Source organism: Rhodococcus sp. PvR044 (assembly GCF_040548995.1).
Lineage (GTDB): Bacteria > Actinomycetota > Actinomycetes > Mycobacteriales > Mycobacteriaceae > Rhodococcus_G > Rhodococcus_G oryzae.
This window is the reverse complement of the sequence record NZ_JBEPSX010000007.1, coordinates 285,988-342,694: the sequence shown is the minus strand read 5'-3', so window position 1 is coordinate 342,694 and position 56,707 is coordinate 285,988. Positions and strand designations below refer to the sequence as shown.

Genomic DNA, 56,707 nt, shown 5'->3' with positions numbered 1-56,707 from the left:
CGTCCGGGCCGTAGGAAGTCTCCGCGGCGATGCCGACCCACTCGTCCTCTGGCACCCGGAACAGGTGCACCGTCAGGTCGGTGTTGAGGAAGGTCCACTCGGCCGGGTCCAGCTTGGTGCCGACCCCGTTCGCGACATCGGCCACCACGAACAACCGCTGGACGGGGGAGAGCGGTTCGCCCTCCACGAGAACGGCATTCGGGCGCGCCCACATCTGCCCCGGACCCTCGCAGCCGATGTCGGACAGCCACATCCACTCGAGGCTGGTGACGAACCCGGTGTCCCAGAACGGGCCCTCCAGCGCCGTCTCGTGGGCCTGCGACCGCGGGGCCAGTGCGGGGTCGCCGGCGTGCGCGACGGCAGAAGAGTCGGCGGTCTGCATGCGCCAGCCGGTGCCGCGGGCCGCGGCGCGGGAGGTGCCGTCCGGGCTGGTGGCCCAGAGCTCGGCGACCACCAGCTCCACCCGCTTGCCGGGACGCTCGACCCAGGACCGGACCTCGATCTCGGAAATCGGTACCGGGCCGAGGATCTCGATGACCACCCGGGTGAGTCGGGCGTCCTCGCGTGGTGCGCATCGTTCCAGCGCGCGCACCAGCAGAGCCGACGGGGGAGCGCCGTGCTGCATGGTGTTTCCCCAGGTGCTCTCCGTCAGCGCGGTGCTGGCAAAGCGTTCGGTGCCGTTGGCGTCTCGTCCCAGCGGGATGTAGTAGGCCTGGTCACTCACTCGACGATCTCCTCGAACTTCTGCACTTCATCTGCCGGGCTCTCTGGCCACCCCGGATAGGGCGGCGGCGTGCCACCGAACTCGGGGCAGCGCACCTTATGATCGCACCAGCTGCACAGGCGCCCCGGCTTCGGTCGGAAGTCACCCGTCTGGCCCGCGGCGAGGATCGCCTTCCAGATCGCGGACAGGGTCCGCTCGAATCGCAGCAACTCGGCCTCGTCCGGTGCGTAGGTGAGGATCTCGCCGTCGGTGAGGTAGATCAGCCGTAGCTGTGCGGGCACGATCCCGCGGGTGCGCAGCAGCACCAGCGCGTAGAACTTCATCTGGAACAGCGCCTTGGATTCGGTCATCTCGCGCGGCGCGCGGCCGGTCTTGTAGTCGACGACGCGGACCTCACCGGTGGGCGCGACGTCGATCCGGTCCACGAAGCCGCGCAGCAGCACCCCGTTGTCGAGTTCGGTCTCGACTCGCAGCTCGCAGGACTCCGGCTCGAAGCGGGTGGGGTCCTCGAGCTTGTAGTAGCCCTCGATCAGCGTGCGGGCCTCGTCGAGGAACGCGGCCCGCTCCTCGGCGGGGACGGTCTCGGCGACGTCGGGGGATTCGGCGAGCAGGTGTTCCCACGCCGGGTCGACCAGGGACACCGCGCGGTCGGGGACCCGCTCCTGGGCGGGCAGGCCGTACAGCGACTCCAGTGCCGCGTGCACCAGCGTGCCCTTCAGCTGCGCCTTGGACGGCGCCTCCGGGATCCGGTCGACCGCGCGGAAGCGGTACAGCAGCGGGCACTGCTTGAAGTCGCCCGCGCGGGAGGGGGACAGGGCGGGCCGTGAGCGAGGGCGCTCGGTCCCTGTGTCGGCGGCGGCGGAGGACTCGGCAGGGGGCGTCGACACGGGAGAGCTCACACCTGGCAGGGTATGCGGCGGGTCCGACACCGCTGTCGGGGCCGGCGCGTGGGTCGCCGGGAATGCTGAATACGAGGAGATCTGAGTCGTGGCTGGGCAAGACGTGAGCGCACGCGAGAAGCGACCGACCGGACCGTTTCGGGAGGGCGACCGCGTTCAGCTCACCGACGCGAAGGCGCGCAAGTACACGGTGGTCCTCGAGGCGGGCAAGGAGTTCCACACCCATCGCGGCGGGATCGTGCACAACGACCTGATCGGCGCCCCCGAGGGCAGCGTCGTCACCTCCACCAACGGGACCCCGTACCTGGCGCTGCGGCCGCTGCTCGTCGACTACGTGCTGTCCATGCCCCGCGGCGCGCAGGTGATCTACCCGAAGGACGCCGCGCAGATCGTGCACGAGGGCGATGTTTTCCCGGGGGCGCGGGTGCTCGAGGCCGGAGCCGGCTCGGGCGCGCTGACCTGTTCGCTGCTGCGCGCGGTCGGGCCCGAGGGCAAGGTCATCTCGTACGAGGTGCGCGACGATCACGCCGAGCACGCGGTCCGCAATGTCGAGACCTTCTTCGGCGGCCGCCCCGACAACTGGGAGCTCACGGTCGCGGACCTGGCGGACTTCGACGCCGAGGCGAACGGCGGCCCGGTGGACCGGGTGATCCTGGACATGCTCGCGCCATGGGAGACGTTGCCCGCGGTGTCGAAGGCGCTGGTGCCCGGCGGCGTGCTCATCGTCTACGTCGCGACGGTGACCCAGCTGTCGCGGGTGGTCGAGGCGCTGCGTGAGCAGGAGTGCTGGACCGAGCCGCGGTCCTGGGAGTCGATCGTGCGCGGGTGGCACGTCGTCGGCCTCGCCGTGCGTCCGGAACACCGGATGCAGGGCCACACCGCGTTCCTGGTCAGCGCGCGCAAGCTGGCCGAGGGAACCGTCACCCCGAAGCCGCAGCGCCGCGCGGGCAAGGACAAGAAGGTCTAGAGCAGGCGCTTCGCGCCCGTGAGCACTTCTGGACCCCATGGGGACCGGAACCACTCACGGGCGGCGGAGCCGCTACTTCACGCAGGTGAGCTTGCCCATCGAGAAGATGGTGCACGCGGCGTCCTCGGAGATGACCCACTTGCCGTCGACCTGATCGAAGACGACCTCGGATGCGGCGCCGCCGTGCGGGCCCGCGATGGTCGTGGTGGCCGAGACCGTGTCGTCGTCGACCGCGGTCACCTTGGTCACCTCGGCGGTGAGCGGGTAGCCCTGGAGCACCCCGTTGAACTGCTCGAGCACCGCCGCCTGGCTGGTGCCGTCCTCGACGAGCGCGGCCTTCTCGGTGGTGCCGACGGCCGGGTCGAAGAAGGTCACGAGGGTGGCCTGCAGCTCGGCGGCGCTCGGGGCCGCGGCGGCCGCGGCCGCGGCGCTGGCGCTGGCGCTGGTGCCGGTGCTGGTCGACGCGGCGGAGGTGCTGGTGTCCGACGCGCTGGACGAGTCGTCCGAGCTGCAGGAGGCGACTCCTACGGCCAGTGCGATGGTTCCGACGGCGATGAGGGACTTGCGAATGATCACGAGTTGGGCCTTTCTCGTTGGCTACGGTGCCAATTAGTCAGGTAAGGCTAACATCAGAGATGGTGCGGGTGAGGCGGCTCGCCGTCCCACACTGTGCGACGCCTACGGTCCGTGTCCGCCTGTCGGTCCGCAGTTTTGGTACGGCGGCTGTAGCGTTGATAGATCGTCACTGGGAGGAGTCGCACATGAGCGCAACAGAGAATCCGGACTCGTTCGCCGCCCGGGCCGAGCTCGAGGCGCTACGCCTGGAAGCCGCTGGTCTTCGCCGCCAGCTCGCCCAGTCGCCCGAGCAGGTACGAGAGCTCGAGTCCCGTGTCGACTCACTGTCGATCCGAAACTCCAAACTGATGGACACGCTCAAGGAAGCCCGTCAGCAGTTGATCGCGCTTCGCGAGGAGGTCGACCGTCTCGGTCAGCCGCCGAGCGGTTACGGCGTGCTCATCTCCACTCACGAGGATCAGACGGTCGACGTGTTCACCTCCGGTCGCAAGATGCGACTGACGTGCTCGCCGAACATCGACACCGAGACGCTCCGACCCGGTCAGACGGTTCGGCTCAACGAGGCGCTGACCATCGTCGAGGCCGGGGCCTTCGAACGGGTCGGGGAGATCTGCAGCCTGCGCGAGATCCTCGATGACGGCGAACGGGCCCTTGTGGTCGGTCACGCCGACGAGGAGCGCGTGGTCTGGCTCGCGCATCCGCTCGCGTTGGCCGCGTCCGACGCGACGATCCATCCCGACGACGAGGACATCGATTCGCCGTCGCGCAAGCTGCGGCCGGGGGATTCCCTGCTGGTCGATTCGAAGGCGGGCTATGCCTTCGAGCGCATCCCCAAGGCGGAGGTCGAGGACCTCGTGCTCGAGGAGGTGCCCGACGTCGACTACGGCGACATCGGTGGCCTTGGGCGGCAGATCGAGCAGATCCGCGACGCCGTCGAGTTGCCGTTCCTGCACAAGGACCTGTTTCACGAGTACGCGCTGCGGCCGCCGAAGGGCGTGCTGCTGTACGGCCCTCCCGGCTGCGGCAAGACGCTCATCGCCAAGGCCGTCGCCAACTCGCTGGCGAAGAAGATCGCCGAGGCCAGGGGCCAGGATGCCAAGGACGCCAAGTCCTACTTCCTGAACATCAAGGGCCCTGAGCTCCTGAACAAGTTCGTCGGCGAGACCGAGCGGCACATCCGGATGATCTTCCAGCGGGCCCGCGAGAAGGCCTCCGAGGGCACCCCGGTGATCGTGTTCTTCGACGAGATGGACTCGATCTTCCGCACCCGCGGGTCGGGTGTGTCCTCCGACGTCGAGACCACTGTCGTCCCGCAGCTGCTCAGCGAGATCGACGGCGTCGAGGGACTCGAGAACGTCATCGTCATCGGTGCGTCGAACCGCGAGGACATGATCGACCCCGCGATCCTTCGGCCCGGCCGACTCGATGTGAAGATCAAGATCGAGCGTCCGGACGCGGAATCGGCGCAGGACATCTTCTCGAAGTACCTGACCGAGCACCTGCCGGTCAACGCCGACGATCTGGCCGAGTTCGGCGGGGACCGGGCGGCCTGCATCAAGACCATGATCGAGCGGGTCGTGGACCGGATGTACGCCGAGAGTGACGACAACCGATTCCTCGAGGTGACATACGCGAACGGCGACAAGGAGGTCCTGTACTTCAAGGACTTCAACTCGGGCGCGATGATCCAGAACATCGTCGACCGGTCGAAGAAGTACGCTATCAAGTCGGTGCTCGATACGGGGGCGCCCGGACTTCGGGTGCAGCACCTCTTCGACTCGATCGTCGACGAGTTCTCCGAGAACGAGGACCTGCCCAACACCACCAATCCCGATGACTGGGCACGCATCTCGGGCAAGAAGGGCGAGCGGATCGTGTACATCCGCACGCTGGTCACCGGCAAGAACGCCAGTGCCAGCCGCGCCATCGACACAGAGTCCAACACCGGCCAGTACCTGTAGCGCGACGACAACAGGGTCGGGCACTCGTTCCTCGGGTGCCCGGCCCTCTCTCGTTGTTGCAGCGCCTCGCGCGGTTGGCTCAGGCGAAGTAGCCGGCGAGCAGCGCCCTGGTATCGGGGACGAATGCCCACGCCGGGTCGGCGAGGTGGGCGCGCAGTTCCGCGTCGGTCCACCACCAACCGTCGACGATCTCGCTCGCCTGGTGACTGATGGGGCCGTCATAGCGCCCCTCGAAGGCAAACAGGTGGCATCGCAACGGTTTACCGTCCCACCGGCCGTCCCACCTGACCTGGGCGATGGGCGACAGCTCGACACCGGTGACGCCGAGTTCCTCGGCGAGCTCGCGGACCGCGGTCTCGCCAGGACTCTCACCGGGATCTACCACCCCGCCCGCGACGCAATCGTGCATGCCTGCGAAGACCGCCTTGTCGAGGGAGCGGCGGTGCACGTAGACCCTGCTGCCGTCCATCGACCGCAGCAGTACCCCCGCGCTGGCGTGCCACAGGCCCTCCGCGTACACCCGCGATCGTGGGGCCGTGCCGATGACCGCGCCTGCGGCGTCGTAGACCGCCACCACCTCATCCGGCGCGGCGGGGTCGCCCGACGGCGACGATGGGCGCTGATCCATGCGTCCATCGTTCCACGTGGCGATAGGCTGACCACGTGCCCCTTCCGCGCAGGCTCGCCGAGTTCAACAAGGTGGTCACCAATCGCGTCAGCAGGCTCGTTGCCGGCTGGTTGCCCGGCTGCGCCATCGTGCTGCACCGCGGACGGCGGTCCGGCCGCCTGTACCGGACACCGGTCAATGTGTTCCGGCGCGGCGACGGCTACCGCTTCGCACTGACCTACGGTCCGGACAGCGACTGGGTGCGGAACGTGGTGGCGGCCGGGCATGTCGACATCACGACCCGCGGCCGGCTGGTCTCGCTGACCGATCCCCGCCTGGTCACCGATCCGTCAGCGAACTGGGCGCCCCGCGGAGTCCGCCTGGTGCTCCGCCGAGTCGGTGCCGACACCTACCTCCAATGCCGGATCGACCACTGACGTCGTCGGTGTTCCTGCGCCGGATCGCCCGACGCGGCCATCCCCGGCCAGCAGGAGATAGCTTCGGTGCCACAGCCATTCGACCGGGCCACGCTGGAACCGGCGGAGCCACAGGTGTGCGGCGGCGATCACCGCCGCGGCGACGCCGAGATAGATCGCGACGGTCGCGGGTACCCGGGCGTCGGGGGAGAGGCGTGCCGCGAGGCCAAGGCCCCAGCCGTAGCAGAGCGCCGACGCGAGCAGGTTCTGGAGGACGTAGGAGCTCAGCGCCATCCGCCCGACATCGGCGAGCCTGACCCCGACTGTGCCGACGCGGGGGCGGCGGCAATAGAACTCGGCGACCAGCGCGAGCAAACCCAGCGAGACGAGCGGCGCGGTCCCGTACCGGGCAACCAGCAGGCCGGCATCACCGCCGAGCATCCCCGTCGCGAGGTCGATGGGCAACGCGATCCCGAGCCCGAGGATCATCAGGCGGCGACGGAGCCCGGACCCGGCGGGTGCCAGGACCCCCGCCCGAAACAGCCTGGCGCCGAGCAGGAACAACGCGATCGACAGCGCGAAGATGAACACCGGCTCGATCCGGAACACCACCATGTTGTCGATCCGGAAGAGCACGAGGTCCCACCACGAGCCGTCCGCGTACGGGTTCGGGTCGAGCGGCGGGGGATCGGGGCGCGGAGGCTGGGCAGCGAATGCGAGGGCGCCGAGCGTGAGCAGCACCAGATGGATCACCGCGGCCCAGATCATCCAACGGCGCTGCGCGCGTTCGCTACTCGCCAGCACGAACGCGACCACCAGGCCGGTGACGGCGTACCCCATCAGCACGTCGAACTCGACGACGAGCAGGTAGTGCACGACGCCGTCTACGAACAGCAGCGCCGCCCGCCACGGGTACTTCCCGGGCCAGGGCCTGCCCGCACGGAGGGCGGAGCGCTGCTGGATGGCGAGCCCGATCCCGAACATCAGCGTGAGCAGGCCGAGGAACTTGCCCTGCGCGAGCTGCTGGAGCACCTTCTCGACCCACCCCCAGCCGCCCGCGGCGGCCGCGGTGCCGTTCAGGTAGCCGACCAGTCCCTCCGGATTGGTGAAGATCCAGATGTTGGTCGCCAGCGTTCCGAGGATCGCGATGCCGCGCAGTACGTCGAGGCTGGGGTAGCGGGGAAGGGGCTCGGCCATGGGGCAAAGGTGCCGGGATTCTCCGGCGAGGGGATCCGCCAAAGGGATGATCCGAAGGATGATTTCGAGCTTTCACGCCAGATTTTGCAGCGCTCTTTCCTAGGATAATGTCATAACGCAGCTTATCGGCGTTTAAGCCGAACACGGCGAAGTCGGTCGGCGAACCATCTAGAGCAAGCATCGAGGGTGGGGTGGGTCGGCTGGGACTCGATTCGAGGATGGTTGGCGAAGACCGGGCGACGTCGGCAGGACTGCAGAGCGAACGAACTCTGGGCTGGGTCGAACCAGCCGCGTGTGAATGACCGCGCGCAAGATCCGGGTTGCGGTTGCGCAGCCGACGACCGTGCTCGGCGACCTCTCTGGCAACGTTGCCGCACACGCGGCGGCGGTGAAGCGTGCTGCCGGGGGCATCCGAGTGCTCGCCGTGTCGGGAGACGGAGTCGCCTTGGCCTACCTCAAGATGTCTCTCGGCCAGGAGGAGGCAAGACATTTCGACGCCGGTCACGCGCCGGCCTGTATCGAGGTGAGGGGCAGGCGGGTGGGCATCGGGGTGTGCAAGGACACGAGAATCGAGCATCACCTCGATCGCACCGCGGCCCTCGGCATCGATCTGTACGTCGCGGGTCTTGTCCATGCACCCGACGAGCTCGCTGAACTCGATACACGGGCGCAGCGGATCGCGACCGCATACGACCTACCGGTCGCGTTTGCAGGATTCGCCGGGCCGACGGGTGGTGGTTACGCCCAGACCTGCGGCGGCTCGGGAGTCTGGGATTCGACAGGAACCGTGGTGGTGCAGCTAGGACCCGAACCGGGAACGGTCGCATCGGTGGAGCTGTAGCCCCGACCGATTCTTCGTGTCACTGCCTGCGGACCACGAATGGCAGCGCGGGGACCGCCTTGCGGCGCCACGGCACCGCCAATGGGGAACGGTCGAAGGGGCGAGCGGGTCGACGATCTAGGCTCGTGGGCATGCAGCGCATCATCGGTATCGAGGTCGAGTACGGGATTTCCTCCCCGACGGAACCGACCGCGAACCCCATCCTGACCTCGACCCAGGCGGTACTGGCCTACGCGGCGGCCGCCGGTGTGCCGCGCGCCAAGCGCACCCGCTGGGACTACGAGGTGGAATCGCCGCTGCGCGACGCCCGCGGATTCGATCTGGGCCGCTTCAGCGGGCCGGCGCCGGTGATCGATGCCGACGAGGTCGGCGCGGCGAACATGATCCTCACCAATGGCGCCCGGCTGTACGTCGATCACGCGCACCCCGAGTACTCCGCACCCGAGTGCACCGATCCACTGGACGCCGTCATCTGGGACAAGGCGGGGGAGCGGGTCATGGAGGCTGCCGCCCGGCACGCGTCCAGTGTTCCCGGTGCCCCGCGGCTCCAGCTGTACAAGAACAACGTCGACGGCAAGGGCGCGTCCTACGGAACCCACGAGAACTACCTCTGCTCCAGGGAGACCCCGTTCTCGGCGATCATCGCCGGACTGACGCCGTTCTTCGCCTCCCGGCAGGTGATCTGCGGATCCGGGCGGGTCGGCGTCGGCCAGTCCGGCGACGAGTCCGGGTTCCAGCTGTCGCAGCGCGCGGACTACATCGAGGTCGAGGTCGGGCTCGAGACCACGCTCAAGCGCGGCATCATCAACACCCGCGACGAGCCGCACGCCGATGCCGACAAGTACCGGCGCCTGCACGTGATCATCGGCGATGCGAACCTCGCGGAGTGGTCCACCTACCTCAAGGTCGGCACCACCGCGCTGGTCCTGGACCTGATCGAGGCGGGCGTTGACCTGTCCGATCTGCAGCTCGCGCGCCCCGTCACCGCCGTGCACCTGATCAGTCACGATCCGACGCTGCGACAGACCGTCGCGCTCGCGGACGGGCGTGAGCTGACAGGTCTTGCGCTGCAGCGGATCTACCACGAGCGGTGCGCGGCGTTCGCCGAACGCCAGGGCAACGACGATCCGCGGGTGGCGGACCTGCTCGACAAGTGGGCCACCGTCCTCGACATGCTCGAGCGGGACCCGATGGAATGCGCACACCTGTTGGACTGGGTCGCGAAGCTCCGGCTGTTCGAGGGCTTCCGTCAGCGGGAGGGCCTGTCCTGGTCCGCACCCAAGCTGCACATGCTGGACCTGCAGTACTCGGACGTGCGCCTCGACAAGGGGCTGTACAACCGCCTGGTCGCGCGTGGCTCGATGGAACGGCTCGTCACCGAGCAGCAGGTGCTGGACGCGATCAGCAACCCGCCAACGGACACCAGGGCGTACTTCCGCGGCGAGTGCCTGCGCAGGTTCGGGGCCGACATCGCCGCGGCCAGTTGGGACTCCGTCATCTTCGACCTGGGCGGCGACTCCCTCGTCCGCATTCCCACCCTCGAGCCGTTGCGCGGCAGCAAGGCGCACGTCGGCAAACTGCTGGAGTCGGTGGATTCCGCCGCTGACCTGGTCGATCAGCTCACCAGCTGAGACGCGCGCACGCGACACGCTCGTCCACCACCTCAGGGTGCCTCGCACTCGGTAGGGTAGGGGTCCGTGCACGAGCGCACACTGGTTGTGCCGGTAATTGTGCAAGAGCTAAGAGGAGGTCGGCGGCTATGGCGCAGGAGCAGACCAAGCGCAGTGGCGGTGGCGACGACGACGATGCCCCGATCGGCGACGGTGCCGCGGGACAGGAACGTCGGGAGAAGCTCGCCGAGGACACCGACGACCTCCTCGACGAGATCGACGACGTTCTCGAGGAGAACGCCGAGGACTTCGTGCGCGCGTACGTGCAAAAGGGCGGCCAGTGACGGCGGATCATCAGCGGTCCGTGGCGGGGGGCGAGCGACTGCACTTCGGTTCACAGCTGTCCTCGTTCTCCGATCACCTCCGCAAGCATGCGCCGGAACTGTTGCCGGAGAACCGGATCGACCTCGGTCGTCAGCGCGCCGGAAGGGGTGGCTCGATGGATGCTGCGGACATCGCTCCGCACGGCACCACGATCGTCGCGTTGACCTTTGCCGGTGGCGTACTGATCGCCGGTGATCGCCGGGCGACCATGGGCAACCTGATCGCCAGCCGGGACGTGGAGAAGGTGTATGTCACCGACGACTACTCGGCTGCCGGGATCGCGGGCACCGCGGGCGTGGCGATCGAGTTGGTGCGGTTGTTCGCCGTCGAACTCGAGCACTACGAGAAGATCGAGGGCGTTCCGCTGACATTCGACGGTAAGGCCAACCGGCTCTCGTCGATGGTGCGCGGCAATCTCCCCGCGGCGATGCAGGGACTCGCGGTGGTGCCGCTGCTCATCGGCTTCGACCTGGACTCGGCCACGCCCGAGAAGGCCGGCCGGATCGTGTCCTACGACGTGGTCGGCGGACGCTACGAGGAGCGGGCCGGGTACCACGCGGTCGGTTCCGGATCGCTGTTCGCGAAGTCCGCCCTCAAGAAGCTGTTCGATCCGAGGGCGGACGAGGAGCACGCGCTGCGGGCCGCCATCGAATCCCTCTACGACGCCGCGGACGACGACTCGGCCACCGGCGGCCCCGACGTCAGCAGGGGCATCTACCCGACCGCCGTGGTGATCACCTCGGCGGGCGCCGTCACGGTTCCCCAGGAGCGGACGTCCGCGCTCGCCAAGGCGGTCATCACCGAGCGCACCGAGGAAGCGGGGGAGAACGCATGACATTGCCGTATTACGCCTCCGCCGAGCAGATCATGCGGGATCGCTCGGAGCTGGCTCGCAAGGGAATCGCCAGGGGCCGCAGCGTCATCGTGCTGACCTACGCGCAGGGCGTGCTGTTCGTCGCGGAGAACCCGTCGACCGCGCTGCACAAGGTGAGCGAGCTGTACGACCGGCTCGGGTTCGCCGCCGTTGGCAAGTACAACGAGTTCGAGAACCTGCGACGGGCGGGCATCGTGCACGCCGACATGCGCGGCTACTCGTACGACCGCCGCGACGTCACCGGCCGCTCGCTGGCGAATGCCTACGCACAGACACTCGGCACCATCTTCACCGAGCAGCCGAAGCCGTACGAGGTGGAGATCTGCGTCGCCGAGGTGGGCCGCGTCGAGCAGCCGAAGCACGCGCAGCTCTACCGCATCACCTATGACGGATCGATCGTCGACGAGCAGCAGTTCGTGGTGATGGGCGGCGCGACCGAACCGATCAGCACCGCCCTCAAGGCGTCCTACCAGCCGGACCTCGAGCTGGGGCCCGCGGTCGAGGTCGCGGTGAACGCGCTGCGAGTCGGAACGGCGCTGCCGGGGAACGGCGAGGCCGAACCCCGCGCCATCGGGGTCGAGGCTCTGGAGGTCGCGGTCCTCGATCAGACCCGACCGCGGCGGGCTTTCAAGCGGATCACCGGCGCGGCGCTGGCCGGATTCCTGCCCGCCAACATGGTCGGTGGATCGGACTCGGCGAAGGAACCCGAGGCCACCCCCGAGAGCGGCGAGGGCACCGGGTCCGGCGAGAACGGGACCGACAAGGCCTGACCGGCTCTACCGGTACGTCACCGGTAGAGCCGTAACGCCAGCGGCCTACTGGTGAACCGGAAGCGGTTTCCCTTCCCGACCACCTCGCCGTCGGTGGCGAGCGAGATGGCCTCACCGTGTACCCGCACGTCCAGGTCGGCGACCATGGTGCGCTCGTACTCGGCCGAGCCGCCGAGGGTGCCGGTCGCGGCGGCCCACAACAGGCGGGTCCGCGACCAGGGCCGGTCGGCCCGCAGGGAACGGACGTCGAGTAGGCCGTTGTGCAGCTCCGGCCGCGACATCGGGACCTGATCGGACGGCGAGTAGCGACCGTTACCGACGAAGAGCATCCACACCGCGATCCGTCGGCCGTCCATGGACACCTCGAGGGGCTGCGCCTGCGCGAGGACCCGGACCATCGCGGCGGCGGCCGCGGGCCACTTGCCCACCCGGTGCTCCCAGCGTTCACGCAGCCGGACCGCGTCCGGGTAGCCACCGAGGCTCGCGGTGTTGACGAACATCATCGGGTCCTGCCCGTCCGCACTGACCTCCGCGACATCCAGCCGTGTCGCCCGACCCTCCGCAACGGCCTCCCTGGTGGCCTCGATGTCCTCGACCCCGGTGTCCCTTGCGAAGTGGTTGAGGGTGCCACCGGGGAACACCGCAAACACGAGATCGTTCCGGATCGCGGCAGCCGCCGCGGCCACAACGGTGCCGTCGCCGCCGCACACGCCGAGCGCCCGCGGCCGCACCCTCGCGATCGCGTCGTCGAGCTGGGTTTCGAGATCGGTGTCCGGATCCGCCTCGACGAGCGTCGCCTCCGGCAGTAGCTCGGACAGCTCGGCGGCCGGATCGTCGTCGGCCGTCCCCGATCCGGGGTTGACGAGGACGAGCAAGCCGGCACCGTTCGGCATCTCGGGCGCCGCCACCGTCGGCCCAAGCGTGGCCGGTTCCTCGGTCCGCACGGCCCACCAGCGACGGGTCGAGAGGGCGATGCCCCCGCCGACGGCGGCACCCACGACCACATCGGACGGCCAGTGCACGCCGATGTGGACCCGTGAGTAGGCGACCGCGGCGGCCACCGGGGCGAGCAGCGCGGCAGTGGCGGGCGATTCGAGGGCAACGCCGGTCACGTAGGCGGCGGCGGACGCCGAGTGGCCGGACGGGAACGACGAGGAGGTCGGGACCCGCCGCGCCTGCCGGTGCTCGGCCACCCACCCCACGGGCGGGCGTCTGCGGGGGAGTATCGGTTTGAGCACGGCGTTCGTGAGCGCGCTCGCACCGCCGAGCGAGAGCAGACCGCGCACCGCCGCACGCCTGGGCCTGCCGCCGATCGCGAACAATGCGGCGCTGATCCCGAACCACAGCACGCCGTGATCGGCAGCTCGGCTGAGCGCCCTGAGGCCGCGGTCAGACGCGAGCGGCGCCATGGGCAGGACCCGCTCCGACGTGGTCATCCGTTCAGAGTAGACGGCGCGAAACGCCGCGGAGGTATGTATGCGGTGAGCCGGTCCAGGGGGCTCCCGGCGCTGTACTGTCAGAGTGTGGAGCGACGAATCATGGGCATTGAGACCGAGTTCGGTGTTACGTGCACCTTTCACGGCCACAGGAGGCTGAGCCCCGACGAGGTGGCCCGCTACCTGTTCCGTCGCGTGGTGTCCTGGGGCCGCAGCTCCAACGTCTTCCTTCGCAACGGCGCCCGCCTCTATCTCGACGTGGGATCGCACCCCGAGTACGCCACCGCAGAGTGCGACAGCCTGGCCCAGCTGGTCACCCACGACCGGGCGGGCGAGCGGGTGCTCGAGGATCTGCTGATCGACGCGGAGGAGCGGCTCGCCGAGGAGGGCATCGGCGGGGACATCTATCTGTTCAAGAACAACACCGATTCGGCGGGCAACTCGTACGGCTGCCACGAGAACTTCCTCGTGGTGCGGGCCGGCGAGTTCTCGCGGATCTCCGACGTGCTGCTGCCGTTCCTGGTCACCCGTCAGCTGATCTGCGGCGCGGGCAAGGTTCTGCAGACGCCCAAGGCGGCGACGTTCTGCCTCTCGCAGCGGGCGGAACACATCTGGGAGGGTGTCTCGTCGGCCACCACCCGCTCCCGGCCGATCATCAACACCCGCGACGAACCGCACGCGGACGCGGAGAAGTACCGGCGCCTGCACGTGATCGTCGGCGACTCGAACATGTCGGAGACCACCACCATGCTCAAGGTGGGCACGGCGGCGCTGGTGCTGGAGATGATCGAGGCCGGGGTCTCGTTCCGCGACTTCGCGCTCGACAATCCGATCCGGGCGATCCGCGAGGTCAGCCACGACATGACCGGTAAGCGCCCCGTCCGGCTGGCCGGGGGCCGCCAGGCCAGCGCGCTCGACATCCAGCGCGAGTACCACGCCCGCGCGGTGGAGCATCTCAAGACCAGGGCACACGATCCGCAGGTCGACCAGGTGGTCGAGCTGTGGGGCCGCACCCTCGACGCCGTCGATTCCCAGGACTTCGCGAAGGTCGACACCGAGATCGACTGGGTGATCAAGCGCAAGCTGTTCCAGCGCTACCAGGACAAGCACAACCTCGAACTGTCCGATCCGAAGATCGCCCAGCTCGACCTGGCGTACCACGACATCAAGCGCGGCCGCGGCGTCTTCGACCTGCTCCAGCGCAAGGGGCTGGCCAAGCGTGTCACCGAGGACGAGCAGATCGACGAGGCGGTCAACACACCGCCGCAGACGACCAGGGCCAAGCTGCGCGGCGAGTTCATCTCAGCCGCCCAGGATGCCGGCCGGGACTTCACCGTGGACTGGGTGCACCTCAAGCTCAACGACCAGGCGCAGCGGACGGTGCTGTGCAAGGACCCGTTCCGGTCGGTCGATGAGCGCGTCGAACGCCTCATCGCTTCGATGTGAGTGCCGGGCGGTCACCGTTCTGGCACTAGGCTGCTGAGCCGTGGCGATCACCAAAGTCGAGCGGTTGATGAACCTGGTCATCTGTCTGCTCTCAACCCGGCAGTTCCTGACCGCCGAGAAGATCCGGCACAGCGTGGCGGGCTACGACGAATCGGCCAGCTACGAGGCCTTCAGTCGGATGTTCGAGCGGGACAAGAACGAACTGCGCGATCTCGGGGTTCCGCTCGAGACCGGCCAGGCCTCCCGCTTCGGCACCGTTGAGGGCTACCGGATCAACCGGGACGCGTACGAGTTGCCGGACATCGATCTGAGCAGCGAGGAGGCCGCCGCCGTCGCGATCGCCGTGCAGCTGTGGGAGTCGCCGGAACTGAGCTCCGCCGCCCAGGGCGCGCTGCTGAAGCTGCGCGCGGCCGGTGTGGTGGTCGACCAGGATTCGGCGTCGGCGATCATCACCGCCCTGCCCGCCCGGTCGAGGGGGTCCGAGCCCGCGCTCGAGAAGCTGCTGGCCGCGGTCGACGCCGGACAGAGCGTGCGCTTCGAGCACCGATCGGCCCGCAACGAGCCGCTGCGCACCCGGACCGTGCAGCCGTGGGGTGTGGTGACCCACGCCGGCCGCTGGTACCTCGTCGGGCACGACACCGACCGGGACGCCACCCGCACGTTCCGGCTGTCCCGGATCGGCGACGACGTCACCGCGTTCGGGCCGGTGAACTCGGTGCACAAACCCGATGGCGTCGACCTGCGCCAGATCGTAGACCGGATCGTCGGATCGGGCGGGGTCACCGGCATCGCCACCGTGTGGGTCGCGGACGGTCGCGCTCAGGAACTGCGGCGGCTCGGCCGCGCGGGCTCGGAGCGGACCGTCCGGGGACGACCGGGCACGATGCTCGAGGTCCCGGTGCGGTCCTGGGACTGGGTGGCAAGGCTGATCGCAGGCTATGGGGAGGACGCGCTGGTGTTCGAGCCCGCGGAACTGAAGGAGGACGTCCTGGACAAGCTCCGATCGGCGCTGTCGACGTCCGGTGGCGACGGGCGGGCAGGCCGATGAGCCAGAAGCTCTCGTCCCGGCTCGCCCGGCTGCTGAACATGGTCCCGTACTTCATCGCCAATCCGGGGATGAGCGCCGCGGAGGCCGCCGCGGAACTGGGAGTCAGCACAGCCCAGCTGATGGACGACCTGAACCAGCTGTGGATGTGTGGGCTGCCCGGGTACGGACCCGGCGACCTCATCGACCTCTCGTTCTCCGAGGAGAGCATCGAGGTGACCTTCTCGGCAGGCATCGACCGGCCGCTGCGGCTGACCTCGACGGAGGCGACCGCACTCCTGGTGGCCCTGCGCTCGCTCGTGGAGATGCCGGGCACCGCGGACCCCTCGGCCGTGCAGGGTGCGATCGCCAAGATCGAATCGGCGGCGGGGGTCGCCGCCGGCGGATCCGTCACCGGCGTGGCGGACCAGCGCGAGCGGGCGGAGGACCCGGTCGCCGCAACCGTGCGCTCCGCGGTGCGCCGGGGCATGGCCTTGGAGCTGACCTACTTCTCCGCGTCGCGGGACGCGGTGTCGCAACGGGTCGTGGACCCGGTGCGCATCGTCCTCGTCGACAACCAGAGCTATCTACAGGCGTGGTGCCGGCAGGCCGGCGGCGTCCGGCTGTTCCGGTTCGACCGGATCGACGCGGCAACCGAGCTCGACGAGCCCGCCGCCGCGCCCGAGGCGGCACTCGAGGACGGCCATTCGATGGACCTGTTCCACGACGACCCGACGCTGCCGCAGGCCCGGCTGCTGATCGCGCCGGAGCACGCCTGGGTCATGGACTACTACCCGATGACAGACGTCATCGTGGCCCCGGACGGCTCGATCGAGGCGTCGATGCGATACGGCTCGCAGGACTGGATGACCCGGCTGATGGTGGGGTTCGGTCCCGGGGTGCGTGTGCTCGGCCCCGACGATCTGGCAGCGTCCGTGCGAAACCGTGCAGAGGCCGCCCTTGCCGCCTATGGTGAGGCCTCGACCGCTGACTGACCCGCACTCTCCGCGGGGGCCTGGCCGCTCTGGTCCGGTAGCATCGAATCATCTGATACCTGGAGGTAAAAATGGGAGCCATGAGCCCCTGGCACTGGGCCATTGTGGCGCTTGTCGTCGTCATCCTGTTCGGTTCGAAGAAGCTTCCCGACGCCGCGCGCGGCCTGGGTCGTTCGCTGCGGATCTTCAAGAGCGAGGTCAAGGAGATGCAGAACGACGGTGCCACCACCGCCGCCGCGCCTGCACCCGCCGCCCCGCCCGCCGAGCTGCCCCCCGCGGCACCGGTCGCCGATCCGACGCAGTCCGCGGTCACTCACACCGAGCCCCGGACTTCCTAGTCCCGATTCCGACGGTCCCGGGGCTGCGTCTCGCGCCCCGGGCCGACTGCTGACCAGAACCAGGGCCAACTGTGCGCATCCCATTCGACCCGCGGCGGAGCAAACGCAGGGTCAATCCAGACGGCAGCATGTCGCTGACCGATCACCTGTACGAGCTGCGGACCAGGTTGCTCCTGTCGATTCTCGCGGTGCTGATCACCACCGCGTTCGGCTTCTACTGGTACTCGCACGAGATCTTCGGCATCCAGAGCCTCGGTGACCTGATGCTTGGGCCCTACTGCTCGTTGCCGCAGGCGAACCGCGCCGAACTCACCAGCGACGGCGCCTGCCGACTGCTGGCGACCGGACCGTTCGAACAGTTCATGCTCCGGTTCAAGGTGGCGTTCACGGCGGGCATCGTGCTCGCCTGCCCGGTCTGGCTGTACCAGCTCTGGGCATTCATCACCCCAGGGCTGTACGCGAAGGAACGCCGGTACGCGATCGGGTTCGTCGCGGGCGGCGCGGCGCTGTTCGTCTCGGGCGCGGTCCTCGCCTACGTGGTGGTCTCGAAGGCGCTGCACTTCCTGCTCACCATCGGTGGCGACGTCCAGGTGACCGCGCTCAGCGGTTCCGAGTACTTCGGCTTCGTGATCAATCTGATCATCATCTTCGGTGTCAGCTTCGAGATCCCGCTGCTGATCGTGGCGCTCAACGCCGTCGGAGTGCTCAGCTACGACAGGCTCAAGGCCTGGCGCCGCGGCATCATCATGGGCCTGTTCTTGTTCGCCGCCATCGCGACCCCCGGCCAGGACCCGTTCTCGATGCTCGCGCTGGCGGCCGCGTTGACCGTCCTCGTCGAGTTCTCCATCCAGATCGCGCGAGTGAACGACAAGCGCAAGGCCCGCAAGCAGGAGGAGGGCTGGGGCGCTCTCGACGACGACGAGGCCTCGAGCATCTCCGGGGCGACGCCGCTCGACGACGCGTCGACGATCTCCGGTGCGACACCGCTCAAGGACCTCTCCGATACCCTCTGATACACCGGACCCGATGCACGGGCTGCCCTCACGACCTCCGTTCGCCGGCCGGTTCGATGGCAGCCCGTTCGTCGTTGGCGGTACCGGCCGTGTCGTTGGCTAACCTGGCTGTGTGGAACTCGAGACCTTCGCGGCGCAGCTGAGCTTTCCGCTCGATCCCTTCCAGAAGGAAGCCTGCCGGGCGCTGGAGGCGGGGCACGGGGTGCTGGTGTGCGCTCCGACGGGCGCGGGCAAGACGGTGATCGGCGAGTTCGCCGTGCACCTCGCCCTCACCTCGGGCCGAAAGTGCTTCTACACCACCCCCATCAAGGCGCTCAGCAACCAGAAGTACGCCGACCTGGTCGACCGGTACGGCAAGTCCTCTGTCGGCCTGCTCACCGGCGACCTGAGCATCAACCCCGAGGCGCCGGTGGTCGTGATGACCACCGAGGTGCTGCGCAACATGCTGTACGCGAACTCACCGGTGCTGCGCGGGCTCTCGCACGTGGTGATGGACGAGGTGCACTACCTGGCCGACCGGTTCCGCGGCGCCGTGTGGGAGGAGGTCATCCTGCACCTGCCCGAGGAGGTCCGTCTCGTGAGCCTCTCCGCGACCGTCAGCAACGCCGAGGAGTTCGGCGCCTGGATGGAGACCGTGCGCGGGGACACCGAGATCATCGTCGACGAGGTCCGGCCGGTGCCGCTGTGGCAGCACATCATGGTGGGACGGCGGCTCTTCGACCTGTTCGACACCGACGCGCAGAAGGCGGACAGCGGCGCCAAGCTGATCGTCGACCGCGAGCTGGTGCGGCACCTCAAGCAACGCCAGGCGCTGGACCGGGCCGACTCGTGGCAGCCGCGCGGACGCGGGCGCGGGGACCGGAGCGGCTCGAACGGCAACTTCCGGCCGCTGGCCCGTCCCGAGGTGATCGCCCGTCTCGACGAGGAGGGCCTGCTGCCCGCGATCACCTTCATCTTCAGCAGGGCGGGCTGCGACGCGGCGGTCGCCCAGTGCCTGCGGTCGCGGCTGAGGCTGACCACCGAGGAGCAGGTCGAGGCGATCACCACGATCATCGACAAGCACACCGGGGAGTTGCCGCGCGCCGACCTCGAGGTGCTCGGCTACTGGGAATGGCGGGAGGCCCTCGAACGGGGCATCGCGGCACACCATGCCGGGATGCTGCCAGCGTTCCGCCACACCGTCGAGGAGCTGTTCGTCAACGGGTTGGTCCGGGCCGTGTTCGCGACGGAGACGCTTGCGCTTGGCATCAACATGCCCGCCAGGACGGTCGTACTCGAACGTCTGGTCAAGTACAACGGCGAGACCCATGCCGAGCTCACCCCCGGCGAGTACACCCAACTCACCGGCAGGGCGGGCAGGCGCGGCATCGACATCGAGGGCCATGCCGTCGTGCTCTGGCAGCCCGGGATCGAGACCACCGAGGTGGCGGGACTGGCCTCCACCCGCACGTTCCCGCTGCGGAGTTCGTTCCGGCCTGCGTACAACATGTCGATCAACCTCATCGACCGGATGGGGGCGGCCGAGTCACGCTCGCTGCTGGAGCGGTCCTTCGCACAGTTCCAGGCGGATCGGTCGGTGGTCGGGATCGTCCGCACGATCGAACGCAACAGGGTCACCCTCGCGGAGCTCAGCGATCAGCTCGGCGGCGCCGACGGCGAGTTCTTCGAGTACGCCCAGCTGCGGGAGCGAGTGCGCGCACGCGAACGGCAGCTGGAGAAGCAGGGCCGCACGGATCGCAGGCAGGACGCGGTGAGCTCCCTGACGGCCCTCCGGCGCGGCGACGTCATCGCGATCCCGGTGGGACGGCGGTCCGGGCTGGCCGTGGTGCTCGAGACCGATACCGATCCGAACGACCCTCGTCCGCTGGTGCTCACCGAGGACAAGTGGGCTGGGCGGATCTCCGCGGCCGACTTCCCGGCACCCGCAAAGTCGCTGGGCAGCATGCGGTTGCCCCGCCACGTCGACCACCGAACCGCGCGCAGCAGACGGGATCTCGCCTCGGCATTGCGCAGCACCGGGATCGTGCCGCCGGGCCGGTACAGCAAGCGGAAGTCGCCGGCGGCCAGCGACCGCGAGCTGGCGACGCTCCGGCGGGCGCTGCGTTCGCACCCGTGTCACAGCGCGCCGGATCGAGAGCAGCTGAGCCGGATCGGCGAGCGGTACAACTCGCTGGCCCGCGAGACGGAGACGCTGCGGCAGAAGGTCGCGGCGACGACGAACTCGTTGGCCCGGACCTTCGACCGCATCGTCGCACTGCTGGCCGAACGCGAGTACATCGAGCAGGAGGGACACGGGATCACCGAGAACGGGCAGCGGCTGAGCCGGATCTACTCCGAGAGCGACCTGCTCGTCGCGGAATGCCTGCGGGGCGGCCTGTGGAAGGGACTCGGACCGGCCGAGCTGGCGGGGGTGGTGTCGACGATGGTCTACGAGTCGCGGCAGGACGGCGACACCGGTGACCGCGGACCGACCGGACCGTCACGGCACGCGCTCACCCGGACGTTGCAGGTGTGGAGCGAGATTCGCGCGGACGAGGTTCGGCACAAGCTGCCGCTCACCAGGGAACCGGACTTCGGATTCGTCTCGGCGATCTACAAGTGGGCAAGAGGGGAGCCGTTGGTGGACGCGCTGCTCGCCGCGGGCGATCGCGGGCAGGCCCTCTCCGCAGGCGATTTCGTCCGGTGGTGCAGGCAGGTGATCGATCTCCTCGACCAGGTGCAGTCGACCTCGCCGGACCGGGAGGTGCGCGCCGCCGCGACCAAGGCGGTGCACGCCATCCGGCGGGGCGTGGTTGCGATCGACGCTGCCTGAGCGAGTCGAACGTGATCGCGTTCGACGGCTTCTGCGACCGCCACGCCGTTTGACCTCGGGGTGTCGAGCCGAGGGGGACTACGGTGTACCTCAACACAACCTTCAGGGGAGGCAACGATGAGTGGCCCGGTCGGACCCAGCCAGCCAGACGAGCGCGGGGCGTCAAGCGAGGACCAGCCCGGTGCCGGTGAGCAGTCACCCGCCGAAACCGAGGCGCCCGAAGCCAACCCGCTGGAGGCAGTAGGCGAGCCGTCACAGCCGGGGGGCGAGCACACGCCACAGCACGGCAGCGACCAGACGCAGCAGTTCCAGTGGCCGCAACAGTCCGGTGCGGAACCCACGCAGGCGTATCCGTCTGCGCAGCAGCCGTATCCGGGACAGCAGTACCAGCCGCGGCAGTACCCGGGTCAGCCGCAATACCCGGCGCAGCCCGCGACCGACCCGCAGCAGTGGAGCCAGCAGGCCTGGGGCGCACAGCAGCCCGGACAGCCACAGACCGGCGCCCAGCCGCAGTACCCCGCTTACTCCGCGCCGCAGCAGCCGTATCCCGGTCAGCCGCAATACCAGCCGCAGCCATACCCGGGTCAGCAGCAATACCCGGCGCAGCCCGCGACCGACCAGCAGCAGTGGAGCCAGCAGGCCTGGGGCGCACAGCAGCCCGGACAGCCACAGACCGGCGCCCAGCCGCAGTTCCAGGCGTACAACGCGCAGCAGCAGCAGTACCCCGGCCAGCCCGGTCAGTATCAGCAGGGTGGATACCAGCCCGGCCAGCCGCAGTGGGGCGCACCGGTCGCCGGGCAGCCGGGAGGCGGTTCGTCGAAGGCTCCGCTGTGGATCGCCCTCGGCGTCGGCGCCGTGGTGGTGCTCGGCGCCATCGCCGTGATCGCCGGGATGGCGTTCGTCGGCGGTGACACGTTGGACCGGGCGGCGGCCGAGCGGGGCGTCGAGCAGGTGCTCACGGGCTCCTACGGCATCAAGGACGTCGACAACGTGACCTGCCCCGCCGACCAGAAGGTCGAGAAGGATGAGAGTTTCACCTGCGAGCTGACCGTCGACGGCGAGCCGCAGCAGGTGACCGTGACCTTCACCGACGACTCCGGCACCTACGAGGTCAGCAGGCCGACCAGCAAGTAGGTCTTCCCGGGCCGTCCGATCCGACCGTCCACCCGTCCGCCCGACCAGGGCGTCGGGTGGACGGTCGGATTCGTTTTCCGCCACGGTGTCTCGCGTGTTGACGGATTCGGGTGCAGCGTCGCCAATTCTTTGAGAAGGTTCATTGACAATGGCTTTCCAAGGCCGGCGGCCGGCGCCGTCGTGGTCGCGCGTGACACCTGGAGGAAATGTGACGAATGCTCAACCACCCGACATGAAGTTGCAGCGCACAAGCCGCGACATGGCCGTGGTTCCTGGCGCCCTGGCCAGGTGGCTCGCCACCAAGCTCCCCGAGGGAGCGGAGCCCACCGTCACCCTTCATTCCGGGATCGACGCCAACGGGATGTCCTCCGAGACCCTCGTTTTCGACGCGGCATGGTGGGAGGACGGCGAGCACCGCACCGCCGAGTATGTGGCCCGCGTCGTGCCGTCCGCCGAGGACTTCCCGGTCCTCGAGACCTACGCATTGCAGCACCAGTTCGACACGATGCGGATCGTCGGCGAGCTGAGTGACGTCCCGGTACCCCGCGTGGGTTTCATGGAGCCGTCGGGTGAGGTGCTGGGGATGCCGTTCTTCCTCATGGACCGTCTCACCGGAGTCGTCCCACCCGACGTGATGCCGTACAACTTCGGCGGCAACTGGCTTTTCGACGCATCGCCTGCGGACCAGCGGCGCCTGCAGGACAGCACCGTCAAGGCGCTCGCGGGATTGCACGCGATCCCGGCGGCGGACGAGGCGTTTGCCTTCCTCGACCCGAAGCAGGCAGGCGCCACCGCGTTGCAGCGCAATCTCGCCCGCACCCGCGCCTGGTACGAGTTCGCGGTCCGTGACCTCGAGCGCTCACCGCTGATCGAGCGCGCCCTGGCGTGGCTCGAGTCCACCCTGCCGGAGACCACCGAGTCCGTGCTTGTCTGGGGCGACGCCCGCCTCGGCAACGTGATGTATGTCGACTTCGAGCCGGTCGGAGTCCTCGACTGGGAGATGGCGAGCATCGGCCCGCGCGAGCTGGACCTGTCCTGGCTGATCTTCGCCCACCGGGTCTTCGAGTCGATGACTACTACCTTCGGCCTCCCTGGCATGCCGGACTTCATGCGCGAGGAGGACGTCGTGGCCGAGTACGCCGAACTGACCGGCGCCCCGATCGGCGACCTGCTCTGGTATCACGTCCACAGCGCGGTCAACTGGGGCGTCCTGTTCATGCGTACCGGCGCGCGATCCATCCACTTCGGGGAGATCGAGCGCCCCGAGGACGTCGAGTCGCTGATGCATCACCGATCACTGTTCGAGAGCCTCCTGGACGGTCTGGACGAGGTGGCCCCGTGAGCGAGCAACTGAACGAACTCGGCTACTACGCGGTCACCCGGCACCCGGCGGACGCCCGGGTGGTCTTCTCGGAGGCCCGCGCGGCGGAGGAGCTCGGGCTGGGCTCCTGTCACGTCGGAGAGCGGTTCACCGTGAAGGACGCAGGGGTCCTGTCCGGTGCGTTGGCGGGCTGCACGAGCACCCTGGGCATCGGCCCGTCGACCAACCCTCACACCAGGCACCCAACCGTCACGGCCACCGTGGGGTCGACCATGCACGCGCTGACCGAGGGGCGCTTCTCCCTGGCGTTCGGCCGAGGCATGGGCGCCTATTGGAAGGCCGTCGGTCTTCCCGTGCTGACCGAGGCCCGGCTGCGTGATTACACCGACATCCTGCGGCGCCTGTGGGACGGGGAGACGATCCTGAACCACGATGGCCCGGCCGGGAAGTGGCCGATGTTGCGCCATGCGAACGGGCTGGCGGACGCGCCACCCATCGGCTTCGTGGCGGTCGGCCCCAAGACGATGGAGCTCGCCGGTGAGATCGGTGACTTCGTGGTGCTCCACACGTTCTTCTCCGACGAGGCGACGGTCGCGTCCGTCGAGGCCGTGCGTCGCGGCGCCGAGCGCGCGGGCAAGGACCCCGACAGCGTCCGCATCTGGGCCTGCCTGGCGACAGTCGGCGACAACCTGCCGGAGGAGGACCGCCTGCGCCGAAGGGCCGGGCGGCTCGTGACCTACCTGCAGGCCTATCCGGATGTGCTGATCCGCGCCAACGGCTGGGACCCTGCCGTGTGGGAGCGGATTCGCCAGACCGGGCTCTACATGAACGCGGCCGCCGTAGGGCCCATCGACGCCAGCGCATCGGTCGAGACACTGGAGCAGCTCGCCGCGATGATGCCCGACGAATGGCTGGATTCGGCAGCCTCGGGTTCGCCCGAGGCCTGCGCGAAGACCATCGCCCGGCAGTACGACCTGGGCGTGCACTCGGTCATCATGCACGGCGCGACCCCGCAGGAGCTCGCGCCGGTCGTGGCGGCCTACCGCGCCGATCGACCGACGCTGCGCCGCGCCGTCGCCGCGAATCCGGGAAGATTCGCGTGAGCGACCGCCGGTAAACTGTGCGCAAGACCGGGGGGCGTCGCCCCGGTCCTGCGCACACCCGACACGTAGGACGGACGGAGATGTCAACAACGTCGACTCCTGTTGGCGCGGCTCGGGTGCCCCGGACCTGTGGGTCATGACGAGTGAGTCCCCGCAGGCAGCCCGGGCCCTGGAACAGTGGCTGGTGGCCGTCCCGACCCCGGTCACGACATCGGCCGCCGGCACGCGGCTGAACAAGCGCGGCCTCGAGACCAGGGCACGGCTGCTCGAGGTGGCCATCCGCTGCCTGGCCGAGGAGGGCAGCGAGCCGGTCTCGGCGAACCGCGTCGCCAAGGAAGCGGGCGTGACCTGGGGCACGGTGCAGCACCAGTTCGGCGACCTCGACGGGCTGTGGGTCGCGGTGATCACCGAGATCCATGCCCGCAGTTGGGCCGAGATCCCGGGTCCATGGCCCGCCCTGAGCGGTTCGCTGCGCGAGCGGGTCGAGGGCGCCATCGACTCCGTATGGATCTACCTCGACACGCCCGAGGGACGGGCGCTCACCGCGTTGCGGACGTGGCTGCCGCCGCGACGCTCGGACATCGTCGCCGAATACCCGAGGACGGCAGCGGCATTCGCCGCCCGCGAGCACGACTGGATCCAGGGCTTCGACTACCTGATGGACGGTCTCGACCTGGACCCGGTCAAGCTGGACCAGGTGCGGTGCCTGCTACCCGCGGCCGTGCGGGGCCTGAGCAACGAGCGCCAACTCGGCTTCACCTCGGACCTCGATGTCGCCCGTCGGACGCTTGCCGAAGCGCTCGTGGCCTTCCTGATCTGAGCCACCACCGACCTAGGGCGTGTCTGACAAAGCGTGGATCCATGCGATTGCGGCGTGGATGAGGACGGCAGCTCGGTAGACGATCGCGTGTTTGTCGTATCGGGTGGCGAGGCCGCGCCATTGCTTCGTTTGGCAGAACCGGCGTTCGATCACATTGCGGTTCTTGTAATCGTGGACGTCGAGCCCGACCGGTGTGCCGCCGCGTGAGCCGCGGCGTTTGCGATGCCCCTGCTGGTCTTTGGGCTCGGGGATGACGGCCTTGATGCCGCGCTCGCGCAGGTGCTGTCGGATCGCGCGCCCTCGACCATCGACCGCGCATCCGAGAACTTCCGGCCCGGGCGTCCCGTCGGTTTCGGGAGCATCCCCTCGATCAACGACCCTGGGCATCCGAGAGCAACTGAAAACGCGACACGGGACCAGAGTTCCAGCCAGAACGCTCAACCTGTGCCAGACCCGCCCTAGCCGCACCCGGCCGATGGCTTCGGGTCAGGTCCGCTTGCGGCTCGCGATCTCGTCAGAGAGCTGCTGCACATGGGCGGGGTCCGCGTTCCGGGCAAGGGCGACGTAGTGGTCCATGACGGCCGGCCGGTAGCGCACGGGCAACGTCTGTCGTGGGGCGAGTCGGGTGAGCTCGGTGATCGTGAGGCTCTCGTCTGCGATACCGCGGAACGAGATGCCGTCGGCGGTCTCCACATCGAACATCAGGACCACGCGTGGATTGCTGTTGACCTCCCGCCAGTCGACGAGAACGCCGAGCGCAAGCGCCCCCGTACGCAGTTCCGCATTGCGCTTCATTGCATCACTGCTCATGAGCGGGTTCGGGGCGACGCCCGGGAAGTCGGGCCCGACGCCGAGCGATTCCCGACTCAGGTCGGGCCTGAGCTGTTCCATCAGATCGTTGAGCTTCTTCTCCGAACCGAACATCTTCGAACCGAACATCCTGCCGAGCATCCTGCCGAACATCCTGACCCCTCCCTCACAGCGGTGCCGGAATCTCGGCCTGGCGCTTCGCCCTCACCGCGACTGTACGTCGCCGGCCATTCCCTTCCTGCCCGGGCGTCCCGTCGGTTTCGGGAGCATGAGCATCCCGTCGATCAACGACCACTGGGCATCCGAGAGCAACTGAAAACGCGACACGGGACCAGAGTTCCAACCAGAACGCTCAACCTTTGTCAGACGCGCCCTAGCCGCCATACCCGTTCCGTGGGGCGGCCATCGCCTTCGTCAGGCGGCCGATCGACGCCCCGATCGCCAGTTCGTCAGCGAGCGCCGCGAGCCGCTCCGCATCCACGGGAGCGGCAGGCAACGGGTCCGGCCGCGACATCTCGACCGCCGCATCGGTGGCCACCCGCACCACCGGCAGCGCGGCATCGAGATAGTCCGAGGCCGCGGTGAGCTTGGCCCGGATCCCCTTGGCCAGACCGGACTTCGGATCGTCGACCGCCGCGCGAAGCGCCTCGACCGACCCGTATTCGAGCAGCAGCGAGGAGGCGGTCTTCTCGCCCACTCCCTTGACGCCCGGCAACCCGTCGGAGGGGTCGCCGCGCAGGAGGGCCAACTCCGCGTAGCCGATGCCCGGTCGATCCGCGGGCACACCGTACTTCTCGGCCACCTCGAGCGGACCGAAGAGTTCGGCCTTCGACAGTCCGCGCCCGACGTACAGCACCCGCACCGGCACCGGCTCGTCGGCGACGACCTGCAGCAGGTCCCGATCGCCGCTCACCACGACGACCGTGTCGGCGCGTTCGCGGGCGGCAAGGGTGCCCAGCACGTCGTCCGCCTCGAAGCCCTCGGCACCGGCGGTGGCGATACCGGCCGCGGCCAGCACGTCGAGGATCATGTCGACCTGCGGCGTCAGCGTGTCCGGCACCTCCTCGACGTCGGGACCCACCTCGGTCTCGACCGCGACGCGATGGGTCTTGTACGAGGGCACCGCGTCGACCCGGAACTGCGGGCGCCAGTCCAGATCCAGGCACACCGCCAGCCGCTCGGGCTGATGCCTGGTGATCAGTGAGGCGACCATGTCGGTGAATCCGCGGACCGCGTTGACCGGTCGCCCGTCGCGGGAGGTGAACGATTCGGGGAGTGCGTAGTACGCGCGGAACCACAGGCTCGCGCCATCGAGCAGGAGCAGGGGGCCAGTCATGGCCCTCATCCTGCCAAACCGAACTAACCTGAGTGGCATGAGTTCCCACGGCGGTTCCGCGAGCACCTCATCCGACAGTCCAGAAACGCAGGCGCCCGCGCGCTTCCCGACCGCGATCTACGCGGAACGCCTGCGCCGGGCCGCCGAACTCACCGCGGCGGCGGGGCTCGACGCCCTGCTCATCACCCCTGGCCCTGATCTGCGGTACCTGCTCGGTTCGCGGGCGGATTCCTTCGAGCGGCTCACCTGCCTCGTCATCCCCGCCGACGGATCCACTGCCTCCGTGGTGGTTCCGCGGCTGGAGTTGGCGGCGCTCGGCGATTCGGCGACCGCGGAACTGGGTCTGACGGTGCGGGACTGGGTGGACGGTGTCGACCCGTACGCCTTGGTCGCGTCGGGGTTGCCCTCGCCGGCACGGACGGCGGTCGCCGACGCGATGCCCGCGCTGCACGTCATCCCGCTGACCTCGGCCTTCGGCGCACCGCCGGTTCTGGCCACGGACGTGCTCCGCGAGCTCCGGATGATCAAGGACCCGGCCGAGATCGATGCGCTGCGGCGCGCGGGTGCGGCCATCGACCGGGTGCATGCCCGGATGGCGGAGTGGCTGCGTCCCGGTCGCACCGAGGCAGAGGTGGCCGCGGACATCGACGCCGCGATCATCGAGGAGGGCCACACCGCGGCGGAGTTCATCATCGTCGGGTCCGGTCCACACGGGGCGGACCCCCACCACGAGGTCTCGGATCGGACGATCCAGGCGGGGGACGTGGTCGTCGTCGACATCGGCGGCCCGGTCGCGCCCGGCTACAACTCCGATTCGACCCGCACCTACTGCCTCGGTGAGCCCAGTGCCGAGGTGGCCGCCCAGTTCGCGGTGCTGGAGCGGGCGCAGCGGGCCGCCGTGGACGCGGTTCGCCCCGGCGTCACGGCAGAGTCCGTGGACGCCGCTGCCCGCGACGTGCTGGCCGCGGAGGGCCTCGCGGACGCGTTCGTGCACCGCACCGGCCATGGCATCGGCCTGTCGGTCCACGAGGAGCCGTACATCGTGGCGGGCAATCGCATCGAGCTCGCCGAGGGCATGGCCTTCAGCATCGAACCGGGCATCTACTTCCGCGGCGCCTGGGGCGCGCGGATCGAGGACATCGTGGTGGTCACGGCGGACGGCTGCGAGCCGATGAACTCCCGTCCGCACGGACTGACGGTGCTCGGGGGCTGACGGCGCACGTCAGAGGCCGAGCGCGGTGACGGCGTTGCCGTGCAGGCCCGCGTGCTGGCGGGAGTAGATCGCGATCATCCGCTGGTCGGTGTGTCCGCTCTGGGTCATGATCTGTTCGGCGCTCGCGTCGTTGCGGACCGCCTGGGTCACGAATCCGGCCCGGAGGCTGTGCCCGCCGAGCAGGGCAACGAACTCCTCGGCGTACCCGGCCCCGACGGCGCGGCGCTTGATCATCGACGCGATCGCCTGCCCGGACAGGGCTTTGGTGCCCACGCCACCGGTACGGTGCACGGGCCGGAACAACGGCCGGACCTCGGACTCACGGCGCCCGAGTGCGCCGCGGCAACGATGCGTGAGGGGTTCGGGGTCTGGCTCGGCGAGCAACGCACTGACCGCGGGTTTGCCGTCCCGGTCCCACGCGTCCAGCACTTCTCGCCACCGCCAGTAGGCGCATACAGGGCAGGTGATCTCGGCAGAGCCGTAGGGCAGTGTGACCGTACGTCCCGCCGCGGCTTGATCGGTCTTCGACCGGCGGATCGTCACGTACAGTCCGTCCGCCCTGTGCGGGACGACGTCGCCGACCGCGAGCCCCGACAGCTCCGATCGCCGCATCGCGCCGGTCAATCCGAGTAGCAGCAGCGCAGTGTCCCGCCGCTCGGCAGCCCGGTCGGCCCACGAGCCGTGTGCGGACTGGGCACGCATGGACTCGACGATGCTGCGGATGTCGGCGGTGAGCAGCGGCTCGCGCCGAACCGGCGGCGTGGCCCGGGTACGGGCGATACCTCGCAGGATCTCGCGCACGGTGGGGGACTGCCCCGGCTTGGGATGGCCGGCGAGCGAATGGACCTTGTTGATCGAGGCGACCCAGCGCGTCATTGTCGACGACGCGTAGGCGGGTCGGCCGTCCGGCCGTACCTCCGAGGACTTCTCGGTCAGGAACCAGCCCACCAGGTCGGGAGAGGCGGGCAGCGGATCCCGGCCGACGCGCTTGCACCAGCGGATGAAGCTGGTCCAGTCACTCAGTTGCGCGGCGCGTGTGTTTGGGGAGACGGATTCGACGCGCAGGCGATGCATGGCCGCGGCGGCGTCGACCGGGACCGCGAGTGCTCCGGCCGACGAGTCGCCAGCGGTGAGGGATTCGAGTTCGGCCGACACGACTCAGGACGATACGTGGCCGAACCGACAGTTCGCGGCCGGCAGGACCATCCAGGGCGTGCATCTCGGCCAACCGTCACATGACGTAACGAAACCGGGGTGTCGGCGCCCGGAATGCGCTCCGGACGCCGACACTCGCGGGGCATCTTCGTTGCCACTGCGGCACTCCGCCGCAAGTCCTCGCTCGTCCCGTCCCATCGTCGGCAGCCCACTTTTCCGAATCCGTTTCGCCGACGGTTCGGCGCACAATTCCGACCCGAAATCCTCTCAGCTAGTAACTCACGATAAGTGGGGATTATGACGATCAAGATTCATCATTTCATTACATGCCTTGTTACGTAACCTGATACGTTACGTAACTATAAGACGGATCGGCAACGAACAGGGGAGTGCACGTGAACACCGAGGACGAGAAGGACGCGGAAACCGCCGAGGAACCGAAGGTGCGCCCAGGCCGGCCCCGGCAGTACGCCAGCGACGCAGACCGCGTCAGGGCCTTCCGCTCGCGCCGGAAGGCCCGCGAGCAGCAGGGCGAACTCGACGCGCTCGCGAACGCGACGCCGAGCGAGGTGGTCGGGGTCCTCGAACGGACACTCGAGGACCTCCGAACCGTCACCGCCAATTCGATCGAGCAGTTCAATGTGTTCGCCCGGCAGATCACCGCCGCCGTGGACAAGCTCAGCGACCCCGACGCGCTCGACGTTGCACTGCACCGCGCCACTGTCGAACTCGCCCAGACGAAGGCGAAGTACGAGACGGACCTGGCCGAGCTGCGGACACGGCACGAGGCCGCGGTGGAGGATCGGGTGAACGCAGAGGCCACCGTCGACGCGGTCGATGCCGAGCTCTCCTCCGCGGTAGAGAATCACCGGCTCGAACTCGAACGACTGTCCACGGACCACCAGGCCGAGCTCCGGAATCTGGAGCAGACGCATGCCGGGGCGCTGCGAGCCGCGACCGAGCGGGTGGCGGCCGTCGAGGCGGATCGCGACACCCGCCTGTCTGCCGCGGAGTCCGACCTCGACGATCTGCGCGGTAGGTTCCGCGAGGCGCAGTCCCAGGCGGAGGCGGCCGAACGAAGGGCCGCGGCCGCCGAACAGTCCGCGGCCGTATCGGAGCAACGTGCCGAGCAGGCAGGCGTGGCGGCCGAACAACGCCTCGAGCAGGTCGTCGCCTCGGCGGAGCAACGGATCGCCGACATGCGCGCCGCGGGCGAGCTCGCTGCGAACACTGCCGCGGCAACGATCGCGCGGCTCGAGAAGTCCGTCGACCACGAACGGTCGGCGGCCTCGTCCGCCCGTGAACGCGCCGACACTCTCAGGGACGACCTCGAGCGGGCCCGCCTCGACACCGGCGAGGCGCGTACCGCCGAGGCCGCACTGCGGGAGAAGTTGGAGGAGCTACGGCCCCGCACTCTCGAAGGTGAGCCGGCAGAGACCGCGACCACGTGACGTTATCGAGGACTGCCCGACCCCGGCGATTCCTTGACAGGCCCCGGCCGCATGGAACCATGGTGAATGGGTATTCGCGACACGCACCGCGACCACAGGAGCGCCGTCATGACTGTTTCCTCACCGACAAGACAGGGTTTCGGATCGATCCGCGCGGGCGGACTGAACTGGGATTCCTTCCCGCTGAGACTGTTCGCCAAGGGGAACTCACTGTTCTGGGATCCGGCGAACATCGACTTCCGGCGCGACGCCCAGGACTGGCGTGAGCTCAACAGCGAACAGCAGCGCAGCGCGACCTACCTGTGCACCCAGTTCATCGCGGGTGAGGAGGCCGTCACCGAGGACATCCAGCCGTTCATGAAGGCGATGTCCGCGGAGGGGCGGCTCGGCGACGAGATGTACCTGACGCAGTTCTGCTTCGAGGAGGCCAAGCACACCGCCGTCTTTCGGCTGTGGATGGACGCGGTCGGCCTCACCGGCGATCTGCATCCCTTCGTCGCGGAGAACCCCTACTACCGCACCCTCTTCTACGAGGAACTCCCCGGCGCTCTCGGCGTGCTCGAGACCGACCCGAGTCCGGCCAACCAGGTGCGCGCCAGCGTCACCTACAACCACGTGATCGAAGGCAGCCTCGCCTTGACGGGCTATTTCGCCTGGCAGAAGGTGTGCACCAAGGAGGGGATCCTGCCCGGGATGCAGGAGCTGATCCGCCGGATCGGCGTCGACGAGCGCAGGCACATGGCGTGGGGCACCTTCACCTGTCGGCGTCACGTCGCCGCCGACGACTCGAACTGGGACGTGGTTCAGCAGCGGATGACCGAGCTGATGCCGCTCGCCCTCGGCATGATCGACTGGGTCAACAAGCAGTTCGAGGTCCAGCCGTTCGGGCTCGACGAGCAGGAGTTCATCGACTATGCGGCCGACCGGGCGCAGCGCAGGCTGGTCGCCATCGAGTCTGCCCGCGGCCGCCCGCTCGAGGAGATCGATGTCGACTACTCGCCGGAGGCTCTCGAGGACCAGTTCGGCAGGGAGGACGCGGCCGTGTTCGTCGAGGCCAGCGAATGAGCTCGGCTAGACGATGAAGGTCCCGGTCGACGGACTGTTCGAACAGATCGGGGCGCTGCCCAGGTTGATCGATCCGAACGCGGTCGCGATCACCTCGCCGTGCCCGGTGTAGACCGTCTTGGACAGGTACGGGTACGCGCCCTCGAGGTTCACGATTCCGCTCTGGCCGGTGGTCGTGTTCACCCACGCGACGGTGACCTGTCCGGCCGCGGGGATCGGCGGGGCGGCAGGGAAGGACTGGAACCTGATCTCGCCGGGCGCGATCCCCGGTTCTGGCCCCGACTGCCCGGTCGCCGCGGTGAGCGACATCAGGCTGCCCTGATTGGGACAGCCGATGGTCAGCACGGGCAGACCGAACGGGTGGGGTGGCAGGGCGGTGGCCGGCCCGGCCACCAGTCCGCCGATGAGGGCTGCGGCGGCCGCGGGGGCAGCCAGCGTGAGGATCATTCGAGTCGTGCGTAGAGCGCGCATTGCTGCTCCCTGGGTCCGAATGTCATTGCCGGACCGGTCGCGGCGGGGCACACGGCCGGTCCCCGACGAGCAATGTATGACCTGGATCACATTAGCCGCCCCCGGCGGGACGCGTCGAGCAGCGATGCTCAGCGGCCGAGCAGTGTGCCCAGGCCCATGACCCGCTGCACCGCGATCTCCACGACGACCCGGGTCGGGTTCTCCCTCGGCTGGCGGTACCGGGCGGCGTAACGGGAGACCGCGTCCGCGACCGCCTCGGGGTCGGACCGCACGGTCGCGGGCCCCTCCAGGGTCAGCCACCGCGGGCCCTCGATCTGGGTGACGGCGGCGTACCCGCGGCGTTCGGCGTTGATCGCCTTCTGCGAGCCGCCGTTCGTGATCACCCTGGCGAGCCCGCTCTCCGGATCCCAGGTGAACCCGACCGCCACCACATGCGGGGTGCCGTCCAGGCGCAGCGTCGAGAGGGTGGCCAGGTGCCGATCGGTGAGGAAGGCGAGCGCCTCGGCGGACAGATCTGCTGGGTTGAAGGGGGTGCGGGCCATGTGCCGACCGTAGTCCAGCACACTTGACGGTATGAGTGTCGGATCAGTCGTCATCCTCGGGGGCCGCAGCGAGATCGGTCTCGAACTGGCCACCAGACTCGCCCCCGGGCGGACCGTCGTCCTGGCCGCGAGGCGAAGCGGGGACCTCGAAGACGAACGCCGGGCGGTGCTGGCCGCCGGAGCCACCTCGGTCGAGACCGTCGAGTTCGACGCCGACCGCCTCGCCGACCACGCCCGGGTGCTGTCGGAGATCGTCGAGCTCGGCCCGATCGACGTGGTGGTGCTCGCCTTCGGCATTCTCGGCGACCAGGCCCGCGCCGAGACGGACGCCCAGCACGCGGTGAACGTCATCCACACCGACTTCGTCGCGCAGGTCGGCGTGCTCACGCACCTCGCGCAGCTGCTGCGTGCGCAGGGATCGGGGCGGATCGTCGTGTTCTCCTCGATCGCGGGCGCCCGGGTGCGGCGCGCGAACTACGTGTACGGCTCGGCCAAGGCCGGGCTCGACGGCTTCGCGAGCGGGCTCGGTGACGCCCTCGCGGGCAGCGGCGTGAGTCTGCTGCTGGTCCGTCCCGGCTTCGTCATCGGCAAGATGACCGAGGGGATGAGCCCGGCACCGATGTCGAGCACCCCGGGGCAGGTCGCGGATGCGGTGGTCAAGGCGCTGAGCCGGGGCCGCGAGCGCGTGTGGATCCCCGGCATGCTGCGCCTGGCCATCTTCGTGATGCGGCTGGTGCCACAACGTATCTGGCGACGGATGCCGCGATGACCGAGCTGCTGACCGTCGTCGGCATCGGTGCGGACGGATGGTCCGGGCTGTCCCCGAACGCGCAGCGCGCGATCACCGACGCAGAGGTGCTGATGGGGTCGCCGCGCCAGTTGGACCTGGTTCCGGACGGCGACGACGGATCGGACGCAGTGCGGGTGTCCTGGCCGTCGCCTCTCGTGCCCGCGCTGGCCGGCCTGCTCGCCGAACACGAGGGCAGGCGGGTGTGCGTGCTCGCCAGCGGCGACCCGATGTTCCACGGCATCGGGGTGACCCTCACGAACCTCGTCGGTCCCGAACGGATGCGGGTGATCGCGCACCCCTCCTCCGCCTCGTTGGCCTGCGCCCGGCTCGGCTGGGCGCTGCACGAGACCCCTGTCGTGAGCCTGGTGAACCGGCCCGTCGAGGTCATCACCCCGGAACTGGCCGACCATCGGCGGTTCCTGGTTCTCAGTCGCGACGCGGGCACCCCGACGGCGCTGGCCGCGCTGCTCCGCGAGAACGGCTACGGCGGTAGTGAACTCGCCGTGCTCGAGCAGCTCGGCGGCGATCGCGAGCAGATCGTGCGGGGCCGGGCGGATGGCTGGGATCATCCGACCGGCGACCCCCTCAACGTCGTCGCGGTCCGCTGCGTGCGGGGCGTCGCGACACCGCGACTGACCCGCGTGCCCGGCCTCCCCGACGAGGCCTACGAGTCCGACGGCCAGCTCACCAAGCAGGAGATCCGGGCCCTGACCCTGTCCGCACTCGCCCCGGCCCCCGGCGAGCTGCTGTGGGACGTCGGCGGCGGAGCGGGCAGCATCGGAATCGAGTGGATGCGTGCCGACGCCGGCTGCCGTGCAATCGGTTTCGAGCGCGATCCCGATCGCGCGGCCCGGATCGCGACCAACGCCCGACGGCTCGGCGTGCCCGGGCTCGAGATCCGCGGCTCCGCACCCGACGCACTCGCAGGTGCGCCGACCCCGGACGCGATCTTCCTCGGTGGCGGCGTCACCGCGCCCGGGGTGTTCGAGACCTGTTGGGACCGACTGCCGCCCGGCGGCCGGATGGTGGTAAACGCGGTGACCGCGGAATCCGAGACCCTCGTACTGCGTTGGCACGGGCTGCACGGCGGCACGCTGCGCAAGTTCCAGGTCTATCGGGCCGGGCCGCTCGGCGGGTTCACCGCATGGCGGCCGCAGCTGCCCGTTGCCCAGTGGATCGCGACAAAGGAGGAATCAACCCAGTGACCGTCCATTTCATCGGAGCGGGCCCCGGCGCCGCCGACCTCATCACGGTGCGAGGCCAGCGGATCATCGGCCGGAGCCCCGTGTGCCTGTACGCGGGCAGCCTGGTCCCCGCCGAACTCCTCGCGATGTGCCCCGAGGGCGCGGAGATCGTCGACACCGCGCGCCTGAGCCTCGACGAGATCACCGACCGCCTCATCGCCGCCGACCGGGCCGGGCTGGACGTGGCGCGGTTGCACTCAGGCGACCCGTCCATCTACAGCGCGGTCGCCGAACAGGCGCGCCGCCTCGACGCGGCGGGCGTCGGCTACGAGATCGTGCCCGGGGTACCGGCATTCACCGCCGCCGCGGCGGCGCTGGGGCGCGAACTGACCGTCCCTGGGGTGTCCCAGTCGATCGTCCTCACCCGGGTCTCGACGCTGTCCACCGCCATGCCGCCGGGCGAGGACCTGGCGACCCTCGGGGCGAGCGGGGCCACGCTGGTCATCCACCTGGCCGCGCACCGCATCGATCAGGTCGCCGAGGAGTTGCGCGCCCCCTATGGCGAAGACTGCCCGGTCGCGGTCGTCGCATTCGCCAGCCGACCGGACGAGATCATCCTGCGGGGGACGGTCGACTCGATCGCCGCCCAGGTACACGCGGCCGGGGTGACCAAGACCGCCGTGATCATCGTCGGCCGGGTGCTGAGCGCCGAGGGATTCCCGGACAGCTACCTGTACTCGGCCTCGCGGCGTCGAACCGACCACTGATGGCGCCGACGGTGCGCGTGCTGATCCTCGGCGGGACCTCCGAGGCCCGATCCCTGGCGGCCCGGCTGTCGGAGGCGGCGGACGTCGAGGTCGTCTCGTCGCTCGCCGGGCGGGTCCGCGATCCGAGGCTCCCCGAGGGCGAGGTGCGGATCGGCGGTTTCGGGGGAGCGACGGGCCTGCGGGACTGGCTTCGCGACAACGGCATCCGTGCCGTGCTCGACGCCACCCACCCGTTCGCGGCCCGCATCTCGAGCAACGCCGCCGCAGCCACGACCGAGGCGGGACTCCCGTTCGCCGTGGTGCAACGGCCACCGTGGTCGGCCCGCCCGGGGGACAGCTGGCTGGAGGTGGACTCGCTCGAGGCTGCCGCGGCCGCGCTGCCGGAGCTGGGCCGCCGGGTATTCCTCACCATCGGCAGGCAGGGCGTGGACCGATTCGCCACGGTGGCCGCCGACTTCCTGGTCCGAGCGATCGATCCGCCGGAAGGCCCGACACCGGCCCGGATGACGCTCCTGCTCGACCGGGGTCCCTTCGACGTCGGCCGTGAGTCCGCGCTGATGCGAGAGCACCGCATCGACGTGCTGGTCTCCAAGAACAGCGGGGGCGACCTGACAGTCGCGAAACTCACGGCGGCGCGCGAGCTCGGCATCCCGGTCCTGATGGTGCGTCGGCCGCCGAATCCGCTCGGCGTCACAGTGTTCGACGGCGTCGACGAGGCGGAGCTCTGGCTACTCGCGGTCGCCGGCTGACTCGTCCTCGGCGGGAACCTCGACCGCCTTGTCCGCCACCGCCCGCGCCAACGCGTCCAGATGCTTTTTGGTCCCCTCGGTGTCGCGATCGACCAGCCACCGCAGCACCAGTCCGTCCAGGGTCGCGAGACCGAAACGAGCGATCGCGGAAACAGGTTCGGACCACGCGGTTCCGGTTGCCCGCGCACATTCGTCCATGAAGGCCGCGACCTCGGCCGTCATGTGCTCCCGTTGGGCAACGGCGATCGCGCCCGCCCGGGGGAAACCGGCCGCGCGATGGCGGAGTGACTGGGTCATGATCTCGTACGTCAGCAGTCGACGCTCCGGGTTGGCCTCGATCACCGGCCAGCCCCACTCGAGCCCGGTTCGGATCAGCGCGTACAGGCCTTCTCGGCCACGTAGCTCCCAGTCGGCGAGGGTGTCGAACGTGATTCGGGCGGAGCCACTGAGCTCGAGGACGAGTTGCTCGGCCATCGCGACCACGAGCTCTTCCTTGTTCTCGAAGCAGTACTGGACCATGCCGATCGACACGCCCGTGTGCGCGGCGACCGCCCTGATGGTGACGGCGTCCATGCCGCCACGTTTGGCCAGTTCCAGCGCGCTCATCACCAAGGTGGCGCGCCGCTCATCCCCAGTGAGCCTACTTCCCATTCAGCGATCCTAGCGCTTGACAGGCACTCTGTTGGACAATTGTCCAACAGAGCGCCGCGTGTCGTCCGTTTGTCTGGGATCCCAACCGCGTCAACCGGGTTCGGCGCCGCAATCGCGTCGCCTCAGATGGCCATCAGCGCCGCGTTGACCACGACGGCCTGGGTGAACAGCGTCCAGTCGTTGATGATGTGCGCGCCGGCCGAAACCCACAGATTCTTCGTGCGGATGTAGGCCAGGGTCAGCACCACCCGGGCCCCGCCGATGATGATGAACGCCTGGGCGAAGTTCCAGTCGTAGGTCGGCAGGTGGGCGGCCGCGAACCAGGCCGAACTGAGCAGCCAGGCCAGGACGATCGCGGTCTTGCGGGAGACCTTTGCCTTGGCGAACAGGAAGTACAGCACCGCGAGGAACGGCAGGATGGTGAAGACCTCCTCACCGACCAACTGGAACCCGGTGCCCACGTAGAACGCGACGGTGTCGAGCGTGCTGCCCTTGCCCGCCTCGTCGATCGCCTCGTTGGAGGACACACCGAAGAGGGACGAGACGATGAACGCCAACGCGAATGTGACGACCAGATTGAGAAGGGCGAACCCGATCATCGTCAGGACGTCGCGGCCGCGCACTCTGCGGAACAGCGCCCGCCAGTGCTCTCGCGTCACGGTCGCCAGCACGACCAGCGGGATGCCGACGAACAAAATCCGCGGAATCAGAGCCACCACGTTGTTGGGCTGCGGGATGAGTACCAGTGCGGCGAAGCCCACCACCACGGAGGCCCACACCAAGAGCCACTGCCGGATCGACAGCGCCGTGGGGACACCGTTGTAGAACGGGAAATCGGCGTCGTCGCGACGCTCGATCAGTCGGCCGAACCGCTCGGTCGGCGGCATCGACTCGTGGGCAGGCTGCACGTGTGCGTTCGAAGAACTCATTCGCTACTTATCGGATCTCAGGCCGGGTAGCGGCGAGGCGTGAACACCATCGTGCCCTCGGCGCCCTTGACCACGGTGGTCAGCGAGGAGCCGATGATCAGCAGGCAGCGCATGTCGATCTCGGACGGGTCGAGCTCACCGAGGGTGACGATCCGAACGCTCTCCTGCGGACCCGCGACGTCACGGCCGATGATGACCGGAGTCGCGGGATCGCGATGCTCGAGCAGCAGGTCCCGCATCGCGCCCACCTGCCAGGTGCGCGAGCGCGAGGCCGGGTTGTACACGGCTATCGCCATGTCCGCCGCGGCCACCGCGGAGATCCGCTTGGCGACGATGTCCCACGGCTTGAGCCGATCGGAGAGCGAGATCACCGCGTAGTCGTGACCGAGCGGGGCACCGACGCGGCTCGCGACGGCGTTGGCCGCGGTCATGCCGGGCAGCACCCGGACCGGGACGCCGGACCACTGGTCCTCGGCGGCCATCTCGATCACCGCGGCGGCCATCGCGAACACGCCGGGGTCACCGGAGGACACCACGACCACCCGCGCTCCGCGCTTGGCCAGGTCCAACGCCATTGCCGCACGCTCGGATTCGACCTTGTTGTCGCTCGCGTGCCGGTTCTGGCCGTCGATCACGGGCACCCGGTTGACATAGGTGGTGTACCCGACGACGTCGGTCGCGCGAGCCAGCTCCGCGCGCACCTCGGGGGTGGTCCATGCCTCGTCGCCTGGCCCGAGCCCGACCACGGTGACGTAACCCGTCGACGGACCTGTCGCCGCGGCCCGATCCGCCGCGGCCCCGTTGTTCGACGGACTCGGCACCAGTGCGATCGAGAAGTAGGGCACCTGCGACTCGTCCACGTCGGCGGCCGCGATCACCCGCTGTTTGGGGGTGCTGGCCCGTTCGACGTAGCTCGCCTCGGCGAGCCGGCCGGAATCGGTGAGCGCCTGCCGCACGGCGGGAAAGGTGCGGCCGAGCTTGAGGATCGCGGCCGAATCGGTCTCCCGCAACCTCCTGGTCAGCTCCTCGACGGGAAGGGTTCCCGGCAGCACGGTGAGGATCTCGTCGCGCTCGACGAGGGGAGTGCCGAGCGCGGCGGAGGCCGCGCTGATCGAGGTGACGCCCGGGATCACCTCCGCCTCGAACCGGTCCTGCAACCGCTTGTGCATGTGCATGTACGAGCTGTAGAAGAGTGGGTCGCCGGCCGCCAGCAGCGCCACCGTCCGACCCGACTCGAGATGCTTCGCCAACCGCTCCGCGGCCACCGCGTAGAACTCGTCGATCGCGCCCTGGTAGCCGCCGGGGTGATCGACCGTCTCGGTGGTGACCGGGTAGACCAGGTGTTCCTCGATCTGGCCGTCCCGCATGTAGGGCTGCGCGACGGCGCGCGAGATGCTGCGGCCGTGCCTGGCGCTGTGGAACGCGATGACGTCGGCCTCGGCGATGATCCGGGCCGCCTTCACCGTCACCAGCTCCGGATCGCCCGGGCCGAGCCCGATGCCCCAGAGCTTGCCGGGGGTGACGTGATCCACCATCACTCCACCTCGCTGGCGATGGCGTTGAGCGCGGCCGCGGTGATCGCGCTGCCGCCGCGGCGGCCACGGACGACCAGGTACTCGGAGCCGCCGCGGGCGATCAGCTCGTCCTTGGACTCGGCGGCGCCGATGAACCCCACCGGTCCACCCACGATCGCGGCCGGGCGCGGTGCGCCCTGATCGATCATGTCGAGCAGGTGGAACAGCGCGGTCGGGGCGTTGCCGATCGCGACAACCGCGCCGTCCAGCTTGTCGCCCCACAGCTCGAGCGCGGCGGCGGATCGGGTGTTGCCCAGCTGCTCGGCGATCACGGGGACCCGGGGATCTGCCAGGGCGCACAGCACCTCGTTGTTCGCGGGCAGCCGCTTGCGGGTGACCCCCGCGGCGACCATGGTCGCGTCACACAGGATCGGTGCGCCGGCCCGCAGCGCGGCACGGGCGGACTCGACGACGCCGGGGGTGAACGCGATGTCGTCGACCAGGTCGACCTGTCCCGACGCGTGGATCATCCGCACCACCACCTGCGATACGTCCGCCGGGAACCGGCCCAGGTCAGCTTCGGCCCTGATGGTGGCGAAGGACTGACGGTAGATCTCGGCGCCGTCGCGGATGTAGTCGGTCATGCGCCACACGATATGGGGTCAGCGCGGCCGTCGGTCCACCCGGTAGCCGTCGCCGGTGGCCACCACGTCGGCTACCTCCCCGCGGGGCCTGCCGCATTTGCGGTCGCAGCCCACCCAGTGCTGCCTGCCCTCCACCGGCAGCTCCCCGGCCGCCACCGCCGCACCGAGGTCGCCGCGGACATCGGCAAGGGACTTGGCGCAGCCGGGGCTTCCCGTGCAGGCACTGACCTGCAGCCAGGGCGAGGCGGCGTCGAAGATCAGGCCCATCGGCGCGAGCACCCGCACGACCTGCTCCGCGGTCCATTCGTCGAGGTCGCACAGCAGCACCGATCGCCAGGGCGTCACGACAAGGGGCTTGCCGACCGCGGCCAGGAACTCTGCGGTGCGCGCGGGGATCGCTCCCAGTGCGAGGCCGGCGGCCAGGGTGACGCCACCGTCGCCGTGATCGAGCCAGCCGATCGGTCCGGCCCCGTCACCTGTCACGTCGACGGGCTCCACCGTGGCCCGCAGGCCGAGACCGGCGAGGATCCGCTCGGGACCGCCGTCGATCTCGTGCAGCCGCCACTGCTCCCCCCGGATCTCCAGCAGGTGTCGGGCGGCCTCGAGCAGCACCGACACCCCGTCGGCCGCGGGGATCCGGGCGCCGGAGTCGCGGCCGGCCAGGACCAGGGTGACCTCGTCGGCGCCGACGGCATGTAGCCCGAGGTCCGCGGACAGCCCCGAGACGTCGCCACGGCCGTCGTCGAGGGAGAACATCACCCGTCCCGGCAGCTGCGCCAGCACCGGGTCGGCGCAGAGGCCGCGGTCGAGTTCGCGCACCCAGTCGCGCACGTCGACCAGCCCACCGATCCGCCCGGACAGGGGACTGGCGAGGATGTTTCGCACCCGTTCGTGGGTGGCCGAGGGCAGCAGGCCGATCTCGGCCAGCCGCTCGGCGAACCGGTCGGGGTCGGTGACCGCGCGCAGCTGCACATTGCCGCGCGAGGTCAGCTCCAGCTCACCTGCCGCGAGTTCGCGGGACGCCTCGGCCAGCGCCTGCAGCTGACCGGGTTCGAGGAAACCGCCGGGCAGCCGCACCCGGGCCAGCGCGCCGTCCGCCGCCTGGTGTACCTGGAGGGCTCCGGGGCAGGCGTCGGGGCGGGAACGGTCGGGGGTGTTCGGTTCAGCGGACATCGTCTCCAAGGTTACGTCCCTGCACCGGTAGCATCAGCGGCGCTTGCGGCAGCTCGAGAGGAAACCGGTGGGAATCCGGTGCGGTCGCGCCACTGTCACCCGACCGCCTGCCCGCGGGCACCGGGGAGCCAGACCCTCCGCCGCTGCCGTTCCGAACCGATGGGGCGCGAAAACCCCGAGGAGGCCTCACCGTGATCCTGCTGCTGTCGACGTCCGACACCGACCTGCTCAGCGCCCGTGCCAGCGGCGCGGAGTACCGCTGGGCGAACCCGTCCCGGCTCCTGGTGGACGACCTGCCCGGTCTGCTCGAGGGGGTCGAGCTGGTGGTCGTGCGCATCCTCGGTGGCCGCCGCGCCTGGGAGGACGGGCTCGACGCCGTCCTCGCCGCAGGCCTGCCGACGGTGGTGCTCGGCGGCGAGCTCGCCCCGGATGCCGAGCTGATGGAGCACTCGACGGTGCCGGGCGGCGTGTCCGCCGAGGCGCATTCGTACCTGGCCGAGGGCGGCCCGCAGAACCTGCTCCAGTTGCACCATTTCCTCACCGACACCGTGCTGCTCACCGGGTACGGATTCGAGCCGCCGGTGCACACCCCCACCTGGGGTCACCTGGAGCGGGGCGCGGTCGCGGAGATCGACGGCCCCACCATCGCGGTGCTCTACTACCGCGCCCAGCATCTGGCAGGCAACACCGAGTACGTCGAGGCGCTGTGCCGCGCAATCGAGGCCGCAGGCGCCAACGCGCTGCCCCTCTTCTGCGCCTCGCTGCGCACGGCCGAGCCGGAGCTGCTGACGACGCTCGGCACCGTCGACGCGATGGTCGTGACCGTCCTCGCGGCGGGCGGCACCAAGCCCGCGGGCGCATCGGCGGGGGAGGACGACGAGGCCTGGGATGTCACCGAACTGGCCGCGCTCGACGTGCCCATCCTGCAGGGCCTGTGCCTGACCAGCAGCCGCGAGGCCTGGGAGTCCAATGACGACGGCCTCTCGCCGATGGACGTGGCGACGCAGGTCGCGGTGCCCGAGTTCGACGGCCGGCTGATCACGGTTCCCTTCTCGTTCAAGGAGATCGACGCCGACGGCCTCACCGCGTATGTGCCCGACCCCGAGCGGGCGGCCCGGGTCGCCGGCATCGCGGTGCGGCACGCCCGGCTGCGGCACATCCCCCTCGCGGAGAAGCGGATCGCGCTGATGCTCTCCGCCTATCCCACCAAGCACGCCCGTATCGGCAACGCCGTCGGCCTGGACACCCCGGCCAGCGCGATCGCGCTGCTCACCGAGATGCGCGCTGCCGGATACGACCTCGGGCCGCTCGACGGAGACGACGCGCTGCCCGGTCTGGCGGCAGGCGACGGCGACGCCCTGATCCATGCGCTCATCGCGGCGGGCGGGCAGGACCCGGACTGGCTGACGGCGGAGCAGCTCGAGGGCAACCCGATCCGCATCTCCGCGGCGCGGTACCGGCAGTGGTTCGCCACGCTGCCGCAGGACCTGCGCGAAGGCGTCGAGAAGCACTGGGGCGCTGCGCCGGGCGAGCTGTACGTGGACCGGTCGTCCGACCCCGACGGCGAGATCGTCATCGCCGCGATGCCGGTCGGCAACGTGGTCCTGATGGTGCAGCCGCCCCGCGGCTTCGGCGAGAATCCCGTTGCCATCTATCACGATCCGGATCTGCCGCCGAGCCATCACTACCTCGCCGCCTACCGTTGGCTGGCCGCCCGTCAGGACGAGGGCGGCTTCGGCGCGGACGCGGTGGTACACCTGGGCAAGCACGGGAACCTGGAGTGGCTGCCCGGCAAGACGCTCGGCATGTCCGCGTCCTGCGGCACCGACGCCGCGCTCGGCGAGCTGCCGCTGATCTACCCGTTCCTGGTGAACGATCCGGGCGAGGGCACCCAGGCCAAGCGCCGCGCCCACGCGACCCTGGTCGACCACCTGATCCCACCGATGGCCCGCGCCGAGAGCTACGGCGACATCTCGCGCCTCGAGCAGCTGCTCGACGAGCACTCCAACATCTCGGCGCTCGACCCGGCGAAGCTGCCCGCGATCCGCCAGCAGATCTGGACGCTGATGCGTGCGGCGAAGATGGACCACGACCTGGGCCTCGCGGAGCGCCCGGACGAGGACGTCTTCGACGACATGCTGCTGCACGTCGACGGCTGGCTGTGCGAGATCAAGGACGTACAGATCCGCGACGGGCTGCACATCCTCGGCAAGGCACCCGAGGGCGACGCGGAGGTCGAGCTGGTGCTCGCGATCCTGCGGGCCCGGCAGATGTGGGGCGGCGAACGCACCGTCCCCGGCCTGCGCGAGGCGCTGGGGCTGAGCGAGGACGGCGACGAGGCCCGCACCAAGGTCGACGCCATCGAGGAGATCGCGCACCGGCTGGTAGCGGACCTGCAGGCCGCTGACTGGGCCCCGGCCGCCGCGGCACGGATCGGCGCCGACCACGGCGAACAGGTGGTGGCCGTACTGGAGTTCGCGGCGGCGGAGGTGGTGCCTCGGCTGCGGCAGACCGCAGGCGAGATCGCCCAGGTGCTGCGCGCGCTCGACGGCCGGTTCATCGCCGCCGGGCCCAGCGGGTCGCCGCTGCGCGGTCTGGTCAACGTGCTGCCCACCGGCCGCAACTTCTACTCGGTGGATCCGAAGGCGGTGCCGTCGCGGCTGGCATGGGAGACCGGTCAGGCGATGGCCGAGTCGCTGCTTGCCCGCTACCTGGCCGACCACGGCGAGTACCCGCGCTCCGTCGGGCTGTCCGTCTGGGGCACCTCCGCGATGCGCACCTCCGGCGACGACATCGCGGAAGTTTTTGCCCTGCTGGGTGTCCGGCCGGTCTGGGACGAGGCGTCGCGCCGCGTCACCAGCCTGGAGGTCATCTCGCTGGAGGAGCTGGGCAGGCCCCGCGTGGATGTGACCGTCCGGATCAGCGGCTTTTTCCGGGATGCCTTCCCGCACGTGCTGGCGCTGCTCGACGACGCGGTCCGGATGGTCGCTGCCGTGGACGAGCCCGCCGAGAGCAACTACATCCGCGCCCATGCGCAGGCGGACCTGGCCGAGCACGGTGACGACCGCCGGGCCACCACCCGCATCTTCGGGTCCAAGCCTGGCACCTACGGCGCGGGCCTGCTGCAGCTGATCGACTCGAAGAGCTGGCGCAACGACTCCGACCTCGCCGAGGTGTACACGACCTGGGGCGGCTACGCCTACGGCCGAGGCCTCGACGGCGCGCCCGCCTCCGACGACATGCGCACCGCCTACCGGCGAATCGCGGTGGCAGCCAAGAACACCGACACCCGAGAGCACGACATCGCCGACTCCGACGACTACTTCCAGTACCACGGCGGCATGGTCGCCACCGTCCGCGCGCTGACCGGGAAGTCGCCGGAGGCCTACATCGGCGACAGCACCCGCCCCGAGGCCGTCCGCACCCGCACGCTGTCGGAGGAGACCGCCCGGGTGTTCCGCGCGCGGGTGGTCAACCCGCGCTGGCTCGAGGCGATGCGCAGGCACGGCTACAAGGGCGCCTTCGAGATGGCCGCGACCGTCGACTATTTGTTCGGGTACGACGCCACGACCAACGTCGTCGCGGACTGGATGTACGAGAAGCTTGCCGAGACCTACGTGCTGGACGAGCAGAATCGCAAGTTCATGACCGAGTCCAATCCCTGGGCCCTGCACGGGATCGCGGAGCGGCTGCTCGAGGCCGCCGAGCGCGACATGTGGGAGCAGCCGGAACAGCAGACGCTGGACGGGCTGCGACAGGTCTACCTGGAGACCGAAGGTGAGCTCGAGGGGGAGTAGTCGGGCCGGTTGCCCCTAGGCTGATGCCCATGAGCCCCACGCTGAGCGAGATCGGTGCCGCCAAGTACGTCCTGCTGACCACCTTCCGCAAGGACGGCTCGGCGGTCCCGACCCCGCTGTGGGCGGCGCTCGACGGCGACCGCCTGCTGCTGTGGACGGTCACCGACTCCTGGAAGGTCAAGCGGATCCGTCGGAACCCGCAGGTGACGGTCGCGCCCTGCGACGTGCGCGGCAATCAAAAGGGTGACGCGATCGAGGCGACCGCGGTGGTGCTGGACGACGCCGGGACGGAGCACGCCCGCGAGGTCATCACCCGCAAGTACGGGATCCTCGGCTGGCTCACGGTCAAGGGCAGCCTGCTGCGCCGCGGTAAGACCGGCACAATCGGCCTGGCCGTCACCACACCCTGATCGCCGGTCGACACAAGAAGGACGAGGCCCGCACCGGCGATTCGCCGGTGCGGGCCTCGGACTTCTGAGGTGATCGGTCAGCTACCGAAGGATGAGCCACCCAGATCTGCGCTGCCGAACTGGCTGAGATCGGGGAGTCCGGGGATCGGGATGATCGGGTTGAGCGAGTTGAACCGGAGCGTCACCTTCGCCTCCTCGCCTGCGGCGGCGAGCTTTTCGCTGCCACCGGAGGGGACCAGGAAGGACCCGCCGCCGCCACCGGCGCCCGCGGCGCCGCCGCCACCACCGAAGTAGCCGGCGCCGCCGGCACCGCCGGAGTCGGCACCCGCGCCACCGTCACCGAGCACGCCTGCCGCGCCGGACGGAGATCCGGTGCCGCCCGCACCGCCCGCGGTCGCGGTGCCTGCCTTGCCGCCCGCGGCACCCGCCGCGGAGACGCCTGCATTGCCGCCTGCCCCGAGGCTTCCCGCACCCCCGCCGGGAGCGACGAGCGTGCGGGAGCGCAGGCCCTTCTCCCGGTCCTGCTTGATCGACTCGGTGGCGGTTCCGGAGAAGCCGCCACCGGAACCGCCACCCTCACCGACGAGGATGTACAGCTTCGATCCCGGGGTAACGGGGAGGTCCGCGGTGACACGACCGCCGAGCCCGCCTGCGCCGACCCCGCCCTTGCCTGCCTCACCGATCGCGGTCACCGTCACCGAGGTCACGCCGGCGGGGATGTCGAGGACATGCTCGCCTTCGACGTTGACCATGCAGTTGACGAGAATCCCCGACTGCGCGCATCCCACGATCTTGTCGCCGGCGGCGGCAACGCCGGTACCGCCGGTGACCGCGGCCGCGACGGCTGCCGTCATACCCACCGTCGCGGCCAGTCCCACGGTTCGCCGCATCCCCATCGAGCCCGCCGCCCACACACGCCCTTGCATCAACAAACCTCGCAGAGTCCTAATCGATCCGGGGCGATCGCCACCGGCGCTGGAAGCATGCCATGTTCCCGGACGCGAGGTGGGCACATTGACGCAGCGAACTGGACGCTGGGTTTACACCCCGCGTCAGGACGCGGAGCTACCCACGCTTCCCGAGCCGCCGGAGCTGCCCGCGCTGCCGGAGTCGGAGCTTCCCGCGCTGCCGGAGCCGCTGCCGCTGTCGGAGCTGCCACTGGCGCCCACATAGGACGAGTCGAACTCGACGACGACCCGCGTGACGGAAGCGCCTGCCGGGGCGAGCGCGGTGCTGCCACCGGCCGGGACCAGGAAGGATCCGCCGCCGCCGTTCAACCCGCCACCACCACCGAAGTAGCCGCCGCCACCGCCCGAGCCGACCAGACCGCCCGCGCCACCGGTGCCGAACGCACCGTCGGTGCCGCCGATGCCGGCCGTGCCCCCCGCGGTATCGGTACCGGCTTGTCCGCCTCCGGCGCCGGGCGCCGCGGCGCCCGCGTCACCGCCCACACCCGCGCCGCCGCCACCGCCACCGGGCGCAACCAGCAGGCGTGAGTTCATGCCGGCGGTCCAGCTGCCCTCGGCAGATTCCGTTGCGACCGCGGCGAACCCGCCGCCCGGGTTCAATCCCGACCCGCCGCCGTTGCCCACCATGATGTAGAGCCGCTGCCCTGGCGTCACGGGGAGGTCGGCGGTGACCACGCCGCCGCGTCCACCCCGAAATCCGCCACCGTTGGCACCGTTCGCGGTCACCTTCACCGAGGTGATGCCTGCCGGCACATCGACGAAGTACTCGTGGGGGCCGTAGCTGTCATAGGAGCACGTGGTGTGCCCGATCTCGGTGGCACAGAAGACGGTCGCGGATGCCCCGCCCGCGCTGATCAGGCCCGCCGACGCGCACGCCGCGGTAAGCCCCATTGCCGCGGCAACCTTCACCGCACGGTGCCCCCACACCGAACCCTGTCGAACCCGACCCATCATCGATTGCTCCTCCGAGATCACGCCGATTCGGTGGCGGTCGCCACCGGCGGGGGGAAGCATGGCACGAGATTTCGCGCCGCATATCGAGAATGGGTGAGATGATTCCGCGGGCGCCTGAAAGTCAGTCGTCGTTGAAGCCGCGCAGCCTATTGAGCTCGCGCCGTTCATGTTTGGTGGGTCGACCGGATCCACGATCCCGGCGCGGCAGGGCGATCAGTTCCTCACGCGGCGGCGGAGGAGGTGTCCTGTCGATCACGCACAGCGCGGCCTCGGGCGCCCCGACCCGCTTGCGGATGAGCCTGGCCACCACGACTATCCGTTCGGTGCCCGCGACGCGGACCCGCACCTCGTCGTCCATCTGCACCGGCTGCGCGGGTTTGGCCGACACCCCGTTCACCCGCACGTGGCCTGCCCGGCACGCGGCGGCCGCGGCGGAGCGCGTCTTGAACAGGCGCACGGACCACGCCCAGCTGTCCACCCGCACGCTGGTGGCTTCCCCGCTCGACATGCCGTCCAGGGTACCGAGCGGACCGTTCAGCCCCGATTCGCTCCGTCGCCCGCAGGCCCGACCGCCAGCCGGACGGGCGGCAGGTAGTCCGAGACCGGGGTCCGGTGCCACCACACGCCGCTGTCTCGGCGCTCCCGCCGGGTGCTGAACCGGTAGCGGAACAGGCGCGCCCGCACGAAGGTGGGCGGCGACTCCGCAAACGGGTTGTGCCGGATCAGCGCCAGCGTCGCGGCGTCGTTCTGGAGCAGTTTCTCGGCGAACGCGACGAACCACCCCCTGGCGTAGCCGGGAGAGATCGCGGCGAACCACATCAGCCAGTCGAGGCGCAGGTGGTACGGAGCGAACTGGCGGGGCCGCCGCCGGAGGTCTCCCGGCTTGCCCTTGAACTCGTACTCCCGCCAGACCGCGTCGGGGGTGAGGTGCGCGGCCTCGGTGCCCTCCACGATCACCTCGTACCGGATCCGGGTGACGTGGCCGAACGCGCCGTAGGTGTTGACCAGGTGCCAGGCATTGAACGAGGCATTCATCAGTTGGCTGTGCGAGGCCAGGTTGCGCGCCGGCCAGTAGCTGAGCACGAGGACCAGGGCGGTCACCGCGATCACCACGACCACGAAGGCAGGCGGGGTGGTCCCGGTCTCGGCGGGTGTGCCGATCGGCAGGACCACGCCGAGCACGCTGTCCGGCAGCACCGACACCGCCAGCACCAGGGCGAGCCAGTTCAGCCACGCGAAGTTGCCGCTGGCCACCAGCCACAGCTGCGTCACGATCATCAAGCCCGCCGCGATCGCGGCGACCGGTTGCGGGGCGAACAGTCCGAAGGGCATCACCAGCTGCGCCAGGTGATTGCCCGCGACCTCGACCCGGTGCAGCGGCCGGGGGAGTCGGTGGAAATACCAGCTCAGCGGTCCCGGCATCGGCTGCGTCTCGTGGTGGTAGTACAGGCAGGTCAGGTCGCGCCAGCAGGAGTCCCCGCGGATCTTGATCATCCCGGCGCCGAATTCGAGCCGGAACAGCAACCACCGCAGTAACAGCAGGATGGCCAACGGTGGCGCGGTGTCGGCGTTGCCAAGGAAGACGGCCAGGAAACCGACCTCGAGCAGCAGCGACTCCCAGCCGAACCCGTACCAGACCTGGCCGACGTTGACGATCGACAGGTACAGCAGCCACATCGCGAACCACACCAGCATGTGCGCGGGCAGCGGGAGCCGGGCGGTGACACCCAGCACGCCGAGTGCCGCCAGCCCGGCCCCGGTCCACGCAACGGCAGCGAAGAACCGATCGGAGTAGTACAGGTGGAACAGGCTCGGTGACCGCCGGAACGATGCCGTCGCCAGATGGTCGGGGACGGGGAGCATCCCGTTGCTGCCGATCAGGGCCCGGAACTGGTTGACTGCCACGAGAAACGCGGTCAGGTAGATGGCGGCGAGGCCTTCCGTGAAGAGCAGCCGCCCGAGCCAATAGCCATCCGCGTTGAACCAGTCCACCGTCGCCGCCTGGGGCGATCGCGGGGGATTCCCGCCTCTGCCGGACGTTACTCCTCGATACCCCCGATGGCGTGGGTGCGAATCCCGCGGCGAGAAGTCAGTCGAGGGCGTCCAGGTACGACCAGCGCCCGTCCTCGCGCACGAACCGACTGTGCTCGCGGAGCGAGTCCCGCTGCCCGGAGTGCACGTAGTGTGCCTCGAACTCGACCGTGCCCTCGTTTTCCAGCAGCCCGCCGCCCGTGTGGCCGAGGATGTCGAGCCGGGTCCAGCGCTGATCGGGGTCGAGGGTCAGCCGCCCCGGGCGCGTACTCGGGTGCCAGGTCCGCAGCAGATAGTCGGCGTCGCCGACCGCGAATGCGCTGTACCGGGACCTCATCAGCTGCTCGGCGGTCGGCGCCTCCGCGGCACCGGAATGAAACCGCCCGCAGCATCGCTCGTAGGTCTCACCACTGAGGCAGGGACAGCGGGTCATCACTGTGCCCGGCTCACGGACGACATGTGGAAGTCGGGGATCCGCAGCGGCGGCATCGCGGTTCGGGTGAACCAGTCCTTCCACTCGCGCGGGAGGGTGCTCTCGGTGGCCCCGACCTCCGAGACCCGCCGCAGCAGGTCGAGCGGGCTCTCGTTGAAACGGAAGTTGTTGACGGCGCCGGTGACCGCCCCGTCCTCGACCAGATACACCCCATCCCTGGTCAGGCCCGTGAGCAGCAGCGTGGCCGGGTCCACCTCGCGGATGTACCAGAGCGTGGTCAGCAGCAGCCCGCGCTCGGTCCGGGCGACCATCTCGTCGATGGTCGCCGCACCGCCGCCGGTGAGCAGCAGGTTGTCGCCGGGCACGGCCACCGTGGCCCCGAACTCCTGCGCCGCGTGGCGGGGGTAGGCGAGCGCGTTGACGGCACCGTCACGGACCCAGTCGACCCGATCGACATCCATGCCGTTGTCGAAGAGGGAGAGGGAGTCGCTCGATGTCGTCGTCGCGACGAAGGGTGCGTACTCGAGTCCGGGCGCCATGGGGTCCGAGCGCAGGGTGAGCGGGAAATCGCTGAGCCGCTCACCGACCCGGGTGCCGCCCGCCTTCGACAGCGCGGTGTGCCCTTCCTCCGCGCCGCGGCCCTCCATCGTCCACATCAGGTAGATCATCAGGTCGGACACGGCGGAGGGAGGCAGCAGGGTCTCGTAGCGACCCGCGGGCAGGTCGACCGTGCGCTTGGACCAGTTCAGCCTGGTGGTCAGCTCAGCCAGCAGGCTCGGCACCGACACGTCCTCGAAGTCGGCAGTGCCCGCGCCGACCCACGCGCTGGCGTCACCGCGCTTGCCGTTGATCTCCACCGAGCCGGTCGGCTGGGTGAAACGCCTGCGTACCCCGCTGGAGGTGCCCAGCCAGGTGGTGTGGAGTTGATGGTGCGCAAAGCCGTACAGCCGGTCGGCGCCGTCGAACCCGTCGGCGAGATCACCCGCCAGTCGGCCGAACACGTCGATCCCTGTCGACGCCGCGGCCGCGGACCAGTCCGGGTCGGGAACGCCTGCACCCGACATCAGGTCCATCGCGTCCTCGGCGGGTGGGGCGGTCCGCGCCGCCTCCTCGCTCGCCCGCACGACCTCCGGGATCTGCTTCGGGTCAACGGTGCTGGAGCTCACCGTCCCCACGTGCGCGCCCTCGGCGTCGCGGACGATCGAGATGACGGTCCAGTTTCGCGAGGTCGACACGCCGTTCGTGGTCATCGAATTGCCGGCCCAGCGCAGCGATGCCTCGCTGGCATCGGTGACCAACACCATCGATTCGTCCACCGTGCGCAGCGCGAGGGCCCGCTCGATCACGTCCTGCGCCTGGATCATCATCGGCCACCCTCCGCCTGCGTGTTGAGCACGTTCACACCGCGGAACAGCGCGGAGGGACAACCGTGGCTGACCGCCGCCACCTGACCAGGCTGGGCCTTCCCACAGTTGAACGCGCCACCCAGCTGCCAGGTGGAGGCACCGCCGACGGCCTCCATCGAACCCCAGAAGTCGGTCGTGGTGGCCTGGTACGCCACATCCCGGAGCTGCCCATCGAGAACGCCGTTCCGGATCCGGAAGAACCGCTGACCGGTGAACTGGAAGTTGTACCGCTGCATGTCTATCGACCAGCTCTTGTCGCCGACCACGTAGATCCCGTCCTCGACGCGGCTGATGAGATCCTCGGTGGAGGTGTCGCGCTCGGGATCCGGCTGCAACGACACGTTCGCCATCCGCTGGATGGGTACGTGGTGGGGCGAGTCCGCATAGGAGCATCCGTTGGAACGTTCCAGGCCGAGCCGCGGAGCGAACACCCGGTCGAGCTGATAGCCGACGAGGGTGCCACCGCGTACCAGATCCCAGCGCTGCGAACCGACGCCGTCGTCGTCGTACCCGACACTGGCGAGCCCGTGCTCCTCGGTGCGGTCGGCGGTCACGTGCATGATCTCGGTCCCGTATCGCAGGGTGCCGAGCTGGTCCGGGGTCGCGAACGAGGTACCCGCGTATGCCGCCTCATAGCCGATGGCGCGGTCGTACTCGGTTGCGTGGCCGATGGATTCGTGAATGGTCAGCCACAGGTTGGTCGGGTCGATGACCAGGTCCGTCGGGCCAGACGTCACCGATGGCGCCTTGGCCTTCTCGGCAAGCCATTCCGGGATCCGCGCGAGTTCCGTTGCCCAGTCCCAGGAACCCGGGCCGACTCCGGCACCCAGGTACTCCCAGCCACGCCCGGCCGGGGGCGCAAGGGTCCGCATGGTCTCGAAGCTGCCCGCCGACTGATCGACGGCGGTCGCCTCCAACTGCGGATGCAGACGGACCCGCTGCTGGGTGATGGTCGACCCGGCCAGGTCCGCGTAGAAGGTCTGTTCCTTGACCTGCATCACGCTCGCCGTGACGTGGTCCACGCCGTCGGCGGAGGACAGCCGCGCCGAGTAGTCGCCGAGCAGCTCGATCTTCTCGGCCGTCGGGACCTCGAACGGGTCGACCTCGTAGCCGGAAACCCAGACCGCATCCGGGTATACGGGCTCCGGGGCCAACTCCACCCGTTCCCGGTTCAGCGCCCGCAGCGCCCTGGCCACCTCGACCGCCTGCGCCGCCGTGCGGGCCGCGGCGTCGGGGGTCAGTTCCGCGTGCGAGGCGAATCCCCAGGTCCCGTCGACCACCACTCGCACCGCCACGCCGAGTTCCGCGCCGTCGACCGCGGACTGCACGGCACCGTCCCGTAGTCGTATCGACTGGGTCAGCAGCCGGTGCACCCGTAGATCGGCGTGGGTGGCGCCCGCGGTCCGGGCGGCGGACAACGCGGCGTCCGCGAGGGCGCGCAGCGGCAGGGCGAGGAAGTCGGGGTCGACGTCGCGGGTGGCGGTCACGGGTCACACGCTACCTACTGGGCGAACTGCTGCCAGCCCAGCCGGATGACCATCACCACGACCACCACCAACAGCACGATCCGAATGAAGCCCGCGCCCTTGGCAAGTGCCATTCTGGCGCCGAGCACCGCGCCGAGCACGTTGCAGGCTGCCATGGCGAGTCCCAGGGTCCACCACACGTTCCCGGTGGCCGCGAAGAAGATGAGGGCGCCGAGGTTGGAGCCGAGGTTGATCACCTTGGCCATCGCGGCGCTGCGCACGAACTCCGTTCCCAGCATCACCGCGAAGGTGACAATCAGGAAGGTGCCGGTGCCGGGGCCGAGGAGCCCGTCGTAGAACCCGATCACGCCGCCCGCGACCAGCACCGTCGTCCACACCCGCATCCGACTGGGCTGGTGATGGGCGAGCGTCGTGCCCAGTGTCGGTCGCATCGTGACGAACACCGCGATCGCGACCAGCAACACCATGACGATCGGGATGAACAGCGCCTTGTCGATCAGCGACACGGCGGCCGCCCCGAGTCCGGCGAACAGCGCGGCCAGCACGGCGGCCGGGATCATCAGCCGCCACTGCATGGCGACCTTCCGGCTGAAGGTGAACACAGCCGCGGCGGTGCCGTTGACGGCCGTCAGCTTGTTCGTCGCCAACGCCATCTGCGGGCTCAGCTGAGGCATCGTGATCAGGATCGCCGGGAGCAGGATCAGGCCACCCCCGCCGACCACCGCATCGACCCAGCCGGCCGCGGTGGCCGCCACCATCAACACACCCCAGTCGAACCATGCCATGGGTCAGACCCAATCACAGGACCGGCCGAGGCCCGCAACTCCTAGGCTGTGATCATGCGGAGGTTCAGCCTGTGGCTGCGGGGCAAGCCGTTCGTCGCCGACTCGATGCTCGCGACGATCCTGTTCGTGCTCGAAGGGTTGTCGGCACCGAACAGCCAGGCCCCGTGGCTGTTCCTGCTGCTCGGCCTGGCGTTGTGCACACCGATCGCCTTTCGGCGCCGCCATCCCGTGCTTGCCGCGGCAGCCCTCCTCGGTCTCTCGATCCTCACCACAGTCATCAGCAGCTGGATCGGCGACGAGGCGGTCGCGCATGTGGGCCAGCTCGGTTTGGCCGTGATGCTCTACACGCTCGTCGCCTACGTCGGCAGGAGGCCGGCGGCGCTCTATCTCGTCGGGCTCGCCGCCGACTCGGCACTGGCGATCCGGCTCCTGCACCAGGACTTCTGGACCACCGCGGCATTCGTCTCGCTGTTCTATGCGCTGTCCTGGATCACGGCGGAGTTCCTCGGTGCGCGACGGTTGTACGACGAGGAGGTCGCGGCGCGACTGGCCGTCGCCGAGTACGACCGCGACCGGCGGGCCGAGGAGGCGGTCGCGGGGGAGCGCACTCGCATCGCGCGCGAACTGCACGACGTGGTCGCACATGCGGTGAGCGTCATGGTGGTGCAGGCGGACGGCGCCTCGTATGCCGTGCGGCGCAACCCGGATGGCGCCGAGCGTGCGCTGGGCAACATCGCGAGCACCGGCAGGCAGGCGCTCGCCGAGCTGCGTCGCACGGTCGCGCTGCTGCGCACCGAACAGACCCCCGCCGAGATGCCGCAGCACGGGACGGCGGGAGTGGCGAAGGTCGTCGACATGATGCGTGACGCGGGCCTGCGCGTAGAGCTCGAGATGACGGGGGAGCTCGATGACATCAGGCCCGCGCTCAGCCTCGGCATCCACCGCGTCGTGCAGGAGTCGCTGACGAATGTGCTCCGGCACGCGGGCAGTTCACCGCGGGCACGGGTCCGGGTGCGCAGGCGCGACGAGGACGTGCTGGTGGAGATCACCGACAACGGCCGGGGGTCGAGCCAGTTCACACAGGGCTCGGGGAACGGGCTGGTGGGGATGCGGGAACGGGTGGCCGTCCTCCAGGGCAACCTCGAGACCGGCCGGGAGCCGGACGGGAGTTGGCGGGTTCGGGCGGAATTGCCTCTGCACCCGGAGGATTAGGCATTCACTCCGTGTCGACGGTCCGGTGAACTGGGGGTGGTCAAATCAAATACATGCGACTACGTTACTCATCGGTATCAAGAGACCTGGATCACTTCCATCATCAAGAGTGGGGTGGCCATGCCAGACGACCGAGGGGATCCGAATTGTCCGTGACAACGGGGACTAGACGTTTGCTACTCGCTGCGGGCGCGCTCGCTGCCGCGGTGGGATTCGCATCTCCCGCGGCGGCGGCCCCATCGCAGCCGCTCGAGTACGTGAACCTAGGCGACAGCTTCAGCGCCGGCTCCGGGGTGTCCCCGATGGCCCCGACTCAGATCTCACAGTGCTGGCAGTCCGAGCAGAACTTCTCCCACCTCATCGCACAGCAGCTCGGCTACACGCTCACCGACGTCAGTTGCGGCGGCGCGAAGACGGAGGACTTCTACGCGCCGCAGTACGCCGGGACCCGCGCCCAGTTCGATGCGCTGACACCGACGACCGAGCTGGTCACATTGATGATCGGCGGCAACAACAACAGCACCTTCGCGGGGGCGATGGCATCCTGCATCGGCGCCATGGTCTCCACTCCGGGCGCGCAGGCGCCGTGCCGGGCGCAGTACGGGACGAGCCTCGCCGACCCGATCGAGGCCAAGACGTATCCCGCATTGGTGAAGGCCCTCGGCGACATCCACGAAAGGTCCCCGCGCGCCCAGGTCATCATCGCCGGTTACCCGTGGCTGGTGCCCGCCACCGGTAGCTGCTTCCCGCAGCTACCCCTCGCCCCGGGCGACGTGCAGTACCTCCGCGAGCTCCAGGCCTCGCTCAACGACGCGGTGCGGCGCGCGGCGCAGGAGACGGACACCACCTTCGTGGACATGTCGCAGGTGTCAGACGGGCGCGACGGCTGCCAACCCGTCGGGCAGCGCTGGATCGAGCCGATGCTGAACGCGACGCAGCCGGTCCCTGTGCACCCGAACGCCGACGGCGAACGGGCGCTCGCCACCGAGATGATGAAGGCGATTGACGCTCGTTGACCTGGTGATCATCGCGCAGACCGGCTAGAGGTGACTGGCGGCGAACTGTGCGGCCTCGACGGTCGTCCCGTTCACGGGATACAACGCATGCAAGACGTTGGGGCGACCGAGAGGGGAACCATCGCAGATGTTGTCGCCGGGAGCGCACAGATCGATCGTCTTGGGACCGAACAGCGGCCCGATGACGATCGGCGGATTGCCCGCGTCGCGCATGAATCGATCCGAGGGCTTTCCGAAAAGGGCGACGGCGGCGACGTGGCCGGCCACATCCGGCGACAACGGCCCTGGCAGGGCCGGCTCAGCAGATGATCCGGCGAGATCTCCTGCTGCGGTGACAAACCCGGCAACGGCCGCGCCCTGTGAATAGCCCCCGACCACAATCCTCGTGTTGGGGCAGCTTGCCGCCATGTCCTGAATCCGAGAATGCATGTCCCACATCCCTTCGACGAAGGTGCGGAAGAACGCTTGCCGGTCGTCGAAATTGCTGCTGGCTGGG

55 protein-coding genes (2 of these 55 running past the window's edge) are annotated in these 56,707 nt (G+C 69.4%); 29 read left to right on the top strand and 26 right to left on the bottom strand.

All coding sequences use genetic code 11. From position 1 onward, the window contains the following. Positions 1-724 carry the 5' portion of a thioesterase family protein gene (locus ABIC28_RS18360; RefSeq protein ID WP_354580173.1) on the bottom strand. Its footprint begins 86 nt before the window's first position, so 724 of the gene's 810 nt are visible here — the first part of the coding sequence; the start codon lies at positions 722-724; the stop codon falls past the left edge of the window. After that, positions 721-1,611, bottom strand: a complete 891-nt coding sequence (locus tag ABIC28_RS18355) for a RecB family exonuclease (RefSeq protein WP_420030270.1) — start codon at positions 1,609-1,611, stop codon at positions 721-723. The genes ABIC28_RS18360 and ABIC28_RS18355 overlap by 4 nt, the downstream gene beginning before the upstream one ends. Before the next feature lie 115 nt (positions 1,612-1,726). Here ABIC28_RS18355 and ABIC28_RS18350 point away from each other — a divergent pair, with 115 nt between their 5' ends. Next, positions 1,727-2,590, top strand: coding sequence for a tRNA (adenine-N1)-methyltransferase (locus ABIC28_RS18350; RefSeq protein ID WP_027501401.1), 864 nt, complete (start codon positions 1,727-1,729; stop codon positions 2,588-2,590). Between the two features lie 72 nt (positions 2,591-2,662). Here the strand turns inward: ABIC28_RS18350 and ABIC28_RS18345 are convergent, their stop codons facing one another. After that, complete coding sequence (locus tag ABIC28_RS18345) at positions 2,663-3,166, bottom strand: WKL family lipoprotein (protein WP_097209765.1); 504 nt, start codon at positions 3,164-3,166, stop codon at positions 2,663-2,665. A 185-nt stretch (positions 3,167-3,351) separates the two neighbouring features. Between ABIC28_RS18345 and arc the strand changes: the two genes are divergently transcribed. After that, on the top strand, positions 3,352-5,127 hold the full coding sequence (arc, locus tag ABIC28_RS18340; protein WP_097209764.1) for a proteasome ATPase: 1,776 nt from the start codon (positions 3,352-3,354) through the stop codon (positions 5,125-5,127). 79 nt (positions 5,128-5,206) lie between these two features. Here the strand turns inward: arc and ABIC28_RS18335 are convergent, their stop codons facing one another. Further along, the gene (locus tag ABIC28_RS18335) at positions 5,207-5,755 is read right to left on the bottom strand and encodes an NUDIX hydrolase (RefSeq protein ID WP_097209763.1); all 549 of its coding nucleotides are present in this window, start codon (positions 5,753-5,755) and stop codon (positions 5,207-5,209) included. Between the two features lie 35 nt (positions 5,756-5,790). On the opposite strand from ABIC28_RS18335, the gene ABIC28_RS18330 reads away from it, so the two are divergent. Beyond that, positions 5,791-6,171, top strand: a complete 381-nt coding sequence (locus ABIC28_RS18330; RefSeq protein WP_097209762.1) for a nitroreductase family deazaflavin-dependent oxidoreductase — start codon at positions 5,791-5,793, stop codon at positions 6,169-6,171. Here the strand turns inward: ABIC28_RS18330 and ABIC28_RS18325 are convergent. Continuing rightward, the gene (locus ABIC28_RS18325) at positions 6,085-7,347 is read right to left on the bottom strand and encodes a DUF418 domain-containing protein (RefSeq protein ID WP_097209761.1); all 1,263 of its coding nucleotides are present in this window, start codon (positions 7,345-7,347) and stop codon (positions 6,085-6,087) included. The two genes, ABIC28_RS18330 and ABIC28_RS18325, sit on opposite strands and share 87 nt — an antisense overlap. A 298-nt stretch (positions 7,348-7,645) precedes the next feature. On the opposite strand from ABIC28_RS18325, the gene ABIC28_RS18320 reads away from it, so the two are divergent. The 5 genes from ABIC28_RS18320 (at position 7,646) to prcA (ending at position 11,826) form a co-directional block, all read left to right on the top strand. After that, a complete protein-coding gene (locus ABIC28_RS18320) occupies positions 7,646-8,188 on the top strand; it encodes a carbon-nitrogen hydrolase family protein (protein ID WP_097209760.1) in 543 nt (180 codons plus the stop codon). Positions 8,189-8,319: 131 nt separating this feature from the next. Then, positions 8,320-9,819, top strand: coding sequence for a depupylase/deamidase Dop (gene dop / locus ABIC28_RS18315; RefSeq protein WP_097209962.1), 1,500 nt, complete (start codon positions 8,320-8,322; stop codon positions 9,817-9,819). A 128-nt stretch (positions 9,820-9,947) separates the two neighbouring features. Further along, positions 9,948-10,142: a ubiquitin-like protein Pup gene (locus ABIC28_RS18310; protein ID WP_077041654.1), complete on the top strand. Its 195-nt coding sequence runs from the start codon at positions 9,948-9,950 to the stop codon at positions 10,140-10,142. After that, on the top strand, positions 10,139-11,017 hold the full coding sequence (gene prcB, locus ABIC28_RS18305; RefSeq protein ID WP_097209759.1) for a proteasome subunit beta: 879 nt from the start codon (positions 10,139-10,141) through the stop codon (positions 11,015-11,017). Before ABIC28_RS18310 ends, prcB begins: the two co-directional genes overlap by 4 nt. Then, entirely contained in the window at positions 11,014-11,826 is an 813-nt protein-coding gene (gene prcA, locus ABIC28_RS18300; protein WP_097209758.1) for a proteasome subunit alpha, read from the top strand. The genes prcB and prcA overlap by 4 nt, the downstream gene beginning before the upstream one ends. Positions 11,827-11,843: 17 nt before the next feature. Here the strand turns inward: prcA and ABIC28_RS18295 are convergent, their stop codons facing one another. Beyond that, on the bottom strand, positions 11,844-13,262 hold the full coding sequence (locus ABIC28_RS18295) for a bifunctional phosphatase PAP2/diacylglycerol kinase family protein (RefSeq protein WP_097209757.1): 1,419 nt from the start codon (positions 13,260-13,262) through the stop codon (positions 11,844-11,846). Between the two features lie 87 nt (positions 13,263-13,349). On the opposite strand from ABIC28_RS18295, the gene pafA reads away from it, so the two are divergent. The 10 genes from pafA to ABIC28_RS18245 all read left to right on the top strand — a co-directional run bounded on the left by pafA (position 13,350) and on the right by ABIC28_RS18245 (position 25,268). Next, positions 13,350-14,708 (top strand): Pup--protein ligase, encoded by a 1,359-nt coding sequence (pafA, locus tag ABIC28_RS18290; RefSeq protein ID WP_181320850.1) that lies wholly within the window; start codon positions 13,350-13,352, stop codon positions 14,706-14,708. A gap of 40 nt (positions 14,709-14,748) precedes the next feature. Then, a complete protein-coding gene (locus ABIC28_RS18285) occupies positions 14,749-15,756 on the top strand; it encodes a helix-turn-helix transcriptional regulator (RefSeq protein WP_179800404.1) in 1,008 nt (335 codons plus the stop codon). Then, positions 15,753-16,727 carry a helix-turn-helix transcriptional regulator gene (locus tag ABIC28_RS18280; protein WP_097209755.1) on the top strand — a complete coding sequence of 325 codons (975 nt, stop codon included), beginning with the start codon at positions 15,753-15,755 and terminating at the stop codon, positions 16,725-16,727. The genes ABIC28_RS18285 and ABIC28_RS18280 overlap by 4 nt, the downstream gene beginning before the upstream one ends. A 71-nt stretch (positions 16,728-16,798) precedes the next feature. Then, positions 16,799-17,065 carry a Sec-independent protein translocase subunit TatA gene (tatA, locus tag ABIC28_RS18275; RefSeq protein ID WP_097209754.1) on the top strand — a complete coding sequence of 89 codons (267 nt, stop codon included), beginning with the start codon at positions 16,799-16,801 and terminating at the stop codon, positions 17,063-17,065. Between the two features lie 71 nt (positions 17,066-17,136). After that, positions 17,137-18,078, top strand: coding sequence for a twin-arginine translocase subunit TatC (gene tatC / locus ABIC28_RS18270; protein ID WP_097209753.1), 942 nt, complete (start codon positions 17,137-17,139; stop codon positions 18,076-18,078). A gap of 112 nt (positions 18,079-18,190) precedes the next feature. Next, positions 18,191-20,890: a DEAD/DEAH box helicase gene (locus ABIC28_RS18265; protein ID WP_097209752.1), complete on the top strand. Its 2,700-nt coding sequence runs from the start codon at positions 18,191-18,193 to the stop codon at positions 20,888-20,890. Between the two features lie 117 nt (positions 20,891-21,007). Beyond that, entirely contained in the window at positions 21,008-22,024 is a 1,017-nt protein-coding gene (locus ABIC28_RS18260) for a DUF4333 domain-containing protein (protein WP_097209751.1), read from the top strand. Positions 22,025-22,256: 232 nt separating this feature from the next. Beyond that, on the top strand, positions 22,257-23,366 hold the full coding sequence (locus ABIC28_RS18255; protein ID WP_097209750.1) for a phosphotransferase family protein: 1,110 nt from the start codon (positions 22,257-22,259) through the stop codon (positions 23,364-23,366). Beyond that, positions 23,363-24,448, top strand: a complete 1,086-nt coding sequence (locus tag ABIC28_RS18250; RefSeq protein WP_097209749.1) for a TIGR03857 family LLM class F420-dependent oxidoreductase — start codon at positions 23,363-23,365, stop codon at positions 24,446-24,448. Before ABIC28_RS18255 ends, ABIC28_RS18250 begins: the two co-directional genes overlap by 4 nt. A 136-nt stretch (positions 24,449-24,584) precedes the next feature. Beyond that, positions 24,585-25,268: a TetR/AcrR family transcriptional regulator gene (locus tag ABIC28_RS18245; RefSeq protein WP_097209748.1), complete on the top strand. Its 684-nt coding sequence runs from the start codon at positions 24,585-24,587 to the stop codon at positions 25,266-25,268. A gap of 12 nt (positions 25,269-25,280) precedes the next feature. Here ABIC28_RS18245 and ABIC28_RS18240 read toward each other — a convergent pair whose 3' ends face one another. The 3 genes from ABIC28_RS18240 to ABIC28_RS18230 all read right to left on the bottom strand — a co-directional run bounded on the left by ABIC28_RS18240 (position 25,281) and on the right by ABIC28_RS18230 (position 27,414). Next, positions 25,281-25,655, bottom strand: a complete 375-nt coding sequence (locus tag ABIC28_RS18240) for a transposase (RefSeq protein ID WP_218840941.1) — start codon at positions 25,653-25,655, stop codon at positions 25,281-25,283. A 99-nt stretch (positions 25,656-25,754) separates the two neighbouring features. Continuing rightward, positions 25,755-26,231 carry a hypothetical protein gene (locus tag ABIC28_RS18235; RefSeq protein ID WP_257016955.1) on the bottom strand — a complete coding sequence of 159 codons (477 nt, stop codon included), beginning with the start codon at positions 26,229-26,231 and terminating at the stop codon, positions 25,755-25,757. A gap of 220 nt (positions 26,232-26,451) precedes the next feature. Continuing rightward, complete coding sequence (locus ABIC28_RS18230) at positions 26,452-27,414, bottom strand: 5'-3' exonuclease (RefSeq protein WP_097209747.1); 963 nt, start codon at positions 27,412-27,414, stop codon at positions 26,452-26,454. Between the two features lie 37 nt (positions 27,415-27,451). Between ABIC28_RS18230 and ABIC28_RS18225 the strand changes: the two genes are divergently transcribed. After that, positions 27,452-28,627: a M24 family metallopeptidase gene (locus ABIC28_RS18225; RefSeq protein ID WP_097209746.1), complete on the top strand. Its 1,176-nt coding sequence runs from the start codon at positions 27,452-27,454 to the stop codon at positions 28,625-28,627. Between the two features lie 9 nt (positions 28,628-28,636). Here ABIC28_RS18225 and ABIC28_RS18220 read toward each other — a convergent pair whose 3' ends face one another. Then, entirely contained in the window at positions 28,637-29,782 is a 1,146-nt protein-coding gene (locus tag ABIC28_RS18220; protein WP_257016953.1) for a site-specific integrase, read from the bottom strand. 395 nt (positions 29,783-30,177) lie between these two features. Between ABIC28_RS18220 and ABIC28_RS18215 the strand changes: the two genes are divergently transcribed. Both ABIC28_RS18215 and ABIC28_RS18210 read left to right on the top strand, forming a co-directional pair. After that, positions 30,178-31,233, top strand: coding sequence for a coiled-coil domain-containing protein (locus ABIC28_RS18215; RefSeq protein ID WP_097209745.1), 1,056 nt, complete (start codon positions 30,178-30,180; stop codon positions 31,231-31,233). Positions 31,234-31,341: 108 nt separating this feature from the next. Continuing rightward, on the top strand, positions 31,342-32,298 hold the full coding sequence (locus ABIC28_RS18210) for a R2-like ligand-binding oxidase (RefSeq protein WP_097209958.1): 957 nt from the start codon (positions 31,342-31,344) through the stop codon (positions 32,296-32,298). Between the two features lie 6 nt (positions 32,299-32,304). Here ABIC28_RS18210 and ABIC28_RS18205 read toward each other — a convergent pair whose 3' ends face one another. Together ABIC28_RS18205 and ABIC28_RS18200 are read right to left on the bottom strand one after the other, a co-directional pair. Beyond that, entirely contained in the window at positions 32,305-32,769 is a 465-nt protein-coding gene (locus ABIC28_RS18205) for a hypothetical protein (RefSeq protein WP_097209744.1), read from the bottom strand. A 128-nt stretch (positions 32,770-32,897) separates the two neighbouring features. Beyond that, positions 32,898-33,311: a PPOX class F420-dependent oxidoreductase gene (locus ABIC28_RS18200; protein ID WP_097209957.1), complete on the bottom strand. Its 414-nt coding sequence runs from the start codon at positions 33,309-33,311 to the stop codon at positions 32,898-32,900. 31 nt (positions 33,312-33,342) lie between these two features. Between ABIC28_RS18200 and dprE2 the strand changes: the two genes are divergently transcribed. From dprE2 to ABIC28_RS18180, 4 genes are read left to right on the top strand one after another with little or no spacing between them, the layout of a single operon-like run. Next, positions 33,343-34,080, top strand: coding sequence for a decaprenylphospho-beta-D-erythro-pentofuranosid-2-ulose 2-reductase (gene dprE2, locus ABIC28_RS18195; protein WP_097209743.1), 738 nt, complete (start codon positions 33,343-33,345; stop codon positions 34,078-34,080). Further along, positions 34,077-35,306 (top strand): precorrin-6y C5,15-methyltransferase (decarboxylating) subunit CbiE, encoded by a 1,230-nt coding sequence (cbiE, locus tag ABIC28_RS18190; RefSeq protein WP_097209742.1) that lies wholly within the window; start codon positions 34,077-34,079, stop codon positions 35,304-35,306. The genes dprE2 and cbiE overlap by 4 nt, the downstream gene beginning before the upstream one ends. Next, entirely contained in the window at positions 35,303-36,052 is a 750-nt protein-coding gene (gene cobM / locus ABIC28_RS18185) for a precorrin-4 C(11)-methyltransferase (protein ID WP_097209741.1), read from the top strand. Before cbiE ends, cobM begins: the two co-directional genes overlap by 4 nt. Continuing rightward, positions 36,052-36,801, top strand: coding sequence for a cobalt-precorrin-6A reductase (locus ABIC28_RS18180; RefSeq protein ID WP_097209740.1), 750 nt, complete (start codon positions 36,052-36,054; stop codon positions 36,799-36,801). Before cobM ends, ABIC28_RS18180 begins: the two co-directional genes overlap by 1 nt. Here ABIC28_RS18180 and ABIC28_RS18175 read toward each other — a convergent pair. The 5 genes from ABIC28_RS18175 to cobG form a co-directional block, all read right to left on the bottom strand. Further along, positions 36,781-37,452: a TetR/AcrR family transcriptional regulator gene (locus ABIC28_RS18175; protein WP_097209739.1), complete on the bottom strand. Its 672-nt coding sequence runs from the start codon at positions 37,450-37,452 to the stop codon at positions 36,781-36,783. The two genes, ABIC28_RS18180 and ABIC28_RS18175, sit on opposite strands and share 21 nt — an antisense overlap. A 122-nt stretch (positions 37,453-37,574) precedes the next feature. After that, positions 37,575-38,381: a CPBP family intramembrane glutamic endopeptidase gene (locus tag ABIC28_RS18170; RefSeq protein ID WP_097209738.1), complete on the bottom strand. Its 807-nt coding sequence runs from the start codon at positions 38,379-38,381 to the stop codon at positions 37,575-37,577. A 17-nt stretch (positions 38,382-38,398) separates the two neighbouring features. Beyond that, entirely contained in the window at positions 38,399-39,916 is a 1,518-nt protein-coding gene (cobJ, locus tag ABIC28_RS18165) for a precorrin-3B C(17)-methyltransferase (RefSeq protein WP_097209737.1), read from the bottom strand. Then, positions 39,916-40,539 (bottom strand): precorrin-8X methylmutase, encoded by a 624-nt coding sequence (locus tag ABIC28_RS18160; protein ID WP_097209736.1) that lies wholly within the window; start codon positions 40,537-40,539, stop codon positions 39,916-39,918. Before ABIC28_RS18160 ends, cobJ begins: the two co-directional genes overlap by 1 nt. Before the next feature lie 18 nt (positions 40,540-40,557). Then, positions 40,558-41,712, bottom strand: a complete 1,155-nt coding sequence (gene cobG, locus ABIC28_RS18155; RefSeq protein WP_097209735.1) for a precorrin-3B synthase — start codon at positions 41,710-41,712, stop codon at positions 40,558-40,560. A gap of 191 nt (positions 41,713-41,903) precedes the next feature. Here cobG and cobN point away from each other — a divergent pair, with 191 nt between their 5' ends. Continuing rightward, a complete protein-coding gene (cobN, locus tag ABIC28_RS18150) occupies positions 41,904-45,509 on the top strand; it encodes a cobaltochelatase subunit CobN (protein WP_097209734.1) in 3,606 nt (1,201 codons plus the stop codon). Positions 45,510-45,538: 29 nt separating this feature from the next. Further along, positions 45,539-45,919 (top strand): PPOX class F420-dependent oxidoreductase, encoded by a 381-nt coding sequence (locus ABIC28_RS18145; protein ID WP_097209733.1) that lies wholly within the window; start codon positions 45,539-45,541, stop codon positions 45,917-45,919. A 77-nt stretch (positions 45,920-45,996) separates the two neighbouring features. Here the strand turns inward: ABIC28_RS18145 and ABIC28_RS18140 are convergent, their stop codons facing one another. From ABIC28_RS18140 to ABIC28_RS18105, 8 genes are all read right to left on the bottom strand, one after another. Beyond that, positions 45,997-46,845, bottom strand: coding sequence for a hypothetical protein (locus tag ABIC28_RS18140; RefSeq protein ID WP_143548362.1), 849 nt, complete (start codon positions 46,843-46,845; stop codon positions 45,997-45,999). A 126-nt stretch (positions 46,846-46,971) separates the two neighbouring features. Beyond that, positions 46,972-47,841, bottom strand: coding sequence for a hypothetical protein (locus ABIC28_RS18135; protein ID WP_354580155.1), 870 nt, complete (start codon positions 47,839-47,841; stop codon positions 46,972-46,974). Between the two features lie 121 nt (positions 47,842-47,962). Beyond that, the gene (locus ABIC28_RS18130) at positions 47,963-48,349 is read right to left on the bottom strand and encodes an RNA-binding S4 domain-containing protein (RefSeq protein ID WP_097209730.1); all 387 of its coding nucleotides are present in this window, start codon (positions 48,347-48,349) and stop codon (positions 47,963-47,965) included. A gap of 26 nt (positions 48,350-48,375) precedes the next feature. Beyond that, positions 48,376-49,833, bottom strand: coding sequence for a lipase maturation factor family protein (locus ABIC28_RS18125; RefSeq protein ID WP_097209729.1), 1,458 nt, complete (start codon positions 49,831-49,833; stop codon positions 48,376-48,378). Between the two features lie 97 nt (positions 49,834-49,930). After that, a complete protein-coding gene (locus tag ABIC28_RS18120; RefSeq protein ID WP_097209728.1) occupies positions 49,931-50,305 on the bottom strand; it encodes a YchJ family protein in 375 nt (124 codons plus the stop codon). Then, complete coding sequence (locus tag ABIC28_RS18115; protein WP_097209727.1) at positions 50,305-51,669, bottom strand: metallopeptidase TldD-related protein; 1,365 nt, start codon at positions 51,667-51,669, stop codon at positions 50,305-50,307. The genes ABIC28_RS18120 and ABIC28_RS18115 overlap by 1 nt, the downstream gene beginning before the upstream one ends. Beyond that, positions 51,669-53,198: a TldD/PmbA family protein gene (locus ABIC28_RS18110; protein ID WP_097209726.1), complete on the bottom strand. Its 1,530-nt coding sequence runs from the start codon at positions 53,196-53,198 to the stop codon at positions 51,669-51,671. Before ABIC28_RS18110 ends, ABIC28_RS18115 begins: the two co-directional genes overlap by 1 nt. Before the next feature lie 14 nt (positions 53,199-53,212). Next, a complete protein-coding gene (locus tag ABIC28_RS18105) occupies positions 53,213-53,983 on the bottom strand; it encodes a TSUP family transporter (RefSeq protein ID WP_097209725.1) in 771 nt (256 codons plus the stop codon). Positions 53,984-54,037: 54 nt separating this feature from the next. Here ABIC28_RS18105 and ABIC28_RS18100 point away from each other — a divergent pair, with 54 nt between their 5' ends. Both ABIC28_RS18100 and ABIC28_RS18095 read left to right on the top strand, forming a co-directional pair. After that, positions 54,038-55,195, top strand: coding sequence for a sensor histidine kinase (locus ABIC28_RS18100; protein ID WP_097209956.1), 1,158 nt, complete (start codon positions 54,038-54,040; stop codon positions 55,193-55,195). Between the two features lie 152 nt (positions 55,196-55,347). Continuing rightward, positions 55,348-56,211, top strand: coding sequence for an SGNH/GDSL hydrolase family protein (locus ABIC28_RS18095; protein ID WP_257016949.1), 864 nt, complete (start codon positions 55,348-55,350; stop codon positions 56,209-56,211). Between the two features lie 24 nt (positions 56,212-56,235). Here the strand turns inward: ABIC28_RS18095 and ABIC28_RS18090 are convergent, their stop codons facing one another. Next, positions 56,236-56,707 carry the 3' portion of a cutinase family protein gene (locus tag ABIC28_RS18090; protein WP_097209723.1) on the bottom strand. Its footprint extends 236 nt past the window's final position, so 472 of the gene's 708 nt are visible here — the last part of the coding sequence; its start codon lies beyond the right edge, outside the window; it ends in the stop codon at positions 56,236-56,238.

Coding starts and splice junctions, on each gene's coding strand:
- ABIC28_RS18325 (WP_097209761.1), bottom strand. CDS start 7,347: ATGGCCGAGCCCCTTCCCCGCTACCCCAGCCTCGACGTACTGCGCGGC.
- prcA (WP_097209758.1), top strand. CDS start 11,014: ATGACATTGCCGTATTACGCCTCCGCCGAGCAGATCATGCGGGATCGC.
- ABIC28_RS18235 (WP_257016955.1), bottom strand. CDS start 26,231: ATGTTCGGCAGGATGCTCGGCAGGATGTTCGGTTCGAAGATGTTCGGT.
- ABIC28_RS18260 (WP_097209751.1), top strand. CDS start 21,008: ATGAGTGGCCCGGTCGGACCCAGCCAGCCAGACGAGCGCGGGGCGTCA.
- dprE2 (WP_097209743.1), top strand. CDS start 33,343: ATGAGTGTCGGATCAGTCGTCATCCTCGGGGGCCGCAGCGAGATCGGT.
- ABIC28_RS18320 (WP_097209760.1), top strand. CDS start 7,646: ATGACCGCGCGCAAGATCCGGGTTGCGGTTGCGCAGCCGACGACCGTG.
- ABIC28_RS18245 (WP_097209748.1), top strand. CDS start 24,585: ATGACGAGTGAGTCCCCGCAGGCAGCCCGGGCCCTGGAACAGTGGCTG.
- cbiE (WP_097209742.1), top strand. CDS start 34,077: ATGACCGAGCTGCTGACCGTCGTCGGCATCGGTGCGGACGGATGGTCC.
- ABIC28_RS18170 (WP_097209738.1), bottom strand. CDS start 38,381: ATGAGTTCTTCGAACGCACACGTGCAGCCTGCCCACGAGTCGATGCCG.
- ABIC28_RS18255 (WP_097209750.1), top strand. CDS start 22,257: ATGAAGTTGCAGCGCACAAGCCGCGACATGGCCGTGGTTCCTGGCGCC.
- ABIC28_RS18145 (WP_097209733.1), top strand. CDS start 45,539: ATGAGCCCCACGCTGAGCGAGATCGGTGCCGCCAAGTACGTCCTGCTG.
- ABIC28_RS18280 (WP_097209755.1), top strand. CDS start 15,753: ATGAGCCAGAAGCTCTCGTCCCGGCTCGCCCGGCTGCTGAACATGGTC.
- ABIC28_RS18240 (WP_218840941.1), bottom strand. CDS start 25,655: ATGCCCAGGGTCGTTGATCGAGGGGATGCTCCCGAAACCGACGGGACG.
- cobG (WP_097209735.1), bottom strand. CDS start 41,712: ATGTCCGCTGAACCGAACACCCCCGACCGTTCCCGCCCCGACGCCTGC.
- cobJ (WP_097209737.1), bottom strand. CDS start 39,916: ATGGTGGATCACGTCACCCCCGGCAAGCTCTGGGGCATCGGGCTCGGC.
- ABIC28_RS18160 (WP_097209736.1), bottom strand. CDS start 40,539: ATGACCGACTACATCCGCGACGGCGCCGAGATCTACCGTCAGTCCTTC.
- ABIC28_RS18205 (WP_097209744.1), bottom strand. CDS start 32,769: ATGCGCGCTCTACGCACGACTCGAATGATCCTCACGCTGGCTGCCCCC.
- dop (WP_097209962.1), top strand. CDS start 8,320: ATGCAGCGCATCATCGGTATCGAGGTCGAGTACGGGATTTCCTCCCCG.
- ABIC28_RS18120 (WP_097209728.1), bottom strand. CDS start 50,305: ATGACCCGCTGTCCCTGCCTCAGTGGTGAGACCTACGAGCGATGCTGC.
- ABIC28_RS18140 (WP_143548362.1), bottom strand. CDS start 46,845: ATGCAAGGGCGTGTGTGGGCGGCGGGCTCGATGGGGATGCGGCGAACC.
- ABIC28_RS18230 (WP_097209747.1), bottom strand. CDS start 27,414: ATGACTGGCCCCCTGCTCCTGCTCGATGGCGCGAGCCTGTGGTTCCGC.
- ABIC28_RS18180 (WP_097209740.1), top strand. CDS start 36,052: ATGGCGCCGACGGTGCGCGTGCTGATCCTCGGCGGGACCTCCGAGGCC.
- ABIC28_RS18295 (WP_097209757.1), bottom strand. CDS start 13,262: ATGACCACGTCGGAGCGGGTCCTGCCCATGGCGCCGCTCGCGTCTGAC.
- ABIC28_RS18130 (WP_097209730.1), bottom strand. CDS start 48,349: ATGTCGAGCGGGGAAGCCACCAGCGTGCGGGTGGACAGCTGGGCGTGG.
- ABIC28_RS18225 (WP_097209746.1), top strand. CDS start 27,452: ATGAGTTCCCACGGCGGTTCCGCGAGCACCTCATCCGACAGTCCAGAA.
- ABIC28_RS18200 (WP_097209957.1), bottom strand. CDS start 33,311: ATGGCCCGCACCCCCTTCAACCCAGCAGATCTGTCCGCCGAGGCGCTC.
- ABIC28_RS18310 (WP_077041654.1), top strand. CDS start 9,948: ATGGCGCAGGAGCAGACCAAGCGCAGTGGCGGTGGCGACGACGACGAT.
- ABIC28_RS18210 (WP_097209958.1), top strand. CDS start 31,342: ATGACTGTTTCCTCACCGACAAGACAGGGTTTCGGATCGATCCGCGCG.
- arc (WP_097209764.1), top strand. CDS start 3,352: ATGAGCGCAACAGAGAATCCGGACTCGTTCGCCGCCCGGGCCGAGCTC.
- ABIC28_RS18335 (WP_097209763.1), bottom strand. CDS start 5,755: ATGGATCAGCGCCCATCGTCGCCGTCGGGCGACCCCGCCGCGCCGGAT.
- tatA (WP_097209754.1), top strand. CDS start 16,799: ATGGGAGCCATGAGCCCCTGGCACTGGGCCATTGTGGCGCTTGTCGTC.
- ABIC28_RS18115 (WP_097209727.1), bottom strand. CDS start 51,669: ATGATCCAGGCGCAGGACGTGATCGAGCGGGCCCTCGCGCTGCGCACG.
- ABIC28_RS18175 (WP_097209739.1), bottom strand. CDS start 37,452: ATGGGAAGTAGGCTCACTGGGGATGAGCGGCGCGCCACCTTGGTGATG.
- ABIC28_RS18100 (WP_097209956.1), top strand. CDS start 54,038: ATGCGGAGGTTCAGCCTGTGGCTGCGGGGCAAGCCGTTCGTCGCCGAC.
- ABIC28_RS18105 (WP_097209725.1), bottom strand. CDS start 53,983: ATGGCATGGTTCGACTGGGGTGTGTTGATGGTGGCGGCCACCGCGGCC.
- ABIC28_RS18135 (WP_354580155.1), bottom strand. CDS start 47,841: ATGATGGGTCGGGTTCGACAGGGTTCGGTGTGGGGGCACCGTGCGGTG.